This window comes from Mesorhizobium mediterraneum (assembly GCF_002284565.1).
GTDB classification, from domain to species: domain Bacteria; phylum Pseudomonadota; class Alphaproteobacteria; order Rhizobiales; family Rhizobiaceae; genus Mesorhizobium; species Mesorhizobium mediterraneum.
In genome coordinates, this window is record NZ_NPKI01000046.1 from 393,168 (window position 1) to 448,248 (window position 55,081).

Here is a 55,081-nt window from a genome sequence, read left to right on the forward strand (position 1 = left end):
TTCAGCAAGCCCTCGCCGTAGAGATCGTGCATCGGCTGGCCGCTGTTGCATTCGGCCGCGATCAGGCCGGCAAGCATGGCGATCCGGTCGTCGCGAAACTGAAACCGCGCCACATGCAAGGCGTCGCGGTCCAGGCTGCCGCCGAAACGGCGCGTCAGCGCTGCCTCGTCGAAGTGCAGATCGAGGTGCTTGATGCGGTGCAGGCCCTCGACCCTGCCTCTGATGGGGACCCCGGCCGGTATATAGGCCATCGAAAATGCCCGGTCGTGACGGCGCAATTCGCCCTGCGAACCCTCGACGAAAAAGGCGCCGTCGCCATCCACATCCAGCGCGACAAAGAGCCGGGGGTCGGGAGAGACATAATAGCCTCCCGCTTGCTCCCCGCACGCAACGTCCCAGAGGTCGGCGACGACGCCGTCCCAGACATGCCCTTTCAGGCCGCCAATGACGGAAAAACCTTGGATGCGACTTTCCATGCGTGGTGCGAAGGCCACTTCCCGTTTCCCTGTAGTGCCATGAACCATTCGCCTTGATATATATCATGATGGAAATTATCAAGTTTTACTGGAAGGCAACAACGGGCAATCGCTTCACGGTTTGGCGAAAGCGGAAGCGACATCCGATCTCCCTCGCAAGGGCAGGGTCATCGCAGGTGGAAAGCCGAGGCTTTCGCTCTACGATGTACCCCCACCCCTAACCCCTCCCCACAAGGGGGAGGGAGACTTCAGTTGGCGCTGACCTCGGCAAATTGCCTGCCTTTCGGCGGCAAAGGGAAAGTAAGGGCAGCGGCAGCGTTCCCTCCCCCTTGTGGGGAGGGTTAGGGTGGGGTCCATCTTCGCAAGAATCCAAATGCGATTGCCCTGCTCGCAAGGGGGAGATCGGCTGCTTCGCCGATGGCGAGCTTTTGGACTCTAATTTCGCGTTGCTTCGAGACGCGCGCGAAATTCCTCGAACTCCGCTTCGGTAATGCCGGCGACTTCAGCGTCGCTGGGATAGCCACCGCCGGCAACTTCCTTGCGGAACCCCGACAGCGCCTCGATCCGTGCGTCCCTGACAGCTTGGTGCAAGGCAGCCAGATTGCCCCAGGCACGCGCGTGGCGTGGCAGGCGGGTGCTCTCACCGCAAATGTCGGAGGTGAACAGGAAGATGACATCCGCCTCGGTGCCCGAGCCGAGCGACACGGTGACCAGCGAGGTGCGGCGGTTGATTTCCGCCATCACCTGAGCCGGGATGACTTCGCACTCGACGGCGAAGGCGCCGGCATCCTCGAGCCGCCGGAAACGGTCCCACAATTCCAGCGCCTCTACGGCGGTCTTGCCGACCGCCCTGATGCCGCCGACCCAGGTGGATTTGCGCGGCACGAAGCCGAGATGCCCCATGACCGGAATCTGTTCATCGGCGAGCAGCCGGACGCTGTCATAGCCGCGCCCGGTGATCACTGCATCGGCGCCGGAGGTGATGGCGCGAAAGGCCGTGCGCAGGATCTCGTCGCCGGTGACGGCTTCGGCGAAGCCGAGGGCTGCGGTGACGAAGACGCGGCGCGACCCTTCACGCACGCGCAAAACGTTGGCGGCGCGGCAGACGACCATCTCGACGCCGGCGGCCTCGGCAGCTGCCGCCTCATCCGCCGTTTCCGCCGTCACCTGGGCGACATGGCGCCCGGTCCCCTTGAGCGCGCGCAGATCCGCGACGGTTACACTGCGCTCGACCTCGCGGCCGCCGAAATCAAAGATGCGCGGCATCTCAGCCTTTCAGCTTCTTGGCGTAATAGTCCGGCGCGACGACACCCGGCTTGGAGAACCAGGCCGGCACGTCGACGCCGGAATAAAGCAGGATGTTGCCCCACGGATCGAAGGCGCCGGTGCGCACGATAACCTTCGCCTTTGCCGCCATCTCGCCGAGGATGGTCTCGTGCTTGGTGGTCTCGAAATCGGCGTCGGGGAACAGCCGCTTCAGCTTGGCCAGCAGCGGCGCGTTGTGCACTGGCAGCGTATCGGCATAGCCAACACGCTCGGCGATGAAATTGGCTGCGATCGGCGCCAGCACGGTTTCGAGATCCGGCACGTCAGGCGAGATGGCGAGGTCGATGCGCCAGGCGGTCGAGGGGATCGGAAAGCCTGCATCGCAGACGATCATCAGGTCGCCATGACCCATCGAGGCGATGGCGTGCGCCAGTTCGGCATTGAGCAGCCGGTTTCGGTTCATGTCGCTTCCTTCCATGTTGTCTTGAGGGCCTGGGCGTAGAGCGCGTCAGCCTTGGCCCGCTGAGGCAGGCCGGGAATGACGCCGAGCTCGGTGCAGGCGATCGCGCCACAGACGACGCCGAAGCGGACAGCGTCGACGATGTCGCGGCCTTCGGCGAGCGCCACCGCAAAGCCCGAATTGAATGCATCGCCGGCGCCGGTCGTGTCGACGACGGTGACCGGCACTGCCGGCACCATCACATCGAGCTCGTCGGTCAGGATCAGCGCGCCACTCCGGCCCAAGGTCACCACCACGTTGCCGACGCCGCGGCGGCGCAACTCGCCAGCGAGCTCGCGCGATGAGCGTGGATCGTCGGCCGGCAGGCTGAGCAGAATGCGCAGCTCGCTCTCGTTCGGCGTCAGATAGTCGACGGAGGCGAAGATCGCGTCGGGAAGCTGGCGCGCCGGTGCGGGATTGAGGATCGTGCGGGCGCCATGCTTGCGGCCGAGCTCCATGGCGCGGGCAGCGGCAGCGATCGGCACTTCGAGCACCGTCATGACGACGTCGCTCTCGGCGATGCGCCGTTCGCCCAAGTCGACGGTCTCGGCATCCATCAGCTCGTTGGCGCCCATGTCGAGGATGATGAAGTTCTCGCCCCTGTCGTTGAGGATGATAAAGCCGACGCCGGTGGCGCGCTCCGCACGCGTCGTGACCAGGCTCGAGTCGACGCCTTCGGCGGCGTAGAGATCGGTGGCGATGCCGGCCAGCTTGTCGGTGCCGATGATGGCGAGCAGCGACGAGGCGGCGCCCAGCCTTGCGGTGGCGACGGCCTGGTTCGAACCCTTGCCGCCCGGCCCCATGTCGAAATCGGTGCCGAGCATCGTCTCGCCGAAAATCGGCAGCTTGGGCGCCCGCATGGTCAGACCGACCGCGAAACTGCCGACGATTGTGATTTTGGGTGGTGTCATCAATGCCCTCGTTCAGGACGCCATGGCGCGGGCCAGGATCGCTTCCTCGTTGATGCCGGCGCCGGTCAGTTCACCCGAGATCCGGCCGTTGCGCAGCACCAGAACGCGTTCGGCGTTCATGATCAATTCCGGAATCTCCGACGAGATCATCACCACCGCCACGCCTTCGCCGGCGATGCCGCGCAGGATGGCATAGATCTCGGCCTTGGCGCCAACATCGACGCCGCGCGTCGGCTCGTGCAGGACCAGCACGCGTGGATTGGTGACGAGGCTACGCCCGAGGATGATCTTCTGCTGGTTGCCGCCCGACAAAGTCGCCAGTTTCTGCCCGAGATGTGAAATGCGCGCGTCGAGCCGGGCGACCTGCGCGCGGGCTTCGCGGCCGACCGCGCCGCGCCGCATGAAGCCGGCGAGCGAAAAGCGCGGCAGCGAGGCCGAGACGACATTGTTGGCGACGCTCATCGACAAAAGCGCGCCCGCGCCGCGCCGGTCCGCCGGTACCAGCGCCATGCCGTTGCGGATCGAGGCGTGCGGGTCGGCTGCGCGCAACTCCTTGCCGTCGATGGTGATGCGACCGCTGCGGCCGCATAGTCCGAACAGGGCCTCGCCGAGCGTGTCCTTGCCGGAATCGGGCAGGCCGCCAATGCCGAGGATTTCGCCCGCGCGGGCGCTAAAACTCAGCTCATCCAGCCCCGGTGCGGTCAGCTTCTCGACGGAGAGCACGATCGGCGCGGCATCCGACCGCGCCTCGGGTTGCAACGACCACTGGGTCGCGGTGTCGAGCTCGCGGCCGACCATGGCGCGGATCAGCCGGTCTTCCGACAGGCCGTCATTGTCCAGCGTCTCGATGGTGCGCCCGTCGCGCATCACGGTGATGCGGTCGGCAAGGTCGAGCACTTCCTTCAGATGATGTGAGACGTAGATGACGGTGACGCCCTCGCTGCGCAATTGCCTGACGATATCGAACAGCCGCTCGCTCTCGCGCTTGGAAAGCGCCGAATTGGGCTCGTCGAGGACAAGCAGGCGGGCACGCTGGCGGATGGCGCCGGCAATCTCGACCAGCTGCATTTCGGCCACGGAAAGCCGGCTAACCTTGGTGTCGGGGTCGAGCTTGCCCATGCCGAGGCGGGTCAAGGCGGCGCGCGCCTCGCGCCGCATCTCCTCGCGCGGCACCAACGACACGGCCGACCGCGCCGCCATGTCCGACATCATGATGTTGTCGGCGATGGTCAGCGTCGGGCAGAGCGCCAGTTCCTGATAGACCACGGTGATGCCGGCGGCCCGGCTGGCCAGCGGCGAGGCGATGGTGGCCTCCTCGCCGTCGATGCGGATTTCACCGCCGTCCGGCTGCAGATCGCCGGCAAGGATGTTCATCAAGGTCGATTTGCCGGCGCCGTTCTCGCCGATGACGGCATGCACCTCGCAGGGGCGGAAATCGACGGAAATGCGGTCGAGCGCCAGCACCCCGGGAAACCGCTTGGTCAGGCCGGAGATCTCGACGATGGGGGCAGGGCTCTGTTGCTCTGTCATGGGCTGGCTGGACGAAGAGCTGCCGACCCAAGGCCGGCAACTCCCGTCACGCTGGCTTGTTACTTCTTGGCGACCTCGGCGATGTTTTCCTTGGTGTAGACGCCGACGCCGGTGTCGAGATTCTCGATCGGCTGACCCTTGAGGAACTGGACGATCAGGTCGACCGCGGCAAAGCCCTGCTTCTCCGGCGCCTGGTCGATCGTCGCCTCGACATTGCCGTCCTGGACGAGTTGCACCGTCTGGTCGAGCAGGTCGAAGCCGACCACCTTGACCTTGTCGGCCGCGTTGTTGCGCTCGACCCAGGTGCCGGCGGCCGGCGTCGAGCAGCATTCGAGCGACAGCACGCCCGATATCGCTGGGTTGGCCAGCATGGCGTTCTCGATTGCCGCATAGATCTTCTGCGGATCGGTGCCGGTGTTGAGCGTTGAGACCACCTCGATGCCGGGCTCGGCGGTGAGCGCCTCGCGCGCGCCCTTCTCGCGGTCGAGCGACCACTGGGCGGCGGCGTCGATCGTGGTGATCATCACCTTGCCCTTGCCGCCCAGCACCTTGGCCATTAGCTTGCCGGCCTCGCGGCCGGACTGGACGAGGTCCTGGCCGGCGAAGGCGAGGCGCTTGCTTTCGGGATTGTCGGTGTTGAAGGTCACGACCGGGATGCCGGCGGCGATGACCCGGTCGATCAGTGGCGCCAGCGCATCGGTCGAGACCGACGAGATAGCAAGTCCGTCCATCTTGCCCATCAGCGTCTCGATCTCGCTGATCTGGCCGTCGGCGTCGGCGCCGACGGGGCCGATGAATTGAGCGCCGACCTTGTCCTCCTTGGCGGCGCGCTCGACCCCGGCCTTCATGAACGGCGCGAATTCGTTGGAGACGTCGTGGTAGGAGACGTAGATGTCGAGCGGCTCGCCGGCGGCGATCTTGGCCTTGATGCGGTCGGCCAATGCGAAATCGGCCAGCTTGGCGCCGGCATGGGCCGACAGCGGCAACAGGCTGAGCGCGGCTGCGAGAATGACATGTCTGAGTTTCATGGATAGTCCTCCCTGTTGTTGGCCTTTTGACTGGCCTGTTGCTTTGGTTTTCCTGCTTCAGCTCGGCCGGCGCGTGCTCCATTTGTCGATGCCGACCGCTATGATGATGACCAGACCGATCATCAGTTCCTGGACGAAAGGCGATACGCCCATCAGCACCAGTCCGTTGCGCATCACGCCGATGATCAGGACGCCGAGAATGGTGCCGAGGATCGTGCCTTCGCCGCCCGAAAGCGAGGCGCCGCCGACGATCGTCGCGGCGATGACGTCGAGTTCCAGGCCGAGACCGGTGCGTCCGGCCTGACCGCTTGGCAGGAAGGCCAGGCTCAAAATGCCGGCGAAGGCCGCTAGCACGCCCATCAGCACGAAAGCGCAGATCTTGACCGAGTTGACGGAAATGCCTGAAACACGCGCGGCCTTGGCGCTGCCGCCGACGGCGTAGACCCGGAATCCGAAATTGGAGAATGACAGCACCACCCAGGCAAGTGCTGCGATGATGACGAAAAACACCAGCTGCATCGGGATGATGCTGAATAGATAGCCCTGGCCCATGAAGCCGAACGTCTGCAGGACCTCGGGCAGGGCGCCGTTGCGGGCGTTCACCGTCACCGGCTGGCCGTTGGTCAGGATGAGGGCAGCACCGCGCACGATCGACAGCATGCCGAGCGTCGCAATCAGCGACGGCAGCCGGCCATAGGTGGAAAGCACGCCGTTGACGAGCCCGATGGCGACGCCGGTGAGCAGGCCGACGCCGATCGCCGGTAGAAGCGCCCAGCCGGCGATGATCAGCATGCCGGTGGCGAGGCCGGAGAATGCGTAGGTCGAGCCGACCGACAGGTCGACCTCGCCGGCGATCAGCACGAATGTCATGCCGACCGCCATGATCCCGAGCAGTGAGATCTGGCGACCGACATTGAGCAGGTTCAGCGACGTCAGGAACCCGTCGGTGGCGAAGGACAAAAACAGGCATAGCACGAGCAGCGCGATGAACACGCCAGCTTCGCGCGCCCGCAACAGCCGCGCCAGCGTCAATCGGTCCGCGGCTGGCGCGCGCGCGCCGGTCCTGACCGCATCGGCCATACAGCATCCTCCCTGTGTGTGGCGAACCGCCGGTCACGACCGGCACCGCCACTCCTCTTCCGGTTCCATCCTCGACCCGAACCGAGCTCGTGTGCGGGTCGATGCATGAGAGCCTATTCCCAAACAGAATCAGGATGCGGCTCTATCTCCCCTGCCTTTCCACGATCTTTCCAATCATGGTTGGTGCGGGCGCGATCGCCCGTGCCTTGCTGTCGACGTCAGGACGCCTTGCGGAACGAACCGGCAGGCACCTTATGCAATTCGTCGTAATTTCCGTATTCGCGCACCTTCTTGAACGGCGCGTTCTCGATGGCGTTGTAGGAGCAGATATAGCCCCAGCGATAGGTGTCCGAACGATTGGCGTCGGAGCGGTGCAGCAGATTGCCGTCGAAGATCAGCGCGTCGCCGGCTTCCATCTCGACATAGATATGCTCGTAGCGCTTCAGCGCCGCTTCCAGATGCTCCTGCTCGACATTGGTCTGGTCGTTCTCGCGGATGTGGTTGAGGCGGCCGAGCTTGTGCGAACCCTTGAGCACCTGCAGGCAGCCATTTTCGCGGGTCGCCTTGTCGAGCGCGACATAGATGCTCATCATCTCCGGCGCGAGGCAGCCGTAATTGTACCAATAGCCGAAATCCTGATGCCATTCCCAGGCGCCGCCCTCATTGGGTTGCTTCATCGTCATCTTGTGGCTGTAGAGATAGATGGGTTTGCCGACGGCATCCTGGGCGAGATCGACCATGCGCTCGTCGCGCGCCAGAAGACCGTATTTGTCGTCCTCGGCCTTGGTCCACATCTTCAGGAGGGTGGTCTTGCCTTCCTTGTCGCCCTTGGCCATGACGGCTCCGCTCCTGGTCTCCGCCTCGAGCTGCCTGCGTGCGTGGTCACGAAAATCGTCCACCTCGGCCACGCTCAGCAGCCCCTTGCGGATAATGTACCCGTCGCTGATGTAGTGTTCCGTTTCTTCCTTGGTCATCGCGAGCATCGTCTTGCCTCCCTGGTCTTCGCGAACGGGCCCTCAGTGGCGCGATGCGCCTCGAGGGCCTTGGGAAGAGCGGGTCCATGCAACTGAATGCCGACCTCGCCTGCCTCTTGAAAGCAACCTTAGCGGTGCTTGGCAGGGAACAAAATGGACAGCACCGCGCAGTTTTTGTATAAAACGCGCATGCGAGGAAGAACGTCGGTTCTCGAGAGTTTCCACTATGTGCCGGCGGCCGGATGGACGCGCACGGCGTTTAGCGTGCTGCGCGCCGGCAAGGTCGCCGCGGCGCCGGATTACCGGATAGAACGCGCGACCTATCCCGGCCAGGACATCCTCTATTGCCTGTCGGGCCACGGTATCGTGGAGACGTTGGGACAGCGGCTGGAGGTGCGGCCGGGCCAACTGGTGTGGATGGCCAACGAGGCGCCGCATGTGCATGCCGCCGACGAGCACGATCCGTGGAGCCTGCTCTGGTTCAGGCTCGACGGCCCGGACCCGGGGATCCTGCGGCGCAAGCTGTTCGGAGAGGGGACCTTGCGGGCCGTGTTCCCGGAAGCCATGAGTCCAGTCGCGTGGTTCGAGCGGCTGTTTGCCGCGTTGCGGCGGCGCGACGCCAGCCTTGATTTCAGGCTCAACCAACTGGTCGCCGAATTCGTGCTTTTGGTCGACCGGGCGCTCGCCGGCTCCGGTCCTGATGATTTGCCGAAGCCGCTAGCCGCTGCCCTGGACGCCATGCGCGGTGAACCCGGCTTCGCCTGGACGGCACCCGACCTGTTCGCCGTTACCGGGCTCGGTCCCTCGCAGATCCGGCGGCTGTTCCAAAAACATCTGCGGACAAGCCCGCATCAGTGGCTGATGCGCGAGCGGCTGATGCAGGCGCAATCGCTGCTGGTGCAGAGCGACCAGAAGCTGGCCGAGATCGCCGAAGCCTGCGGCTTCTGCGACGTCTATCATTTCGGGCGCGAGTTCAAGCGCTCGGTGGGAATCTCGCCGGCCGCCTGGCGCCGCAGCGAATTAAGCGCCGGGCCGGGACATTAGCTGGAACGTCGACTGATCAAAACGTGCTCGGTCGGGCCCTCACAGGACCTTCTGCCGGAACTTCGAATGACAGCTTGAGCAATCCTGCAGGATAAGATGCAACAGGTGCTCGGCAGGAGCCTTGGCAGGATCGGCTTGCGCCGCTGCCGGCCGCTTGCCAAGCAGACTGCCGCCGCCCATCGCCGGGCCGGTACCCATCCTCATGTCGTCGGTGATGCTGGCGGGCGCCCGCTCGGCCTTGGTGGCAAGCGTGGTGGCCAGCGTCCCGATGTGACGGGCCAGAGCCTCGAATTCCGAACGGGCTTGATCGATTTCCAACTTGGCGCCCGAAGGCGCGCCCAATGTCGCGCTCGGAAATTCCGTGATAAGCGTAGGGCCGGTGCGGGCGCGGATGGTCTCGGCCGCCGCCTTGAACGCCGCGGCGTCATAGGCCAGCTTGCCGTCGAACATCGCGGCGATCGTTTTCGCGGCGGCGGCCATCTCCTTCATCGAGGACTGGCGCGTCGCAATGATTGGGTCAGGTCCAGCCGCGGCCACCACCGCGGAGGCGCAGGCAAGCGACAGCATCACGGTGGCGGCGGTCCATTTCACTGAACCAGGCCTTCTCCCGCCAGTTCGTCGATGATCGGGCAGTCCGGCCGCTCGTCGCCATGGCAATGCTCAACCAGATGATGCAGCAGGCCGCGCAATCCCACCAGCTCGGCGATCTTCCTGTCGATCTCCACGAGCTTGGCTTTGGCAATGGCCTTCACGTCGGCGCTGTCGCGGTCCCTGTCTTGATAGAGCGACAGCAACTGGCGGCACTCGTCGACCGAAAAACCCAGGCTGCGCGAGCGCTGCAGAAATCGCAAGCGGTGGATGTCGTCTGCCGAATAGTCACGATAGCCATTCTCCGTCCGGGCCGGGCGCAAAAGCCCGATGTCCTCGTAGTAGCGTATCGTCTTGGACGGCAGGCCGGATTTTTCGGATGCGATACCAATGTTCATGATGAAAATCTCCTTGGTCAGTGGGAAAGTAAACCTTCCTGTAGCTAGAAGGTCAACCCGGGTGTGGCAATTTGGATGCCCCGCCGCAGCCGTCCCGCAGGTTCGGCGCGTCCACGATCTGCTCGTCGGTAAAACCGTGCTTGCGGACTGGGAATTTCACCTGTCCGCGATCCTTTCTCCTATCGCGGTCCTGTCGCTCTTCGGGTCGCGATCGTCAGCCCCGTCAGCTTCGCAGGTATTTGAGGAGCGCTGCAATCACGAGCACAAGGGCGACAAGCACCAGGACCCATGTGAGCCCCATGCCGCCCATCATCCACATACCCATTGGACCATTCATCATTGCGGTCGCCTCTATGGTCGGTGGAAGCCCGCCCTCGCCGGTGAGCATCGGCGATTCCGATGGGAATTAGTTCGTCGTAAATTTCGGTCAAGACGAATGGTGCCTCAGAACATGCCCTTGATTTTCGCCCACCACCCCGTTTCCTTCTCATGGTGCGGGCGCTCGACATTGTTGGTCAGCGCGTTGACGAAGGTGACAAGATTGACCGCCGCGAAACTCAGGCCGTGGAAATTCGCGCGCCAATGGCCTTGTTTGTCGATCACATGCGTGACGGTGCCGTGCATCTGGTAACCGCCATCGGTCAAGGCGAACTTGTGGCCGAAGGCTTCCGCGAGCTTCCGGGTCGCATCCTCAGGCTGACCCGCGGTCGTGGTCAGGAACAGCCAATTGACCGGGTCGACCCCGTGCGCCGGTCCGTAATTGCGCAGCACGTCCGGCGTGTCCCTCGTCGGGTCGGTGGTGATGGTCACAAAGCTGACCTGGTCCTTCATCGGCGTGGCATTCACCATCGTCTGGATCTCGGCGATCTTCTCGGCATGCAGGGGACACACATCCGGGCACGATGTGTAGATGAAGTGGAGGACGACGACTTTGCCGCGCAAATCGGCCAACCGCACGACACGCCCGTCGGCGGTACGCAGCGTGAAATCGGGCGCCGGTCTGTCGAGCGTCTGGAAATATTTCTCGTCGCTCTGAAGCATGGCATCGACTTCGTCGAGCGAGTGCGCTTGCGCCGGATACGCAAAGCCCGCGATCAGCGCCGCGATGGCAATTACGCGTAGCAGCAAACGCCTGCTTTCGTTCAAAGCCGGCGCGACGCGGCGAGCCTTTGGCCCGGACATATCTGTTCCTTTCTCACTTGGCAGCGATGCGGCTGCGGATGAAGTCGACCATGTCGGGCGCGTCCCATTCCGCCGGGCCGATCAGCCGGCCGATTTCCTTGCCGTCGCGATCGATCAGCAAGGTCGCGGGAAGGCCGACGGTGCCGATGGCGAACATGGCCTTGCCGGAGGTATCGATATTGAGGGCGAGATGCTCGATGCCGATCTCGGCGAAGAACTTTTTCACGATGTCTGGGCCAGCGCGGTCCATCGACAGCGCGACGACCTCGAAATCCGGCCCGCCGAGTTCGGCCTGCAGCCGGTCGAGCGTCGGCATCTCCTTCCGGCAGGGCGCGCACCATGTCGCCCAGATGTTGAGCAGCACGATTTTGCCGGAAAAATCGGCAAGGCTTCGGGGTCGACCATCGCCGTCCTCGAAGCTGATTTCTGGCACCGGCACCGGGGTTTCGTGAACGGCAAAATTCTGCGGCGGTTCGGAAGCCGATGCCGACCGCGAAAACACCAGCAGCATGCCAACCAGGGCCATGGCCAGTTTGCTCATGGTCACGACTGTTTTCACCGCGTCGCGTAGACGGTCGGCGCCTTGCCGTCCTTTGTGAAGGCGTAGATCGTCCAGGTCCCTGACTTCTCGCCGCCCATGCCGGGCGCGCCGGTCGGCATGCCGGCCAGGGTGATGCCTGATATGGCGGGGCGTTCCGTCAAAAGCTTCCTGACGATGTCGATCGGCACTAGGCCGTCGATGACATAGCCGTCAACCATCAGCGTGTGGCAGCCTTCGAGGTCGGCGGGGACGCCGGCATCGCTGCTGATCTGCGACAGATTGTTGACCGGCTTGATGTCAACCTTGAAGCCGTTCTGCTCGAGATAGGCGGCATAGGACTCGCAGCAACTGCATTGCGGGTTCTTGTACATCACCGCTTCGATCGTGGCGGCGACCGCGGGCAGCGGCGTTGCGATCAGCGCGGCAAGGGCGGCGAGGCGGTAGGTCAGTTTCATTGCAGTTCTCCTTCGTTGAACGAATGGATTCAGGTTACGCGGAAGACGGTCATCAGGCCGGCCATCTGGTGGTCGGCGACATGGCAGTGCAGCATCCAGTCGCCGGGATTGTCGGCGACGAAGGCGCATTCGATCGTATCTTTTGGGGCAAGCAGCACCGTGTCTTGCCATTGCCGGTGCGGCACCGACGAACCATTGCGCGACAGCACCGACATGCTGAAGCCATGGATGTGCATCGGATGCCACCAAGCGGTTTCGTTGCGCATGGTGAGATGACAGGTCGTGCCGCGTCTCAGCGTGAATTGCGGCGCCATGCCGGCGTGGCCGTCGCCGGTCATCGACGTGCCGTTGATCGCCCAGGCGGCCTCGCCATTCATACCGGGCATCCCCATGCCCATCATGCCGCCGACGCCGGCGAGCTTGCCACCACCCATCATGCCGCCTTGCAGCACGATCTCCTGGCGCTCGGCCCCGGCGAGATCGGGGGCCGGCAGCGGATTGCGCGGCAGGCCGACAGGCGCGTCGAGAGGATGCGCGCGCAGCGGCGGCGCCTCGTCATAGGCGAGCGTGGTCAGTGTGTAGGCGAGGCCATCATAAAAATCGTCGATCACGGCGTAGCGCTTGCCCGGATCGCCCTGCATGTCGAGCATCACATCGATGCGCATGGCCGGCGCGAGCACAAGGCGCCCGCTATCCGGTTCGTGCGGGTCGCAGGGCTGGCCATCGATCGCGACGACAACCGGGCGATGACCTTCGAAGCGCAAGGCCATGATGCGGGCGAGCGACGCATTGGCCAGCCGCAGCCTGATCCGTTCGCCCGCTTTCACCAATTGGTCGGCCGGCACCGTGCCGTTGATGGTGACGACGTTGCCGACGCGGCCGGACATCGCCGCATCCATCATGTTGCCGAAGCCGGCAGCGATCTGCCCATCCTTGGCAAGTCGCCAATCCTGCAGCAGCCACAAGAGATCGCGGTCGACGGCGACCGGCTCGGCCTCCTCGACGATCAGTGCGCCGGCAAGGCCGCGGCCAAGTTGCACCAGGCTGTCGGCATGAGGATGATACCAGAAGGTGCCGGCATCGGGCGGCGTGAACTCATAGACGAAGCTCTCGCCCGGCTTGATCGGCTTCTGGGTCAGGCCTGGCACGCCGTCCATCGCATTTGGCAATCGTATGCCATGCCAATGAACCGTAGTGTCCTCGTCGAGCCCGTTGTCGACGACGATACGGGCCGGCTCTCTTTGCCGCAGGCGCAGCGTTGGGCCGGGAACTGTCCCGTCATAGGCCCACACTGGGGTTTGCGGGCCATCGGTGCCGGTGAGCCGGGCCTGGCTCGGCGCGACCTTGATCCGGCGTTCCTCCGTGGCGGATGCCCGTACCGGACGCATCGGTGCGGACGCGGCAACCCCCGCCGCCGCAATGAGAAACCCGCGGCGTGAAATCAAATGATGGAAATCGGAATGCACCCTTATGCCCTTTGCGATCTCGGTCGACGGCGAGCATCTCGACATCGATTGACCTGCTGTCCGCGCCCGCTACGCCACAATGAGCGCAGTGGGCGATCGAGCGCCGACAATCAGCCGCAGGACGGCTGAAACGGCGTCAGATCAGATCGCTTGTCTTGGAGGGTATGGGTCGGGCAGGGAACTTCGCCCGTGAAGAAGCGGGGTCGGTAGCGCCAACGGCTCCTGCATCCGCGCAACTATCCTCATGGCGATGCCTTGCGGCAGCACCGCGAGCACCGGTGCGATGCAGGTCGGCGGGCAATGCATAGGATCGCCTTTGTCGCCGGCTCCTTTGGGGCACGCCTTGCAGTCGCCAGCCATGTCGGACGACATGGCCGTGTCCGCGTCGGAGTGCATGACCATGGCTTTGTCCGACGTCGTCGTCATCATCTGCGCCGACATGACGCTCGCCTGAGCGCCGGCAAGGCTGAACCCGGCGGTCAGGAAGACCGCGAGCAGCATGACAAGCAATTGCTTTGCCGACCGGCGTGCCATCATGCGCATAGGCTGGCCTCAAAGTGCGGCTTTTGCAAGTCCCAATGCCCTGACATCAAGACGAGAAAGAAGCCTTGGCTTCATACCGCTCACGCAATTTGGCGACCGGCTTCGAGAGTTCGCAACCCCCAGCGGACCGATGCGACGCAATTGCTGGCGTGCGCAGATCAACATCGTGCTTTGCTTAAACGATCGGGCGATTGGAATCGGAACACTTGCAGCAGGAAAACGCGTGACACAGCGGCGTCAGCTAGCGCTGCGGTATGGGTTTCGGAGTAGATCCAAGTGACTACTTAGTCCTGCGTCGCCTTTTCGCTAAAGGCGAATGTTAACGAAGGCCAAGGAAGCTGAGTATCGCTATTACGATAACGACGGCCCCAACCAGCCAGATGATATTGTTCATGACAGCTCTCCTTTGTCTTTTCCGCGAATCCCGGGCAGCTGGACATAATTTGTGGAACGCCTGCTCGGCATTCTTGTTCCAATAGCCGCCCTCAGGACCGGGAGGCCCGCGCCTCTGGAGGAGCGCGGGCCGACCGGGGTACGGGCCCCGATCCAGCAGCCAATATCCGGGAGATACCCGCTGTCATCCTACAACTGTTAGTATGCGCTAATGTTCCGTCGATGCAGGAAAAAGACGGTGCCCGGTGGGTGCCGGACGCAAGGCGCCTCGGCCCGCGGCTCGCATCTGCCAGAAGCGCGGGCTCTCCCGTCGACGCCTCGGCGATGGAGCCTATATTGCTAGTGCCGGCGAACCGCAGCATCGCTTTGCAACAGCGTGTGCCGAATCTCGGGATGAAATCAGTTTTCGGAAACGTTTATCGAACAACGCTCCATCCTTGGTGAGCAAAGACCCTCCGGCGGTGGCCTCACGTTACACCGTGCATACGCCGAGGAGACAGAATATGCCGGCCAAAGCCTATATCAACCGGATCGCGACAGCGGTGCCGGAGCACGAGGTTCATCAATTCTATCTGCGTTTCGCGGCCTCCATGCTTGTGGCCGATCGCCGAAGAATTTTCGAACGCATGGCTGATCTCGCCGGCATCGAGCGCCGCTATTCCTGCTTTGCACCCGCTGGCGACCCCGAAGGACCATCAGCAGATCTGGCTGGGACTTTTATCCGGGGCGCCTTTCCTGGAACGGCCGAGAGAATGGCAATGTTCGGAGATGCCGCGCCTGTTCTGGCGCAAAAAGGCGTCGACGGATTGGAGCTTGGCGATGACGCTCGCCGCATCACTCATCTCGTCGTTACTACCTGCACCGGTTTTTCGGCGCCGGGCATCGACCTGGATCTGGTTGCGCGATGCGGCCTGCCGGACAGGGTCGAACGCACGATGATTGGTTTCATGGGATGCTACGCGGCGATCAACGGTCTCAAGCTTGCCCGCCACATCGTCCGCTCCGACCCTCGCGCCAAGGTCCTCCTGGTCAATATCGAACTCTGCACGCTGCATCTGCGCGAAACGACCGAACTGGAAAAGCTGCTGTCGTTCTGCCTCTGGGGCGACGGCTGCGCGGCCGCGCTCGTCACCGCAGAGCCGGCCGGCGTCGAGCTCGAGAGCTTTCATTGTATCGTGGCGCGTGAGCGGCGTGACCTGATGAGCTGGAGCATTCGCGACCACGGCTTCGAGATGGTTCTTTCCGGCCAGGTCCCCGCAGCGATTCATGAAGCGTTGCGGAGCAACCAGGACGCCATCCTCAGCGGCCGGACAGCGGAAGCGGTCGACCTTTGGGCCGTGCACCCGGGTGGACGGTCGGTTCTCGACGCCGTCGAAAGGGCTCTGAAACTCGCGCCCACCGCGCTGGAGCCATCGCGCGAGGTGTTGCGCCGATACGGAAACATGTCGTCAGCGACCGTCATGTTCGTGATGAAGGAGATGCTGAAGGCGCCGCCGGGCCTGCTCGGCTGCGGCATGTCGTTCGGACCCGGGCTGACGGCCGAAACCATGCTTTTTCGAACCGTGTCATGAGTGGCCTGGAGCACCGTAAGCTTGCGCCGGAAATCCTTGACGGACTTGCGGCCGACGATCCGCGAGCGCTTGCCACGCGCCGCGACCTTCGTCACATCAACGCGCTGATGTTTCAGGCAAAGATCATGGCGTCGCTGCTCGGGAAATTTGTGCCAAAGCCGCCACGCCGGATTCTGGAGATCGGCGCCGGCGATGGCTCCTTCATGCTGGCGGTAGCGCGGCGCATGGCCGGGCAATGGCCTGGGGTCGAACTGGTGATGCTCGACCGCGTCGACCTCATCACCGCGCAATTGCGTGGTGATTTCGACAGGCTGGGGTGGACGGCCGAAGGCATCACCGCCGATGTCTTCGACTGGGCAAGAAAGAATGAGGGCAGGCGGTTCGACGCGATCACCGTCAATCTGTTTCTGCATCATTTCGACGATGCCGAACTCGTGCGCCTGTTTTCGCTGATGGCGCCGAAGGCCCCGCTGCTGTTGGCGACAGAGCCATTGCGGGCAAAACTGGCGCTGGCCGCTACCCGTCTTCTCCCGGCAATCGGCGCCAATGATGTCACACGAAACGACGCCGCTCAAAGCGTGCGTGGCGGCTTTCGCGGCAATGAGCTTTCCGGTCTCTGGCTTGCGGCAAAAGGCAAACCGGTCGAGGAACGGCGCGCCGGCCTTTTTTCCCACATTTTCGTCGGTGCCAGCGCCGGTGATGACCTATGACGCGGACCCATGACGCGATCATCATAGGCGCCGGCCCGGCGGGCACGTCCGTCGCGCTCACGCTGGCCCGGCGCGGGTGGGCCGTGGCTATCGTGGAGAAGAGCGCGTTCCCGCGCCGCAAGGTCTGCGGCGAATATATATCGGCAAGCAATCTTGCGCTTCTGGACCAGCTGGAGATCGGCGATGCCTGGCGTGCCAATGCCGGCCCCGAAATCCGCCGCGTCGGCTTCTTTTCCGGCGAAGCTAGTGTCGAGGCGCCCATGCCTCCTGCAAAAAATGGGCCCCGTGCAAAAGATCGGCCCGCTGCAAACGATGGTTTCGGCCGGGCGCTTGGCCGGGACATTCTCGACTGTCTGCTTTTGCAGGCGGCGCGATCGGCGGGCGTCGAGATATTTCAGCCTTGCCGCGCCGTCGCCATCGAGCGGGATGGCGAGGTGCAAATGGTGCGAATTCAAGCCGGAGACGAAACGTCGATGTTACGTGCCTCGGTGATTGTCGCCGCACACGGCTCCTGGGAACCAGGACCGCTGCCCAGCCAGCCCGGAAAGAGCAACCGCCCCTCGGACCTGCTCGGCTTCAAGGCGCATTTCGCCGGGTCGTCCCTGGCGCCTGATTTGATGCCTCTGCTGGCGTTTCCGGGCGGTTATGGCGGCATGGTCTCGGCGGATCATGGCCGGTTGTCGATCTCGTGCTGCATTCGGCGCGATATGCTGGCGCGGTTGCGTAAACACCGTGGCCCAAACCACAGCCATGTATCGGCCGCCGATGCGATCTCCCGCCATCTGATGGAATCGTGCCGGGGTGTCAGGGATGCCCTTGGGGCAGCTCACCGCGACGGTCCGTGGCTTGCCGCAGGCCCGATCCGGCCGGGCATTCGCTCCTGCTACGAACGGGACATCTTCCGCGTCGGCAATGCAGCCGGAGAGTCTCATCCTGTTATCGCCGAGGGCATCTCGATGGCGCTTCAGTCCGGCTGGCTGCTGGCTTGCGAACTCGCATGCGCGCCAAGCGGCCGGGTGGGGCGCGAGGCTGCCGGCAGACGCTATGAGGCGGCCTGGAAAAGACTGTTTTCGACACGGGTCCACGCCGCTGCAGCACTTGCCGGAGTTGCCCTTCGCCCCGGCAGCGCCACCTTGATGGCGGCAATTGTCCGGAATTTCCCGCAGACACTGACATTGGGCGCGCAACTAAGCGGCAAGACAAAGCCGGTTCCCGGCTTTGTCTGACAAGTGGTGCGACGCGTCAGGCGCAAACCAAGTGCCACAGCGTCCTCGACAAGCGTTAGCTCTGCGGCAGCAATGCTGGCGCAAACAACAAACGGGCACCGTCTTTTTTTCGGTTTCGATGGAACAACATCCGCCCGCCACGGTTGGAAGCGCAGTCGTTCTACTCCAGCGACTATGAAGGCCGTTCGGACGGCATTCGGACAAAGGCCCCGCGCTTCCTCCCCGCGGGGCCTTTTCTGTCGCTGCAGAATTTTCACGGAATTTGGAGCGCACCCGAACCGGGCGGGCTAGCCGGGCCTATTAAATGCTGCCGTCATGGCTCGTCGATGTCTTGTTTCGAAGGATTACGCGCGAGAGCGCGTTCCTCCTCATCGTCCGGCAGCGCCTCGTCGCTGTCCTGGTACGGATTGTCGTCGTCTTCCTCGGGCAGTTCACCCTCTTTCTCGAGGTCATAACGGATGTCGCCGTTTCCCGGCACGCTGTCTGGTAGAATTTTGCCGCCTTTGATCGCGTCCCAATCCTGCTGTTCGATTGTCGGGCCTTCGGACGGATCGTCGGATTTTCTGCGCGGTGCCATCAGAGCTCTCCTGTGCTTATGTGGATCACATGCCTAACTCCGCGGACCGCTGCGTAGTTCCTCGGCCGAACCGGCGGGATCGTTTCACGTCGATCCAGCAGCCATGTCGGTTTGGCCTGCCGACGGGCTTTTTGCCGGGCCTTTAGTCTCCGGCCTTTGGTCTCAATGAGAGCTGACCGTTAGGCCGGAGTTACAAAAGTTGAACATGGTCGAGGAACAGTCCTTCGGTCTCACTGTTGGTTTTCCAGCGCATCCCGCGCATTCAGAACAGGAGAACGACGATGAAACGCATCCTTCTGGCGTCGGTCATGCTGGCAGTATCGTCCGGGCTTTCACTTGCCCAGACGACAAGCGGAAGCTCGACGAGCGGAACCTCGACGACCACAACCATGCCCAGCACCACCGATCAGGGAACCAACTCCACCACCACAACCGATCAGGAAACTGACTCGACCACCACCAGCGGCACGAATCCGAATTCGGCCAAAGATTGCGCACCTGGCCAGCAGACCGGCAGCGCGCGAGAGGCCGCTCCTGGTCAGCAGGACACCGACACCAAGACCGCCGCCCCCGGTCAAATGAAGAAGACTACCGAAGAGTGTTGATCGGCAAATCGCCATAGGCCGGAATTGCCGGCCTATGGCTCGCCCAGCATCGTCTATGCAGAAGGGGACGGCGTGAGCCCGTCAGCGCGGCACCGGATCGAGGAAGACGTGCAGTCCGCCCTCGCCTGGGCGGCGGGCCGTTAGGCCCCATCGCCTTCACGGACGGGCTGAAGGTGAAATCCGGCGGCATGCCGACTAGCAAGCTGCCAACAATGTCATTCTGCATCCTCGCAAACCGGCGGCCTGCGTCAGATCTCGTCCGATTGGGCGCGGCCACCGCCGCGTGCCGCAAGACCGGCCAGCAAGCGGCTTTGAACTTGCGTGATATCTAATATAAGAGCACACTTCAAAACCGGGTGGGGGGAAACAGCTCAGAAAAAGCAATCGGGAGGAAAGCCATGAACAGCATGAGCCTCACCACGCTTGAACGCGGCAAGACGACGGTCGAAGCCGCGGCCCTTGAAGCGCTTTCGGCACAGTTGCGCGGCACCGTGCTGAGGGAAGGCGACGCCGCCTATGACGACGCACGCAGCATCTGGAATGCCATGATCGACCGGCGGCCCGGGCTGATCGTGCGCTGCGCCGGTGCCGCCGACGTCATCGCCTCGGTGAATTTTGCCAGGGAAAACCGGCTTCTTGTCGCGGTCCGCGGCGGCGGCCACAACATCGCCGGCAGTGCCGTCTGCGATGGCGGCCTGATGATCGATCTGTCGCCGATGAAGTCGGTGCGGGTCGATCCAGCGACGCGGCGGGCATGGGTGGAACCTGGAGCGACGCTCGCCGACGTCGACGCGGAAACACAGGCCTTCGAACTGGCAGTGCCGATCGGGATCAACTCGACCACCGGCATTTCAGGCCTGACGTTGGGCGGCGGCTTCGGCTGGATCACGCGGAAATTCGGCCTGACCATCGACAATCTTCTCGGCGCCGATGTGGTTACGGCCGACGGCAAGCTGTTGCGCGCCAGCCAGACCGAAAATCCCGACCTGTTCTGGGCGCTGCGCGGTGGCGGCGGCAATTTCGGCGTCGTCACGGCCTTCGAGTTCAAGCTCCACCACGTTGGTCCGCAGGTGCTGGCGGGGCTTGTCGTTCATCCTTTCGCCGATGCCGAAAATGTGTTGCGGGAATACCGAGCGGCGCTCGAAGCAGCGCCCAATGAGCTGACCTGCTGGGTGGTTATGCGGCAGGCGCCGCCGCTGCCGTTCCTGCCGGCCGAATGGCATGGCAAGGAGGTGCTGGTCCTGGCCATGTGCTATTGCGGCGATCTTCAGGAGGGCGAGAAAGCGACGCAAAGGCTTCGCGCCATCGGCACACCGATTGCCGATGTGGTCGGCCCCAACCCGTTCACCGGCTGGGAGCAGGCATTCGATCCGTTGCTGACGCCCGGCGCCCGAAACTACTGGAAGAGCCATGACTTCACCGAGCTTTCCGACAGCGCGATCGAGGTCGTCACGGCCGCGATACCCAGGCTTCCGGGGCCTGAATGCGAGATATTCTTCGCCCATATCGGCGGTGCCGCAGGCCGCGTGACAGCGGATGCAACGGCGTTTCCGCAACGCAGCGCGCATTTCGTCATGAATGTCCACGCCCGCTGGCGCGAACCGCAAATGGACCGCGCCTGCATCGACTGGGCGCGCGGTGTTTACGAGGCGATCAGGCCGTATGCCGCCGGCACGGCCTATGTGAACTTCATGCCCGAGGACGAGGTCGACCGGGTCGAAGCAGCCTATGGCGGCAACTATCGGCGGCTTCTGGAAATCAAGCAGCGCTACGACCCGCTGAACCTGTTCCGCATGAACCAGAATTTGCGGCCGGCGGAAAACCTGCGCGCCGCATAGGACAAGCACGCAATGACAAGGCCCGCCCCTCCGGCGGAGGTCGCGGGCCTCATTTCGGTCATGCGCCAGAGCGGTTCGCTGAACCGCTCTGGCTATTTCTTTGTGCAATTCCGGGCAGAAACCGTTGCACACTTTTCCTGGAATTGGTCTAGGCAGGCATCAAGATCGCAATGCGATGCACGCCGACCACGCTACTTGTATTCGTGGCACCGTCGGTCTTGCCCTTGGCGCAAGTGTACATCTCGCCTTCCTTAAGTTTGAATTCCTTGTCCGCCTTCTTGATCGTGAATTCGCCGGCAGCAATCGTGCATACCATGTCGTTGTCCATCACGGTTTCAGGAAAGACTGCTCCGGGCTGGAAGACTATATCGACGATTGAGATGCTCTTGTAAGCGGGAATGTCGGAGTTGCCAGTGCCGACCTCCACCACTCTGATGCCGGGCGCAACCTCCTTGCCCTCCGTCGGGCCGTATTGCTTGGCGGCCCTTGCAGGCGTCGCCAAGGCGAATAGCGGCGTTACCGCGGCGGCGGTGACGCCGAGAGCAATTGCAGACCTGCGATTCATGGTTCCCATCGCATCCTCCCGTTTGTTGGTCGCGCACAAATGTGCATGACCAAGGTATATTAGCACAATCGAATTTACCTGTATGCAAAGCCGCGCCGGCAACGCTGCCTGCGCGCAGACGATTATGCGTGACGCGACGCTTTTGATCCGAGAAAGCTTCAGCTGTCGCCCGCCCAGGCAAGGTCTAGTCCTTTCGGTTTCTTGACTCGGTCGGCAAAAACGGGCAGCAAAGCCTGATACGGAGGGCATTCCCGCCATTTTCTTAGTCGTGGAGGGGGCTTTTTTGTTATCGACCTTCGCCCAATCGGCGATCGGTAGAGGGATTGGTTAACCAAGTTTGTCCATCTTTTGAATCAATCGGCAACAGACGCGAAGCGTGCAGGGGGCACCAGGCGACTGTGATTGTGACGGCTGCGAGCCCCGCATGCCGCAAGGCCGATTGAGGTTGGTGTATGGCGTTTGTGCGTTTGAAAAACCGGGGTGACAATCCTGACTCTGGATTGACTTCGATCAGGCCCGGGCTGCGCTGGGTCGCGGTTCCCGTTGTTGGCGTTGCGGTCGCTCTGTGGTCGGTGGCGACCATGGCCGGCCTCTATTCGGTGGGAACCTCGCTCACCGCTGCCTCCAACAGTCTTCCGCAAAGCCTGCGCGCGCCGCGCACCATCGCGCTCGCCGATCGCACGCTTGCCAATTCATGGGCCAATTCGTGGGCGCCGTTACCGGCAAGCCGGCAGCGTCAGGCGTCGCTGCTCAGCCGATGCGATGCCGGTTGCGCACAGGCCGCCGCGAACTTCGTGCATGAAGGCAAGGCGGCGCGTCTCAAACCGCTGGCGCAGCCGGATATTGTGCCGCTTGTCGCAGAAATCTCGCCGCAAGCGCGCTTCGACAGCGTGGTGGCGAAAGCCGCGCTGTCGCCGCAAAAGCTTGCTGCTGCCTTTGCCCACGCAGCACCTCCTATGCTTGCCAGCCTGCCGGCGGCCGCGGGCGTTGCGGAGCCGGCGCGCCTGCCCGACCAGAACGGCCCGGCCGCGGTGCGCTTCGGGCCGGAGATCGCTGAGATCGAACGATCCTCCCGTCTGGCGCTCGCGCTGGCGAATGCGTTGCCGGAACAGATGATCGATGTGCTGCCGGAGGTGGCGACGGCCGACACTGCTGCGCCGCCGGAGGGCGAGGTTCAGATGGCCTCGCTGCCGCCGCAGGACGAGATGCCCGACAGCGTTCCCTTGCCGACCTTCCGCCCGCGGGCGGAAGTCGACCAGTCAGACGAGGCGCCCCATGTCGAGGCGCCCAAGGTCGAGGCGCCCAAGGTCGAGGCACCCAAGGCCAAAGCGCCCAAGGTCCAGTCATCAAAGGCCGCCAAGGCCCAGTCTCGGCCATCCAATGCCAACAAAGCGCAGTCCGCCGACGCTCCGCAGGACGAGATGCCCCGGGCGCCAGCCTTGTCGCCGAGGAGTTCGTCACCGGCGGCGATGCCAAGTATGCAAGCCAAGCAGGGCATGCAAGCCAAGCAGGGCATGCAAGGCAGCCCGGGCATGCAGGGCAGCCCGGTCAAGCCGGCCAAGCGGTCGAAGGCCGCAGACATGCTGGCCTATGCCAAACCCGACAGCCCGGCGGGCGGCGGGGCCTTCCGCAACCTGTTCACCAAGCCCGGCATCGGCAGCGGCGTCGCCGTCTACGACATCTCGGCGAAAACCGTCTATATGCCGGACGGTTCGCGGCTCGAGGCGCATTCGGGACTGGGCTCGATGGCCGACCAGCCGCGCTACGCCAACCGGAAGAATGCCGGCCCGACGCCGCCCCACACCTACGATCTGAGGCTGCGTGAATCGCGCTTCCATGGCGTCGAGGCGCTGCGTCTCACTCCTATCGACGGCAAGAACAAATTTGGTCGGGACGGCTTTCTTGCGCACACCTACCTGCTGCGCGGCCGCCGCGGAGAATCGAGCGGCTGCGTCGTTTTCAAGGACTATGCCCGCTTCCTCGCCGCCTTCAAGAAGGGCAAGATCAAACGCCTCGTCGTGCGCGGCTAACCAAGCCGCTGCTGCAGGTCGCCTCGGAAGGGGCGCGGCGCGTAGGTCGTCGCGGCGGCGGTCCTTCATGGCTTCGTCATCCCAGGGTCTTCTCGACGTCGCTTCGCTCCTGCTCCGCCGCGGGATGACGAAGCTGTGGGGAGATTTCGGCCAATCTCGAAGGTTTTCAATCCCGTCCAGGGATACTATGACTGGAGGTGCCGGGGCGGCGGCTTCAACCGATCAAAGAGGATGCCATGACTATACGCGCTGTCGTTTGGGGCGAGAATATCCACGAGCGGACCAATGAGGTGGTCGCGGGGATTTACCCCGAGGGCATGCACGCAACGATCGCCAACGCGCTGAAGCTCGATCGCGAAATTTCCGTGTCATGGGCGACGCTGGAGCAGCCGGACCATGGCTTGCCGGCCGATCGTCTGGCGCAAACCGACGTCCTGCTGTGGTGGGGACACAAGGACCATGGCGCTGTCGCCGACGAGGTCGTCGAGCGTGTGGCGCGCCGCGTCTGGGAAGGGATGGGGCTGATCGTCCTCCACTCCGGCCATTTCTCGAAGATATTCAAGACGCTGATGGGCACGCCCTGCACGCTGAAATGGCGCGAGGCCGGCGAGCGCGAGCGGCTTTGGGTGACGAGCCCCAACCACCCGATCGCTGCCGGTATCGGCGAGTATTTCGAGCTCGAGAATGAGGAGATGTATGGCGAGCAGTTCGCCGTGCCGGAGCCGCTGGAAACGGTTTTCATCTCCTGGTTCCAGGGCGGCGAAGTGTTCCGGTCGGGGCTGACCTATCGCCGGGGCGCCGGCAACATTTTCTATTTCAGGCCAGGTCACGAGACCTATCCGACCTATCACGACGCTACCGTGCAGAAGGTGCTGCGCAATGCAGTGAAATGGGCGCACAACCCGCAGGGGTCAAACCCAGCCATCCTCGACGCGCCGAACGTGCCGGTGGAAAAGGCGCTTGAGCCGATCGTCGAGCGCGGCGGAAAACTCCACGCCGCCGATGAAGCCGGCTATCGCTAGGAATCCCGAGCCTTTGGCTTGGAAAATCCACGGTCGAACAACAAGATAAAGCCCATTCCTAAGGATAAGAATTATGCGTCTGTTGATACTCGGCACCGGCTGGATGGCGGAGGAGCACGCCAGGCAGTTCGGTAAGATCGAGGGCGTCGAACTGGTCGGCGCTGTCGATGTCGACCGCAAGCGCCTCGATGAATTTTCGGACACCAACGGCATCCCCAATCGCTTCACCTCGCTGGAAGATGCGCTCACATGGGACAAGTTCGACGCGGTGGCGAACGTGACGCCGGATCGCATCCACCATCCGACCACCATGATGCTGATCGCGGCGGGCAAGCCGGTGCTGTGCGAAAAACCGCTGGCCGAAAATTACCAGAGGGCTAACGAAATGGCCGATGCCGCCGAGCAAGCCGGCATCATCAACATGGTCAACCTGACCTACCGCAACGTTGCAGCACTGCAGAAGGCGCGCGCCATGGTGCTTGCCGGCGAGATCGGTCAGGTCAGGCACGTCGAAGCGTCCTATCTGCAGAGCTGGCTGGTCTCCAAATTCTGGGGCGACTGGCGCACCGATCCGAAATGGCTGTGGCGGCTGTCACGCGGCCACGGCTCCAATGGCGTGCTGGGGGACGTCGGCATCCACATCCTCGATTTCGCCAGCTATGGCGCCGCACTCGACGTCGACCATGTGTTCTGCCGCCTCAGGTCCTTTGACAAGGCGCCCGGCAACCGGATCGGCGAGTACGAGCTCGACGCCAATGATAGCTTCACCATGGCGCTGGATTTCAGCAACGGCGCCTTCGGCGTCGTCCATGCCAGCCGCTGGGCAACCGGTCATCTGAACGAACTGCGGCTGCGCATCTATGGCGACAAGGGCGGCATCGAAGTCGTTCACAATCTGAACGGCTCGGAGCTGAAGGCGTGCATGGGCGAGAATGTCGAGGACGCCAAATGGCAGGTTCTCGATGCCGGAACGGTGCCGACCAACTACCAGCGCTTTGTCGACGCAGTGCGCACTGGCGTTCAGGCCGAGCCGTCGTTCCGCCATGCCGCCGAATTGCAGAAGGTGCTCGACCTTGCCGTCGTCTCCGACGAGAAGAGGGCTGAGCTCAGGGCCCGTGCCGAAACCCATTGATGTCGTACGCTGAAAGGGTCCAGCCATGGTCACGCGCCGCGCCCAATGTTCCTGCGGTCAGCTGTCAGCCACCTGCTCGGGCGAGCCGGTACGCGTCTCCGTATGCCATTGCCTGGCCTGCAAGCGGCGCACGGGCAGCGCGTTCAGCTTCAATGCGCGGTTTCCCGAGGACAAAGTATCGATCGAGGGGCGATCGGCGGAGTTCACGCGTGTTGGCGAGGAGGGCGGCCGTGTCATCTACAGCTTCTGCCCGGATTGCGGCACCACCGTCCATTACCGGATCGATGTCCAGTCCGGTCTGATTGCCATCCCGGTGGGTGCTTTCGCCGACCCATCGTTCCCGCCGCCCTTCCTGTCCTTCTATCACGACAGCCGGCGCTGCCAGTGGGTCGAGGTTCGCACTGAGCCTCTGGCGACGTTCGGCTGAAGACGCCGGCCACGGCAGGCTAAGCGTCGTTCAACCTTGCATTTGCATTTGCAGCTGGTCGTCCCCCGATTGATCGGACCAAGTGGGCCGCCGCTAGAGCGACGTGCGTCCACTTGGACGCACAAAGTACGCTCTAGCACTTTTGAATCTGCGCATCGTGCTTTCCGAAAATCGATTCCGATTTTCGGGCCGATGCGCTAGGCCTCGAGGAAGTCCAGGGCCTTTTCCACGAAGGCGCCGTGATACTGGAAAATGGCCGTATGCCCGCCGTCCTCGTACAGGACCAACTCGGCATTGGGAAAGCGCCGTGCCAGGTCGACGGAATTGCTGGTGGGCACCATTCTGTCGTGATCGCCATTCACCACGAGGACCGGGTGCCGGATACGCGATAGGTCGGCAGGGCGCTCCTGGCCAAAGGCACGGACTGCCTTGAGCTGCTGGTTGAAGGCGCCGAGCGCGATGGGTTTGTCGCGGTCATTGGTCCGTTCCTTCAATCGCTGCAGAAACGCGCGCGCCGCCCTCTTGCCGTTGGGGCTTTGGGTGAAGAAGAGGTAGTTCTTTGGATCCTTGATGGTCAGCGCGGCGCGGATCATGTCGAAGATGGTGACGAACGTCACCCTGTCGATGCCGGCACCCCCGGCTGGGCCGGTTCCGGCGAGGATGATCTTGCGAACCAGACCAGGTTCCAGCTGAACAATCGCCTGGGCGATGAAGCCGCCAAGAGATAGGCCGAGAAGATCGACCTGCTCGAAACCGAGGGCCCGGATGAAGGCGATCGCGTCGCGGGCCATCGCCTCCACCGTGTTGGGAGTGGAGCCGCCTGATGCGCCAACACCACGGTTATCGAAGGTAATAACTCGCCGTTTTGCGGCAATGCCATCGACCACCCGGGGATCCCAATTGTCGAGAACCGCACTCAGATGGGTAAGAAAGATCACCGGTACCCCGGTTGTGGGCCCGAGTTCCCGGTAGGCGAATTTCGTACCGCCGACGTCGACCGTTTTCGTCGGCACGTCCCTGTGTTTGATGATCGCGGCAGGTCGCGATAGCTGATGCACGTTCATGATGGTTTCCTTTCTTGTGGCTTGTCGTTCTCGCGGGGCTGGAGCAGCGCCTTCGCCGCCACCGAGCCAGCCTCAAGAATGCGATCGGACAGTTCGGTCCCGTTCACCGCGCGCGACAGCTCAAGCGTGCCGATCAGGGTCGCAAAGACGCCGAACGCGACATCTTCGGGATCGCGGGCGTCGGGCGTGAGTTCGGCCGCCACCTGGCGTACGAGCTTCAGCAGGTGTTCGGCGTAGACTTGGCGCGTATCGGCCGGCTCACGCGCAATTTCGGGTAACAGCGCGGCTGAAGCGCAACCTTTGCCGGGATTGTCCCGGTGTTCCGCCGACAGATACGTGTCAATGGCCATTGACAAGCCGCCGGCGGCCAACAGCTCTTGAATCTGGGTCGCCTGAACCTCCAGGGCCGCCGCCACACTCTCGCGCACAAGCGCCGCCTTGGACGGAAAATGGGGATAGAAAGCTCCATTGGTCAGCCCCGCTTCGCCCATGATGCCGGCGATACCTGATGCAGCGATGCCGTCGGAACGAAACCGTTCGGTCGCAACATCCATAATCCGCTGCCGCGATGCGTCTTTCCTGCCCTTCTCGTAACGCATGTTTTTTCTCCTTCGATCAGCTATTGCATTACGGTCATATTATCACTAAATGATCGTAATGCAATAGGGACACGTCGCTCCGGGTCTCCTCAATTTGGGAAAGCAACAATGAAGGCCTTCATCGTCGATCGATACGCAAAGAACGCTCCCCTGCGGCTTGGAGAGGTTCCGGAGCCGGAAGTAGGGGAGAATGACGTGCTGGTGCAGATCCATGCCGCCAGCCTCAATCTGCTGGACTCCAAGATCAGGGACGGAGAATTCAAACTCATTCTGCCATATCGCCGGCCCTTCGTTGCAGGCCATGACGTGGCCGGAACGGTCATTCGCGTCGGCTCGAAAGTCCGACAGTTCAAACCGGGCGACGAGGTCTATGCGCGACCACGCGACGGTCGGGTCGGGACTTTCGCCGAGCACATCGCCATTAATGATGCGGACGTGGCCCTGAAGCCGAAGAACCTCAGCATGGAAGAGGCTGCGTCCATTCCCCTGGTGGGGCTAACCGCTTGGCAGGCGCTGGTTGAAAGGGCGAAGCTGAAGAAAGGACAGAAGGTCTTCATTCAGGCTGGTTCCGGCGGAGTGGGAACATTCGCCATTCAATTGGCAAAGCACCTCGGCGCGACGGTCGCCACGACAACCAGCGCGTCCAACACGGATATGGTCAGGAATCTGGGCGCCGATGTCATCATCGACTACAAGAAGGATGACTTCGAGAAAGTCCTTTCGGGCTACGACGTCGTCCTGAACAGCCAGGACAACAAGACCCTCGAAAAGTCGCTGCGTGTGTTGAAGCCGGGTGGTCTCGCCGTTTCGATCTCCGGTCCGCCCGACGCTGCGTTTGCCAGGGAGAAGGGTCTGAACGTGGTGCTGAACTTGGTCATGCGCGTTTTGAGCGCCGGCATCAGGCGGCGGGCCAAACGCGCAGATGTCCGATATTCGTTCCTGTTCATGGCGGCCAATGGCGAGCAGTTGACCAAAATCACGTCTCTCGTCGAGTCGGGCATCATCCGCCCGGTCATAGATCGGGTCTTCCCGTTTGAGCAGACCAATCAGGCCTTGGCCTACATCGAGCAGGGCCGCGCCAAGGGCAAGGTTGTCATCAAGGTGAAATAGCTTTGCAAGGCTTCAGGCGACGATCTTCGTTTCCGGCAATCCTAATGCCGCAGGATCTTGCTCAGGAAGGCGCGGCTGCGGTCGGTCTTGGGGTGCGAGAAGAACTCGTCGGGCGTGCCGCTCTCGACGATGGCGCCGGCATCCATGAACACCACGCGCTGGGCGACCTTGCGGGCAAAGCCCATCTCGTGGGTCACCACCATCATCGTCATGCCTTCCTCGGCGACCGCGACCATGACGTCGAGCACTTCCGAGATCATCTCGGGGTCGAGCGCCGAGGTCGGCTCGTCAAACAGCATGATCTTGGGGCGCATGCCGAGGCAGCGGGCGATCGCCACACGCTGCTGCTGACCGCCGGAGAGTTGCGCCGGATAGGCGTTGACCTTGTCGGCAAGGCCGACCTTGGCAAGCAGCTCGCGCCCGGCCTTCTCGGCTTCAGCGCGCGGAATCTTGCGCACATGGATCGGCGCCAGCGTCACATTCTCAAGCGCCGTCTTGTGGGGATAAAGGTTGAACGACTGGAAGACGAAGCCGATCTCGGTGCGCAGCCGCGTCATGTTGGTGGCGGGGTCGCCGAGACGCTGTCCGTCGACCACCAGGTCGCCGTCGCGGATCGTCTCCAGCCCGTTGATGCAACGGATCAGCGTGCTCTTGCCCGAGCCGCTCGGGCCGCAGACGACGACCACTTCGCGCGGCTCGACGCTGAGCGTGATATCCCTCAGCACATTGAGCGTGCCGAACCATTTGTTGACGCCGCGAAACTCGATCATGCCGGTACCATTTTTGCTGCGGTTCGACGTCATAACTGCACCTCGCCATGGGCCGCACCCATGCGCTGCTCCAGCCGGCGGGCCAGCATGATCAGCGGATAGCAAACGATGAAATAGCCGAGGCCGACGAGGAAGAAGACCAGGAGGCCATTCGGCACACGCTGCACCACCAGCCAGCCGACGCGGGTGAGGTCGGTGAGCCCGATGGCTGAAACGACCGAAGAATCCTTGATCAGCAGCACATACTGCCCGACCAGCGGCGGCAGCACGATGCGCATCGCCTGCGGCAGCACCACCTGGCGCATGCGCTGCCAGCGCGACAGGCCGGACGCCAGCGCCGCCTCGACCTGGCCGGTCGGCACCGAGCGGATGCCGGCGACGACGATCTCGCAGATGAAGCAGGCGGCCAGATTGGTCAGCGCGATGATGCCGGCGGTGAAGGCGTCGAGCTCGATGCCGAGTTCCGGCAGGATGAAGAAGATCAGGAAGATCTGCACCAGGAACGGCGTGCCGCGGATCAGGTCGACCCAGGCGCCGATCGCCCCGCTGATCAGCCGGTTGCCGCCGGTCCGCAGGATGCCGAGGCCAAAGCCGATCAGCGTGCCCAGCACCAGGCTGATCAGCGACAGCATCACGGTCATGCCGAGGCCGCGCAGGGCGAGGGGATAGCTGCCGGCGATGCTTTGCAGCTGCTGCCAGATCATGTCCGTGCCCCCGCTAGGCCGAGCCAGCGCCCGGACAGCGCCGCCAGTCCCTTCAGCCCGTAATAGAGCAGGAGGTAGAAGGCGGCGATGGTGATAAAGCCCTCCGCCGGCATGAAGCGGTCGGAGGCGAGCAATTGTCCGGCGCGCGTCAGCTCGGCGACCGCGATCAGCGACAGCAGTGCGGAATCCTTGACCAGAACGATCGCCTGTCCGAGCAGCGGCGGGATCGTCACCTTGAACGCCTGCGGCAGGATGACCAGGCGCATGCGCTGGACATAGGTCATCCCCGAAGCGACGCCGGCCTCGACCTGACCGCGCGGGATCGACAGGATGCCGGCGCGGATGATCTCGGCGACATAGGCGCCGCTGTTCAGCGACAGAGCGAGGATGCCGACGACGAGCTCAGGCAGGATGATGCCGAGCCGCGGCAGGCCGAAATAGAGGAAGTAGAGCTGCGCCAGCAAGGGGGTGGCGCGCACCGCGTCGATATAGGCTTTGGCCGGGATTCGGAACAGCCGCCCGCGCTGCAGGTTCATGGCGGCGAGCCCAATGCCGACGGCGAGCGCCCCGGCAAAGGAGAGGACAGACAGCCACACGGTCGTGACGAGGCCCTGCCCGAACAAGGGCAGATATTCGACGATGGTGCGGAAGCTGAAGTTTTCGAGCATCGCTGGACGGATTTCCCCCGGGCGAAACGGATTCCGGGCGGCTTCGCGGCGCCGGGGCGCGCGCGAAACCGCTCGGATCTATCGCTGCTTAGTGGTCTTTCTTCCAATCTTCGGAATTGACCCAGTAGTCGAGGTTCTTCTGCAGGCGGCCGTCGACGCTGACCTGGTCGAGGAACAGGTTCATCCAGACCAGCAGGTCCGGCTCGTCATAGCGGGTGGCGAAGGCAAGCGGTTCCTTCGACAGCAGGTCCGGCATGATGGTGAAGCTGCCGGCCGGATAGGCGGTCGACTGGCCTTTCACCGCCGAGACGTCATTGACGCCGCAATCGGCTTGGCCGTTGTTGACGGCGTCGAGCAGCAGCGGACCGCCGCCCTTGTAGCTCTTGATGTCGGCATCAGGGAAGGCGTTCTTGGCTTCCTTCTCGCCGGTGGCGCCGAGCAGCACGGCGATCTTGGTGCCCTTGGCCTTGCAGTCCTCGGCGGTCTTGAACTTGCTGTCAGCCTTGGTGAAGACGGTGCTGCCCGTATACATGTAAGGTTTGGTGAAGGCGACCTTCATGCCACGCGCCAGCGTCGGCGTCATGTCGGCGACCAGAAGATCGGCCTTGCCCGACAAAAGTGCCGGGATCAGCCCATCCCAGTCGAAGTCAAGGAAGGTGATCTTGACGCCCATCTCCTTGGCCATCAGCTCGGCGAGCTCGACCGAACTGCCGGTGCGTTCGCCGGCAGCACCGACGAGCGAGAAGGGCGGTCCCTGCGTCTGCACGGCGACGCGCAACTCGCCGCGCTTGGTGATCTCGTCGAGCGTTCCGGCGCTGGCTGCGGCAGTGAGGCCGGCGAGCGCAAGGCCTGCTATGAAAAGCTTGGCAATCTTCATTGGGCATTCCTCCTTGTTGTCGTTGTTGTTCCACTTTGTTGTTCCACCCCTTGGGGTGCTTTTTGAGCGGCAGCGCCGTTGCCGGCGGCGGCCACCGTTCGAAAATCCTTCAGTCCCAGTCGATCGTTTCGGATACCCGTATACCGCGCCGGGCCAATTCGTCGAGGAAGCGGCCATCAGGCACATGCAGCAGCGGGTTGAGCAGGCCGGGCTCGGTGATTTCGCCCCGCGCCAGCATCTGCGCCACGATGCTTGCGGGATAGCCGACGCCGAGGCTCATGCCGAACAGGCCGGAGGCGAGATCGCGTTCGATGATCAGGTCCGATGTCACCGTCTTGCGGCGGCCGCCTTCACTGCCGGTAAAGACGTTGCGCATCACGCAAAGGTCCTTTTCGTCGGCGCCATATTGCAGTTGCGGCCCGAGCAGCCGGCCAAGAAATTCGCGTGGGCTGGCGCCGACGCCGGGCACCTTGTCTTCAGAGAGGAAGCCAAGCTCCTTCAGAGGCGCCCAGAACGCCGACCAGCCCGGCCAGCGCAGCGAATAGCGGCCGGAGCGCTGCAACCCCTTGGCGGCGGCAAGCATGCCGGCATAATGCGGTGCGTCGCCATTGGGGAAGGCTTCTAGGCTGCCCAGTCCTTCGACCTCGATCTGATGGATGAAAGGATTGTCGTGCTGGCGGCCGGCCGGCACCTCGACCCGTTGGCCGTCCTCGACCACCACGCTGTCGCGGTTCTGGCTCATCAGAACCATGTCGAAGTTCCAGCTCACCTTGTAGCATAGCGGCTTGGCCATCGCCTTCGGCTCGGGGATGCCACCGCAATAGGAATCGATCGCGGTGATGGCGTCGAACTGCTTTGCGGCGCGCGCGTAGAGCACGAGGTCGATGCCGGGGTCGAGCCCGCATTCGGTCATGATCGAGACGCCGGCCTTTTGTGCCGCCGGGGCAAGGTCGGCGATCGTCTTGCCGTAATTGGTGGTGACCAGCGGCGTGCGCGTCGCGATCGCCGCCTGCACCGCCTCGCGCATCAGCGGCTGCGGCAACAGGTCGATGGCGGCGTCGACACCCACCAGCACCTCCGCCAATACTGGACCGATCGCGCCTTCGGGCACGACGAAGCGCACGCGGTCAAGGTTGGTCAGGCCGCCAAGTCGGGCTGCCCCATCCGGCGCGGTATCGATGCAGACGACTTCTTCGACACCAGCGCTGGCGACGAGATCGGCGATCGCCGCCCGGCCTTGCAGGCCGAGGCCGCCGAGAACCGCGATCTTCATGGCATTTCCTTTCGGCCAGTTTCGTCGCGCTTGTTCTCGTCCGACCAGCAGCCTTCCGGCAGGCTGACCCATTTGTTGCAGGAGGCCATGACGACGAAGGTCTCGCTGCGCACGACTTCGCCCGGCTCGCCCGCGCCGGGGATCAGCTCGCTGGTGACGCGGTAGAGGTCGGCGACATCGCCGGCCACCGTCACGTCGACGATGATGTCGAAGCGCCCGGTGACCACCGAGGCCGAGTTCACGAAAGGCAGCTCGCAGATACGCTGCGCCAGTTCCCGCGCCCGGCCGCGCCCCTGCGCATTGATGCCGACGATCGCCGAGATCAGCTCGGGGCGCTCGGTCAGGTTGAGCAGCCCGACGATCTTGAGCAGGTTGCGGTCCAAGAGGTTGCGCAGCCGCATGCGCACGGTCGGGACGGAGACAGCCATCTTCTCGGCGAGGCGATTGACGCCAAGCTGCGCATCCTGCGACAGCAGCTTGACCAGTCGCCGGTCGGTCTGATCGAGATGTTCCCGCAAACGCCTAGGCTTTCATAAAATGGAATTATCGAAGAAGTTTTCTTTCTGATATGAAAATAGCCTAGGGACTATTTTTCGAAACTGCAAGTGCGTTCAACCGCTTGTCAACAAGGCAGGATGGCAGGAAACTTGCAAAGCCGGGCAGCCCAGGTGGACATTACCGAGGCACGGGCTTCCCCTTGCTGTGTCTCGCCCATCGGCACTAAGCCTCAACCTGAACCAAAGGTCCTCCAAGCCCCGAAACGGAAGCTCAATGGCACAGAATATCTATGACAGGCCTGAATTCTTCGCCGGTTACAGCCAGATGGCGCGCTCGGTTCACGGCTTGGACGGCGCACCGGAATGGCCGGCAATACGCGCATTGCTTCCCGATCTCGACGGCAAGCGCCTTGTCGATCTCGGTTGTGGGTTTGGCTGGTTTGCCCGCTGGGCAAAGGCGCGTGGCGCAAGGCATGTCCTTGGGCTGGACCTTTCCCGCAACATGATAGAACGGGCCAGGGCCGACACCAGCGACCCGGATGTCGACTATGTCATCGCCGACCTCGACCGCCTCGAACTGCCCCAGGCATCGTTCGACTTCGCCTACAGCTCGCTTGCCTTCCACTACATCGAGGATTTCGACCGGCTGGTGAAGACAGTGCATGATGCGCTCCTTCCAGGCGCGCACTTCGTCTTCACCATCGAGCACCCGATCTACATGGCACCGTCTCACCCAGGCTGGTCGGTCGATGTCGACGGCCGCAAGACGTGGCCGGTCAATCGCTATAGCGTGGAAGGTCCGCGTACCACCGACTGGCTCGCCAAGGGCGTGCTCAAGCAGCATCGCATGCTCGCAACGACGCTGAACGCGCTGATCGAAGCGGGTTTCACCATACTCCGGGTCGAGGAATGGCGCCCAACGGCCGATCAGGTCGCGCAGGCTCCTGATCTTGCCGACGAACTGGAGCGGCCGATGATGCTGATTGTCGCGGCGCAACGTTGAGCGCCGTTTTGGTGGCGGCCTTGACGAGGCCGGTATCCCGGAAGTCGGGGGTTCTGCCAGTGCCGCAGCCGACCGAGGGCATTAACGCGGCTTCTGGATACCGGGAATGCCGCCGATCCGCTCGGCGAGAAAGTCGACCAGCAGCCGGACCCGGGCAATGCCCGCGCGCTCCGGGACGATCAGCATGCTCAGCGGTACGGGAGGCGGGGCGTAGTCCGGCAAGACCACTTCCAGCCGGCCGGCCCCCAGAAGATCGTCGACAAGCCAGTGATGGGCGGGCGCGATACCGCGTCCGGCGATGAGGGCCTCGCGCGCGGCAAGTCCATGGTCGACACGAAATCGGCCGCCAAAAGGCACCGCATGGCGTTCGCCCTCCGGCCCCTGCAGGGCGAGCGTGTCGCTTCCCGCGATGTTCGACATCCGGATGCCTTCATGACCAGGCAGATCCTGCGGGCCAGCCGGTCTGCCCCGCGCCGCCAGATAGGCTGGCGCGGCCACCAGCAGACGCCGGGACTGCCCGAGCGCCCGTAGTTTCATCGAGCTGTCGGTGAGCGGACCGAGGCGAAGCGCGATGTCGACGCCCTCCCGCACAAGGTCGATGCGTTCGTCGGTGAGGCTGAGATCGATGCCGATGTCGGGATAGCGGTCCTGAAAGGCGAAGATCAGCTGGCTGATGTGCAAGACCCCGAGTGCCGCCGTGCAGGATATCCGGATCGTGCCGGCCGACGCGCCACGCGTGCCCCGCGCTTCATCGCCGGCTTGCTCAACGAGGCGCAGGATCTGGATGCTGTCGGCATAGTAACGGCTGCCTTCATCGGTCATCGTGACACGCCGGGTGGTCCTGCTGAGCAAGGGCACGCCGATGGCCTCCTCGAGCTCGCGCAGATGCCGTGTGACCGTCGACTGCCCAACTCCGAGCTCGCGCGCCACCGCCGAGAGGCTGCCGCGCTCGGCGACGCGAACGAAGGTGCGCATGCGCTCGAGGGTCACATCGGATCTATCCATTATTCGGCATAATCTTATGCATTGCCTAGATATAGCGGATCACCCCAGGGCTGGCTACCTTCAGCATTCATTGTCCTTCTTCGGAGCTGACCCATGAAAGTCCTGCTTGTTTTTGCTCATCCTGAACCGCGTTCGCTCAACGGCGCACTGCGTGACGTCGCCATCAGGGAACTCGAGGCCCAGGGCCACGAGGTGCGCATATCGGACCTCTATGCCGATGGCTGGAAATCCGAGGTGGACCGTGCCGATTTTCCGTCGTGGCCGCCCGAAGCACGCTTCCTGCCGGCTGGGGCCTCCAAAAAAGCTTTTGCGACCAACACTCTGACCGATGACGTTAAGGCGGAGGTCGACAAGCTGCTGTGGGCCGACACGCTGATCCTCCAGTTCCCGCTGTGGTGGTACGCCATGCCGGCGATCCTCAAGGGCTGGGTCGATCGGGTGTACGCCTACGGCTTCGCCTATGGCGTCGGCGAGCATAGCGACAAGCGGTGGGGTGACCGCTTTGGTGAGGGAACGCTCGCCGGCAAGCGCGCGATGCTGATCGTGACCACTGGCGGCTGGGAAGAGCATTACTCCGCCCGCGGTGTCAACGGCCCGATCGACGACCTGCTGTTCCCGATCAATCACGGGATCCTTTATTATCCGGGTTACGACGTGCTTCCGCCGTTCGTGGTCTACAGAGTGGATCGTTTTGGGGAGGCCGATTTCGAGCCTGTCGCGGAGCGCCTGCGCGAAAGGATGCGGACGCTCGAGACAACCCGGCCGATTCCCTATCGGCAGCAGAATGGCGGGGACTATCACATCCCGAGCATGCAGCTCCGCCCCGAACTGGGCGATCCGGGCGCCGCGGGTTTCGCGCTTCACGAGGACCGTGCCGGCGCCACCGCCAAGTCGGCGACGCCGCGTTCGACTTTGCGGGACGTGGCCTGACGCAAGATCCCGAAAAAATCGGGCAAGGCGCCCGAAACCTATGGGAGGAATCAGCGACCGGCCCGGAAGATCGCCACCGCCGCGGCCGTCAGTGCGGCGTTGCCTGATGCCGTAGTGCCGTCCGGAAGCTGCTTGCCGTCTTCCAGCCCGACACGCGTCGACCAGTTGCGCTCCGCCGCCCGGTGCACGAACGGCCACACCGTGGCGTCGGCGCCGTGCAGCAAGATGGCGCGACGTATCCCGGCGCGGTCGAGCACCGCCGCGATTCCGTCGCTGACCTCCAGTGCCACGTCCAGTTCCTGCTCCGATATCTCGATCAGGATGCGCAGCACCTGGCTGCCATGGTCGAGCCGGACCAGGCGCTCGGCATCAGTGACGGAGGCGAGCCCGGCCTCGATGCCGATGCCGCGCTGGCGCAGTCCCTGCATGACCTCGGGCGCGGCCTTCTCGCTCAGATTGACGGAGGCATAGTCGGGCAACTCGGTCCAGCCGGCGATCGCCGCCAGCGTGCGCTCATCGTTGTTCTCGATCCAGGCGCCGGTCGATACGCCGATCAGCGTTCCTGGGCAGGCGCGGCGCAGCGCCAGCATGGTCGGGTCCATAGCCTCAGGCGCGAGGCTTTCGCGTCCGTCGAGCCCGCGTGCATGGACATGCAGCTCGGCCGCACCGGCGGCGACGCAGGCTGCGCCGTCGCGCGCCATGGCTTCCGCGTCAAGCGGCAGTTGCAGGTGGAAGTCGGCATTGCGTGCGCCATTGATGCAGGTCTGGACAATCATGGAGGTGGCGGCCCGGTTGCGGTTGCAACCAGTCTAGCGCACGCCCCCGAAAACCGGAATCGGGTCCGGTGCGCATTCCTGACAAACGGATGCGGCCTGACCCGATGCAATCCGGCAGGATGCGCCTCTATCTTGTTCAGTCACGATCTTGTTGGCAGGCGAGATATGGGTGTTTGACGCATAGTGGGGAACTCAAGCAGCACCGCTGAACCGGGCACCTTGACGATCGTCTGCGGATGCTGCGGTATCCGGCCTCGAGCACGCATGGGCAACGCCATGCCCGGCCGGTCGGAAGGATATTTGCGAATGAGTGAGCTCAAGGTCAGGACCCGAACCACCGGCGCGGCTGCCGTGCTGTCGCCGGGCAGCTTGCCCGTCGTCACCACGCCGACCGGCGGCATGGTCGACGTTGTGACCGGTGTCAGCGCGCCGGGCTTCAATCCGCTCGACCTTCTCTATGCCTCCGTGGCCGCCTGCATGGTGCTGAGCGCGCGGATCGCTGCCACGCGCATGGGTGTCGCCGCCAGCCTCGGCGAGGTCCGTGCCGATGTGAGCGGCGAAAAGGCGGCGGGCGACGTTTCCCGCATCGGCCAGCTCACGATCACACTCGACATATCGGGCGATCTCGACGAGGCCACGAAAAAGCGGATCGTCGAGGACGCCGAAACGATCTGCACGGTCAGCAACACGCTGCGTGAGACGCCTGAGCTTGTCACCACGCTCGCCGGCTGATCGCATCCTGATTGCCCAGTTTCACGCATCCTCCGAGGCCGCCCATGGCACGCATTTCCCCGATCGACTATGACACCGCCTCGCCTGAAATCCGTGCGGCGCACGACGAGGAACTGCGCTTGCGCGGCCGGATGACGAACATGAAGCGCATCCTGCTGCATTCGCCGGCCGCCCATCGCATCTATGCCGAGTGGTTCACCTTGCGCGACCTGCTGCGACCGGATCTCGACGATCGCGCCATCTGGCTGTTTTCGCTGACGATTTCCGCGGCGTGCCGGGCCGAGGTGCCGGTGACCTTCTTTCGCCGCGCGCTGATCGATATGGGGCTCGATCCCGACAGCATCGAGCCGACAGCCGATGAAGCGCTGCTGATTGCCTTCGGCAAGGCCATCGCGACTGACGCCAATGCCATTCCCGATGAGATATGGGCCGAACTGAAGGCCCGCTACGATGAGCCGCAGCTCGTCAACGTGGTCGCCTTCGCCGGCATCATGGTGGCGACGACAGTATTCACCAAAGCGGTGAGCGTCGACCTCGATCCGGAGCTCGAGGCTTACCGCAAGAAGGCCTGAGGCAATCGAAGCCGCCGCGCTGGGCGACCTTTATCGGGAAAACTCGCTGCGCACGATGCCGTGGCGCTGGAGCTTGTCGTAGAAGGTCTTGCGCGGAATCCCCAGCGCTTCGATCGTGCGCCTGACGTCGCCCTCGTTGCGGCCAAGCGTCTCGCGAATGATGTCGGCCTCGTAGCGCTCCAACCGCTCCGGCAGCTTCATGGCGGCATCCGGCTCAGCTGGGGCAGGGGATGGCGTCGCAGCGTCTTCCTCCAATCCAAGCACAAGCCGCTCGGCGAAATGCGCGAGCTCGCGCACATTGCCCGGCCAGTCATGTTCCCGGAGATGGCGGTGCACCGCGGCCGGGACAGTCGGCACCGGGCGCCGGAAGCGGGCGGCGGCGCGCTCGGCGAAATAGAAGAACAGCAGGGCGACGTCGTCGCGGCGCTCGCGCAGCGGCGGAATGGAGATCGTCACAACGTTGAGCCGGTAGTAGAGGTCCTCGCGGAACGTGCCGCGCTGGCGCGGATCGCCGAGATCGACCTTGGCGGCCGCAACCACGCGCAGGTCGACCGGCCGCATTTCGTTGGTGCCGAGCGGGGTGACCTCGCGCATCTCCAGCACGCGCAGCATCTGCACCTGCGTCGAGACCGGCATGCTTTCGATCTCGTCGAGGAACAGCGTGCCGCCGCTGGCGTGCTCGATGCGGCCGATCCGCTTCTTCTGCGCGCCGGTGAAGGCGCCGGCCTCGTGGCCGAACAATTCGCTCTCGATGACCGTCTCCGGCAGCGTGCCGCAATTCAGCGCAACAAAATTGCCCCTGGCGCGGCGGCTCCAGCGATGCAGAAGGCTCGCCACCACCTCCTTGCCGGAGCCGGTTTCGCCGGTCACCAGAACGTCGACATCGGTGTCGGCGATCTGGCGCAGCGTGCGGCGCAGCCTTTCCATTGCCGGCGTCTGGCCGATCAGCGGCAAGCCGTCCTGCGCTTCTCCGGCCGCCTCGCGCAAGGCGCGGTTTTCCATCACCAGGCGGCGCTTTTCCGCCGCGCGGCGCACGCTCTGCACCAGCCGGTCGGCGGCGAAGGGTTTTGTGATGAAGTCGTAGGCGCCGTCCTTGATCGCCTTGACCGCCATGGCGATGTCGCCATGCCCGGTGACCAGGATGACCGGAATGTCCGCGTCCAGCCGCAGGACGCGGTCGAAAAGAAGCAAGCCGTCGATTTCCGGCATCCTAATATCCGACACCACCACGCCGGCAAAACCGGCGTCGAGCCTGGCCAGCGCCTCGGCCGCCACCGAAAAAGCCGATACCGAAAAGCCGGCAAGCTCCAGCGTCTGCGCGGTGGCCCTCAAGAGATCGCTGTCGTCATCGATCAGAATGACCGGCGCTGCGTTGTCGTTGGCCATTACGCTGCTTTCAAGAGATGGATGGTGAAGCGGGTGCCGCTGTCGTCGCTCGAAACCTCGATGCGTCCGCCATAATCGGCGACGATATCCTTCGAGATGACGAGGCCGAGGCCGAGGCCTTTTTCCTTGGAGGTGTTGAACGGCGTGAACAGCGATCTGAGAATTCCTGGCGGAATGCCCGGTCCGTTGTCGGACACGCCGACCGTCACGCCGTCCGCCGTCTCCTCGACCGAAACCCGCACCTTTGCGTCGTCGCGGCCCTCCAGCGCCTCCAGGGCGTTCTGGAAGAGGTTGATCAGCACCTGTTCGAGCCTGACCCGGTTGCCCATGACCTTGAGGGCAGGCGGCGGCAGGTCGATGACCAGTGCGTCGAGCCGACCGGCAAAGCGGCTTTTCAAGAGCACGACGGCGCCTTCGATGACGTCGCGCAATTCCACCGGCTCGGCGGCGGTGCGGCCCTTGCGGGCAAAGGCCTTCAATTCTTCGGTGATGGTGCCGATGCGTTCGGTCAGCGCGGCTATGGCGCCGAGGTTTTCCTCGGCCGGCGCTGTCTGCTTGCGGTCGAGGAAGGTGCGGGCGTTGTCGGCATAGGCGCGTATGGTGGCAACCGGCTGGTTGATCTCATGCGCGACGCCCGCGGCAACCTGGCCGAGGATGGCGAGGCGGTTCGCCTGGACGAGATCCTGCTGCACCACCTGCAGCTTGGCTTCGGTGCTGCGGTGACCTGATATCTCGGCCTGCAGCCGGTCGCGGGCGCGGCTCAGATCCTCGGTCCGTTCGACGACGCGGCGTTCGAGCTCGGTGCGCGCCGCCTGTTCGGCGGCGATCCGCATTTGTCCCGACTGCCGACGCCACAACAGATACGCAGCAAGGCCGAGCAACGGGACAACGACGCCGAGTGCAAGGAGCCGCATTTCACGGACCGCGGCGGCGATCGGCGCTTCAGCCGGAACGAGATAATCGAGCCGCCAGGGGGTCGAAGGGACCGGTGTGGAAAGCCTGAGATATTCCGCGTCGCTGCCGCCGGGCGTCACCGCGTGGACGATCGAGACGTCCGGGCTGAGTGCCTGGGGGCGCGTGATCGGCAGCGGCATCAGCGGTGCGTCGCCGAACTGCTGGCTGTTCTGAATGGCGGCAAGATCAGGCCCGGCCAGCGGCGTCGCCGTCATGAAGCGCCAGGACGGCACGCTGGTGATCAGGACGACGCCCTTCTCGTCGCTGACATAGGCCGGGCGGTTTGCCTCGTGCCAGTCGGTTTCGAGCTGATCGAATTCCGCCTTGACGACGACGACGCCGAGCGGGGCGGCAGCGTCGCCGACGCGGCGCGAGATGTAGAGGCCGGGACGCTTGCTGACATTGCCGAGCGCGAAATATTCGGCAGTGCCGGCCTGCATCGCGCCGGAGAAATAATCGCGGAACTGGTAGTCGTTGCCGACGAAGCTGATCGGCTCGCGCCAGTTGCTGGAGGCGATCGCCAGCCCGTCGGTGCCGATGACATAGAGCACCGAAGCCTTGGTGCCGGAGACCAGCCCGTCGAGCTTGCGGTTCAGCACATCGACCGCCGCAATGCTTTTCTGCGCCAGCGCATCGCGCACCTGCTGGTCTTCCGACAAAAGCAGGGGCAGGGCGCGCGGGCTTTCCAGCACGGCGCGCAGCAGCGCGACCTTCAGATTGGCATCGGTGCGGCCCTGCGCCGCCAGTGCCCCGAGCTCAGTGGCGCGGCCATAAAGGCCGGCGCCGTGAAGTGCGGCCGTGGCGATCGCAAGGGCGATGGCCGCAAACAGCAGCCAAGCACGGCGCGCCCGCCTGCCGAGTTGCTCGGGCGTCGACGGCAAGGCGGCGGCGGGGCGTTGCAGCATCACACATTTGTGCATGATTTCGCACAAAGAACAATTCGGTTACGCGAATATCCGCACTTTCTGTGCGCGAGACGAAACCTTGGGTCCGAGAGTATTCAATAAAATCAAACGGTAGGCTCTTTTCCGCGCACTTGGCACGGCAGTTGCAAACACGAATTCAGCGGTCGTGAGGCTGCTGGGGGTGGTCAATGCAATTGCTCCGGGAGGTCGAGCTTTCGATCGGAGCACAATGGAGGACGTCATGCAGACAGCATTCGCTGCCGCCGAGCCGCGCGGCAAACTTCCCTTCTACCGGCATCTCTATGTGCAGGTGCTGGCGGCGATCGCCGCCGGCGTGCTTCTCGGCCATTTCTATCCCGAAACCGGTGAGGCGATGAAGCCGTTCGGTGACGCCTTCATCAAGCTGGTGAAGATGGTGATCGCGCCGGTGATCTTCCTGACGGTGGCGACCGGCATTGCCGGCGTTTCCGACCTGCAGAAGGTCGGCCGCGTCGCCGGCAAGGCGATGATCTATTTCCTGGTGTTCTCGACGCTGGCGCTTGTCGTCGGTCTCGTCGTCTCCAATGTCGTGCAGCCCGGCGCCGGCATGCACATCAATCCGGCCACGCTCGACGCCACGAAGGTGACGGGCTACGCCGAGAAGGCGCATGACACCACCATCGTCGGCTTCCTGATGAACATCATCCCCGACACCATCACCGGCGCTTTCGCAAAGGGCGACATCCTGCAGGTGCTGTTCTTCTCGGTGCTGTTCGGCGTTGCCTTGGCCATGGTCGGCGATCGCGGCCGTCCGGTCGTCGATTTCCTGCAGGCGCTGACCACGCCGATCTTTCGCCTCGTCGCCATCCTGATGAAGGCCGCGCCGATCGGCGCCTTCGGCGCCATGGCCTTCACCATCGGCAAATACGGCATCGGCTCGATCGCCAACCTCGCCATGCTGATCGGCACATTCTACCTCACCGCGCTGCTGTTCGTGCTGGTGGTGCTTGGCGCAGTTGCCCGCTACAACGGCTTCTCGGTCCTGGCGCTGATCCGCTACATCAAGGAGGAGCTGCTGCTGGTTCTCGGCACCTCGTCCTCGGAAGCGGCATTGCCGGGCCTGATGGCCAAGATGGAGCGTGCCGGCTGCAACCGCTCGGTGGTCGGGTTGGTCATCCCGACCGGCTATTCCTTCAACCTCGACGGCACCAACATCTACATGACGCTGGCCGCGCTGTTCATCGCGCAGGCGACCGACACGCCGCTCACCTTCGGCGACCAGATCCTGCTGCTCGCCGTCGCCATGCTGAGCTCCAAGGGTGCCGCCGGCATCACCGGCGCCGGCTTCATCACGCTGGCCGCGACGCTTTCGGTGGTCCCCACCGTGCCGGTCGCCGGCATGGCGCTGATCCTCGGCGTCGACCGCTTCATGTCGGAATGCCGGGCGCTGACCAACTTCATCGGCAACGCGGTGGCGACGGTGGTCGTGGCGCGCTGGGAAGGGGAACTCGACCAGACCAAGTTCGCTGCCGCAATGGCCGGCGACTTGCCCGAGGAAGCCGACCTGTCGCTGCCCGGGCTGCAGCCCGCCTGACCGTTCAGGTCTGCATGGTCATAGCCCGAAGCCGGCTTGCCGCCGGCTTCGGGCTACCTGCCGCCAATCTCCAACATCCGCGATTATCCACAGGCCACGCCGCTGCGCGCCTGCCTCGATGTAACAGGCTTGTGAGCCTTGTTCCTGGCGCGGGGCTTGTTCCAGCCGTATTTGAAGGCCAGTATCCGCCATGCCTTCAAGGCGCCCGTCCACTTCGATCCCGATCTGATCGCGACCGAAGGCGAGACATTTCCGTCGGGCTCGGTTGCGACCGGCCGAAACCGTCGGAGCTTTTGCTGCCGCCGACCTGACCAAAGCGGCAGCCCTCGAAGGCAATCGCGGCCTCAGTACGAAGTCGCAAGAGACGTGACTCGTCTCCTGATGGAAGGCGCAGGCTTTCCTCTCAGGAACTCGTCGCGCTTGAAGAGGGGGCAGGCCCGTGAGCGGGCTTTTGCCGAAACCAAAGCAAGATGCGAGGTCAAACGCGATGCAGTCTGTACCGAGGATTCCGGTATCCATCATCATTCCGAACTACAATTACGCGCGTTTCCTCAAACGCAGCATCGACAGCGCCCTGGAGCAGGACTACGCGGACGTCGAAGTCATCGTCGTCGACGATGCATCGCAGGACAATTCCACGACAATCATAGAATCATATCGCGGCGAGATCGTCGCGTGTGCGCGAGCGCAAAATGGCGGGCATGCGGCGGCATTCAACACCGGCTTTGCGGCAAGCTCCGGCAAGATCGTCCTCTTCCTCGACGCCGACGACTATCTCTATCCGACCGCCGTTTCCACGATCGTCGACACCTGGGATGCGGCAACGGCCCAGGTGCAGTCCAGGCTGCATATCGTCGACGAGCGGCAACGCATCAAGGACGTCTTTCCGCCGCCCGAATTGCCCTTCGACAGCGGCGACGTCATGCCGAAACTGCTGCACAAGGGCCGCTATCAGACAACCGTGACCAGCGGGCTGGCCTTTGACCGCGCAACCCTGGAATCGATCATGCCGATTCCGGAGCCGGAGTTCCGTCAGGGCGCCGACGGCTATCTTGCAACCCTGGCGCCCATGTATGGGCACGTCCAGTCCATCGAGGAATGCGTCGGCGCATACCGGATCCACGGCGCCAACCATTCGGTCTTCGGTGAAAAGCTCGCCGAGCGGGCGCGCTGGAGGGTAACCCACGATTTCCGCCGCATGCAGGCGTTGTCGGACCAGGCCTCCGAGATCGGCCTGACCATCGTGCCGTCGGAGGCTGTCCGCCACGATCCGGTCCACCTGGAAGAGCGACTGGCGTCGCTGTGCGCAGACAGGCGACTGCACCCCGTGGCCGACGATTCCCGGCTGGCGCTCGGGGCGGCCGGCGCCGTCGCCAGCCTCGAAATGACAGCGTCCCTGCGCCGGCGCGCCGTGCTTGCCGCGTGGTTCCTATCGGTCGGGGTGCTGCCGCGGAAAATGGCGACGGCGGTCTTGTCGTGGAAGCTTGACGCGTCGTCCAGGCCGGCGTTCCTCAGTCGTCTGTCCAAGACCATCCGTCACGCCATGGGATAGCTTGCCTTGATATAGCCCACCGACAGTCCGGCTCTGTTCGGCCGCTCATTCGACCAGAACATGCGCCTCCCGCGCGGCGCCGACAAACGCATCCCTGGCGATTTCGGTCGGAACGTCGCCGCTCATGGCCCGGCGGCATGCGCGCAGCGCGGCGCCATGTTGCAGGCTGCCGGCGTCGCGCCACTGGCCCGCCAGTAGTTCTACTGCCTGCTGTGCGCTCAAGATGTGTCGGGTCGCGCCGGCAATGCCGACCGAAACTGACACCGGCCTGGAAAACCATCCTTGATTCATGGTGAAGCCCCTGCTGTCGAACACTCTAAAACGCATCCGATGGCACAAGGTTTCCTTGTCACCAATCACCACGGCGTGAACCCGGTGATGGAGACGTCGCCCGCTGTTCCATCTCGGAAAGACAATCGGCGACGGCACTGCGATCTGACAGGGGCAGGCCGGCTATGATGCCTGATATGCGGAGCGTGAATGTGGACTCGCGATTCCTGGTCATCTATCCTTGCCCCATGTGTGGACGGGTCCACTAGCAGAATGTTCCTTGCCGGCTCCTGATCCACGAAGCGACGGGTAGTGAGGCCTCTTCTTTGATTTCCGGAGCTGACGATGCTCGATCCAGAAAAGGCCAGGGCCGCGTCCCAGTTGTTGGTGAGCCATTGGGAGAAGGGCACCCGTCTCGACGCCATACCCCAGGAGTTACGGCCACAAACGCGGATCGAAGGTTACGCTATCCAGTCGCATGTGATGGATCGTTCGGCGGCTCCGCTTTTCGGTTGGAAGATTGCCGCAACCAGTCTGGCCGGACAAAGGCACATCAACGTCGACGGCCCGATGGCCGGGCGTCTCCTGGCTGAAAAAGAGATTGAGGTCGGTGGGGCCATTTCCCTGGCGACGAGCAAGATGCGCGTGGCCGAGATCGAATTCGCTTTCCGTTCGGCCGCCAACTGCCGCCTCGTCCAGCACCCTATGAAATCGCTGAGGTGATGGATGCCGTAGCGGCCTTGCACCCCGCGATCGAAATACCGGACTCACGATACGACGATTTCTGCGCAGTCGGGGCGCCGCAGCTCATAGCGGACAACGCCTGTGCCAACCTGTTCGTCATCGGCCAAGCTGCAGAAGACGATTGGCGCGACGTGGATCTCGCGAAGCACCCGGTGGTCGCTTTCGTTTCTGGAAAATCGCAGCATAACGGAACGGGGGCAGCTGTATTGGGCGATCCTCGGATTGCGCTCACATGGATCGTCAATGAACTGTCGGGCCTGGGCATAGCACTCCAGCCGGGACAGATGGTGATAACCGGCACCTGTGTGACGCCGATAAGCGTCGAGGCCGGTGACAAAGTCACCGGCGATTTAGGCAGGTTTGGCCGCGTCTCGGTGAGTTTTGTCTAAGGCGCCCCGCGCAGCCTGACCACAACACTGCGCACCACAAGCACCAGCACCGTGATGATGATCAGGATCACCGAGAGTGCTGCGATCGCCGGGTCGATGTTGTCGCGCAGGCCCATCCACATCAGCCTTGGCAGCGTGATGGCGTTGACCGAGGTGATGAACAGGGTGACGCCGATCTCTTCCCATGAGAGCACGAAGGACAGCAGGGCTGCGGTGATGATGCCGAACTTGATGTTGGGCATGATGATGCGGGTGGCGCGCTCCCACACCGTGGCGCCGAGGCCGCGTGCGGCAAGGTCGATACGCCGGTCGAGCTGGCTTAGCGACACCAGGATCAGCACCGTGGCGAAGGGCACCGTCATCACCGCATGCGCCATGGCGACACCGAGCCAGGTGTCATAGCCGAAGAACGAGCTGACGCCGGAAATCGAGGTCAAAAGAAAGTAGAGCGTTATTGCCGAGACCACCGGCGGCACCACCATCGGCAGCAGCACGAAGCCGACGAGTGCGGCGGTGAAGCGCGGCTGGAACATCCACACACCAAGGCTGAAGCAGAGCGCCAGCACGGTGGAGAAAGCGCTGCTGACGACGCCGATCCTGATCGAGAGCAGGATCGAGTTGATCCAGCGCGGATCCTCGATCATCGCCCGGTAGTGGCGCAGCGACAATTCGCCCGACGGCATCGCCAGCATGCGGGTCGGCGTCAGCGACACCGGTATGACGGCAAGCAGCGGCAACAGCAGGAACAGCGCAACCAGGCCGGCGAGGATCAGCGAGACGGGGCCGGGGCGGTAAGTGGGCATCAGATCAGCTGCTTCGGTCTGACATAGCGGAACAGCAGCGCCATCAGCGCGCCGACGAACAGCACCAGCACGACGCTGATCGCAGCACCCAGGCCCCAGTCCGGGCTCTGGAAGATGCGGAGATAGATCAGCTCGGCGATCATCACGCTGCGGCCGCCGCCGAGGATCGCCGGCGTCACGAAGAAGCCGAGTGAAAAGACGAAGACGATCAGCGCCGAGCCGATGATGCCGGAGCGGGTCATCGGCACGAAAACCGACCAGAAGGTGCGCATGCGGCTGGAGCCGAGCCCGCGCGCCGCCAGCAGCACGCGGTCGTCGAGGCCGCGCATGGAAGACGCCAGCGGAAACACAGCGAAGGGAATGAGGAAATGCGTCATGCCGACGATGACGCCGAACTCGTTGCGCACCAGCGTCAGCGGTTCTGAGATGAAGCCGATCGCCTGCAGCCACGTGTTGAACAGGCCGCGATTGGAAAGCAGCGCCACCCAGCCGAAGGCGCGCGTCAGCACCGAGATCCAGAACGGCACCAGTATGCAGAACTCGGCGACCACGCGCTGCGCCGGCGTGCCGCGCACCCACACCACGGTGATGGCGTAGGCGGCGGCAACCGAAACAATCGTGACGATCGCCGCGATGCGCAGTGTGCGGACAAATACCGACTGCACCAGCGGGTCGCTAAGCAGCGTGCCATACTGGCCGAGCCCCGGCTCGGGCAGCGTGAAGCTCCAGTTCACGACGCCGAAGAATGGCCAGGCATAGGCGGCGCCAAGGAATAGGAGCAGCGGCGCCATCAATAGCGCCGCGCCCATCCTGTCGGAGAAGTATGCTTTCATCTCGGCCCGGTTTCCCCAGGCCTATCAGGCGGAGATGATCTTCGTGTACTCGTCGAGCGCGGCCCCGTAGTTCTTGGCGTACCACTCCATGTCGAGCGCGATCTGCTTCTTCATGTTTTCCGGATCGACCGGGTTGATGCGCTTCTTGTCGGCGGGGATCAGCGCGTCGGCGGCCGGATTGGCCGGACCCTGACCGAGCTTGTCGAACATAATGAGCTGCTTTTCCGGATCCTGGGCGCTGGCGATGAACTTCATCGCCGCGTCCTTGCCGCCGGGATTGCCCTTGAGCACGGCGAGCGCGCCGGGCGAGATCAGGCCCTGGTCCCAGATGAACTTGATCTTGCCGCCGGAATCCTGCTCGATCAGCGAGGCCCGGGTCGACCAGACGATCGCCATCGAGGCCTCGCCGTCGAGCAGCACGCTCTGGCTTTCGGCGCCGCCGCCCCAATAGGCGACGACATTCTCCTTGAAGGCGGCGATCTTGTCATGCGCGCGCTTGAGGTCGAGCGGGTAGAGCGAGGCCGGTGCGATGCCGTCGGCCAAAAGAGCGGCTTCCCAGCTCGACACGCCCCATTTGTAGAGCGAGCGCTTGCCGGGGAATTTCGCCACGTCGAAGAAATCGGCCATGCCGGTCGGCGCCTGGCTGCCGAATTTCTCGGAATCGTAGGCGATGACATAGGAGAAGAAATAGGTCGAGGCGGCGTGCTCCCAGCCGAAGCCCTCGCGCATCTTCTTCTTGTCGACGATCGAATAGTCGATCGGCTCGAGCATGCCCTGCGCACCGAGCGTGATGGCCGAGAACGGATCGACGTCGACCAGGTCCCAGGTCGGAGCGCCGCTCTTGAACTGCGCGGCGATAGCGCCTTCGGTCGGGCCGGAGCCGTCCATCTTGACGGTGATGCCGGTCTCCTTGGTGAAAGCCTGGCCATAGGCCGCATCATAGGCGGTGATGGCGTCGCCGCCCCAGTTGACAAGCACCAGTTGCTTGGCTTGCGCGAAGGCACCGGTCGAGCGCAGCAGCATCGGCGTGCCGGCCAGCACGAGTGCAGCCAGCTGCGTGAACTGCCGACGCGAGATTTCGCCGCGCGCCGCCCTGGCGGACAGCGTCTCGATGGAATGTTTCTTGGTTTCATTTGTCATGTCAGTTCCCCTTTTTTTGTCGTTGATATTTCCCGAAAGTAGCTTGGTGAATTTCAGCTTCGCCACGCCGATCGTCATTGTCCTCCGTCCGGAAGGAGGAAACCCTTTTCCGCCGGCCATGTCAGCCACACGGAATTGCCCTTGCTGAGTGCCGAGGCGGCGACCTCGTTCGGCACCGAGACCGTCACCTTGGCGCCCTGGCGCGTCGTCAGATCGAGCCGCGTCGCAGCGCCGAGATAGGTCGAGGCGACCGCGGTGGCGGCGATGCCGTTCTCGCCCGCCGCCGCTTCGGGCGCGATCGACATATATTCTGGCCGGATCGCCAGGATGGCATTGCTGCCGACGGCGCTGGCATTGCCGCGCAGGCTGATGGTGCGGTCTTCGCACAGGCCTGTGGCGCCATTGTCGGCATTGCGCACACCCTTCAGCGGCAGCATGTTGATCTCGCCGAGGAACTCAGCGACGAACCGGTTGGCCGGCCGGTCGTAGACCTCATCCGGCGCGCCGACCTGCAGCAATTTGCCATGGTTGAAGATGGCGACGCGCGACGACAGCGCCAGCGCCTCGCTCTGGTCGTGGGTGACGAAGACGAAGGTGGTGCCCGTTTCCTGGTGCAGCCGCTTCATCTCGGCCTGCATCTGGCCGCGCAGGCCCTTGTCGAGCGCCGAGAATGGCTCGTCGAGCAAAAGCACACCAGGCTCGAACACCAAGGCACGCGCCAGCGCCACGCGCTGCTGCTGGCCGCCGGACAATTGCGACGGCAGTTTCTTCTCGTGGCCCTTCAGTCCGACGCGCTCGATCATCTCGCCGACCCGGCGTTTGATCTCGTCCGACGATCTCTTGCGCACCTTGAGCGGGAAGGCGATGTTGGCCTCGACACTCATATGTGGGAACAGCGCATAGCCCTGGAACACCATGCCGGCGGCGCGCTGCTCGGCCGGTCGCTCGGTGATGTCGACGCCGTCGCTGTAAAGGCGGCCGTCGGTGGGCTGAATGAAGCCGGCAAGGATCATCAGGAAGGTGGTCTTGCCCGAGCCTGACGGACCGAGCAGGGTCAGGAACTCACCGCGGCCGATATCGAGCGTCAGATCGTCCAGCGCACGGAATGAGCCGAAGCTCTTGCCGATCCCGATTGCCTTGATCTCTGCGGCCCGGCCGGGTTGCTGCATCCTGCCTTTGTCCTCAATGCTGATTGAAATCGTAGGCAGGGCGGCGGCTTACCGCAACCGAATAGTTTTCGCCTGACCGGCAAATTTGATTCATCTATGCAGCTAATCTCCCCCCTCGAGGGGGAGATGTCGCCGAAGGCGACAGAGGGGGTCGCTGCGCGTGGAGTGGCGACTTCCTCTTTCTTTGAAAGCAGATCGGGCCGAGCCCAGTCGGACCAACCCCCTCTGGCCGCTTCGCGGCCATCTCCCCCCTCAAGGGGGGAGATTAACGCTGGTTCTCCGACAGCTTCGACCGCAACCATCCACTAAAAACATTCAGCACCGGATGCCCGGCCTTCGCATGCTCTGACACGAGAAAATACGACCGCGGTGATTTGATCGCGATGTCGAACGGGCGCACCAGCCGGCCTTCGCTCAGCGCCCGGCGGCTGGTCAGCTCGTCGCCCATGGCGATGCCCTGGCCGGCGATCGCCGCCGAGAAAACCAGGTTCATGTCGGAAAAGAAGATGCCGCCCTCGATGTCGGGATTCTCGACCTTCGACAGCGCCAGCCAGCGCGCCCAGTCCTCGGTGTCGCCGAGATGCAGGAGATTGGCGCGCAGCACGTCGGCGGGCTTGGAAAAGCCGCCGATCTTGTTGAGCAGCGTCGGGCTGCACAGCGGCGTGAACGAGATCTCGCACAACAGCTCGACGGCGCGGTTCGGCCAGTTGCCGACGCCGAAGGCGATAAAGGCGTCGGCCTCGGCATTGCTGACATCGTCCAGCCGCCGCGGCGTCAGGATGCGCAGCGCGACATCGGGGTACATCTGCCGGAATTCGCCAATGTGAGTGCACAGGAACAGCGAGGCGAAGCCCGGGGTGCAGCTGACGCTGAACGAGCCGCCGACGCCGGTGCCGGCATGGCGCGTCACCGCATCGCCCAGCACTGTCAGCGCCTTGCGCACGTCGCTGGCATAGCGCTGGCCGCGCGGCGTCAGCGCCACGCCCTTGCCGATGCGCTCGAGCAGGTCGAAGCCGAGATCGCGTTCGAGCAGGCGCAGCTGATGGCTGACGGCGCTGCGGGTCAGATGCAGTTCGTCGGCGGCGCGCCAGACGCTGCCGTGTCGGGCAAAACTGTCGAGGGCGCGCAGCGCCTGCGTCGATGGAATTCTCAAGAGGTGAACCGAATTTGCATGAGCCGGGAAAACATATCACTTTTTGGCGAGGCGCTTCACTGCTTTCTTTGACCGATGGAGGAACCGGTGACCACCTCAGCCCAAGCGACCGCGCTTGCCTGTCTGGACGACGTCCAGCCGTCGCTGTCGGCGTGGACGCGGACGATCTTCGATTTCGGCGAGACCGCCTGGCGCGAATACCAGTCGGCCGCCTGGTATGTCGAGCAGTTGAAGTACGAAGGCTTTTCCGTCGAGGAAGGCTCCGGCGGCATGCCCACCGCCTTCTGCGCCCACTGGACCAACGGCGCCGGGCCGACCATCGGCATGTACGCCGAATACGACGCTGTGCCGGGCAATTGCCAGGACGCGGCGACCGTCAAGCGACCGCGCGCGGGCCTCGGCGCTGAGGCCGGCGGCCACACCGATCCGCATTCCGGGCTCGGCATCGCCAGCCTCGGCGGGCTTTTGGCGACCAAGGCTGCAATGCAGCGCCACGGCATATCGGGCACGCTGCGCTTCACCGGCGAGCCGGCGGAGAAGGTGCGGGGATCGAAGCCGATCCATGCGGCAAAGGGCTACTACGATGGCCTCGCCGGCATGATCTCCTTCCATCCCTTCTACATGCTGCCGCTCTGCAACACGGCGCGCTGGGACACGCATTGCGGCGCGGCCTATGCGATGATCTACCGCTTTGTGTGCGACGAACCCGAAAATTGGGTTCGCGTAAGCGATGGCGCGCCGATCCCGCAGGCGCATTCGGCGGTGCGGGCGCCCGGCGCCAACGACGCGCTCATGATGATGTACATGGCCTCCAAGGCGCTGCGCGATTCCATGCTGTCGCACCAGGGCGGCTGGTCGATCAGCGAGGCGATCCTGACGGCAGGACAGGCGACCGCTGACAATCTGCCGACGGGGCTGGCCGAGATCCAGTACATGATCCGCGTGCCGACGCTTGCCATGGCCGAGCAGGTGGCCGCCGTGCTCGACCGCAATGCGGAAGCCGCCGCGAAAATGAGCGGCTGCCGCCATGAGCGGCACTGGGTGTCGAAATCGCGGCCGGGGCTGGCCAATCACGCAATGTCAGGCATCGCCTATGAGGCGCTGTCGACGGTCGGGCCGCCGCGCTGGGACGAGACGGCCAAGGCGATCGCCCGCGAAATCCAGGTCAATGCCGGCGGCGCGGCGACCGACGAGCCGTTCATCGCCGAGCTGGAGCAGCTGATTGCGCCGCATGACGCAGAGGCGATCCTGCGCCGCGACCTGCCGCCGTCGCAGCTCAATTCGACCTCCGACGACTACACCGACATGTCATGGCACACGCCGACGGCGCGGTTCTACGTCGCCCGCCCGGCGCTGCGTTCCGAGAATGGCCGCGCCTATCCGTCCTGGGCGATGAACGCGCTGGGCGGCATTTCTGCGACGATCGATCCGATGGTTACCTGCGCGTCGAAGACGATCGCGCTGGCAGCACTTCGCCTGCTGGAAGACAAGGCCGCCCGCGATGCGGCGATGGACGAATTCGTCGCCCGCACCGGTGGCGGCATCGGCGGCAGCAAATGGCTGGCGCCGCTCTGCGACTATGAGCCACCGATCCATTTCCGCTGGCCGGAATATGTCACCACCCCGCGCGGACGGGACTGGTGGATACCAAGCAACCCGCAAGCCGCGTGATCATCCAAGCCAGGAGAACCCCATGACCGTTCATGACCGCATCGTAGCAGAACCGTTTTCGTTGCAGCGTCGCAACCCGGCCGGCGGCACCAAGCCGCTGACCGGTTGGGGCTTTGCCAACGAGACCGATGTGCTGACCGACGTGCTGCTCGGCTCGCCGAATTTCCTGCGCCATCTCTCGACCAGCTCGCTGTCGCGAAAGCATCTGCGCGAGGCGCCCTGCAATGTCCAGATCGCGCAGGCGCAGCACAAGGACCTGGTCGCCGCCTACGAGCATTTCGGCGTCAACATCCATTGGCACGAGCCGACGCCGGAACTGCCGATGCAGGTCTACTCCCGCGATTCCAGCGTCATGACGCCGTATGGCGTCATCATCACCGCGATGGCCAATTGGTGGCGGCGCGGCGAGAACTACGCCGCGATCCGCACCTATGAGAAGCTCGGCATTCCGATCTACGACATGGTCACCGCGGGCACCTTCGAGGGCGGCGACTTCAACGTCATCGAGGACGGCGTGGTGCTGATCGGCTGCGGCGGCGCCCGCACGCAGGAGGAGGGCGCGCGCCAGGTCCAGGCCTGGTTCGACAAGGAGGGCTGGGAGACCCGCATCGCCTTCATCGACGAATATTATGTCCATATCGACCTGATGGTAGTGCCGATCGCCGAAAAGCTGACCGCCGTCTGCCTCGCCTGCACGGAGCCGGGCATCGTCGACTGGCTGAAGGGCAAGGGCCACGAGATCATCGACGTGCCGTTCCAGGATACGATGGCGCTCGGCTGCAACTTCATGTCGCTGGGCAAGGACAGGGTGATCGCGCCGACGTCCAGCCAGACGCTGATCGGTCAGCTCAAGGCGCGCGGCTTCGAGGTGGCGGCCATCGACATGAGCGAGATCTCGAAGACCGGCGGCGGCATCCACTGCATGGCGCAGGCGCTGAAGCGCGAGCCGGCCTGAGCGCCATTGTCAGCAACGTCGATCCCGCCTGGCTCGCGGCACGCGCCTACAGCACGATGAGCTTTCCCTTGCGCAGACGCCTGGCGCAACGATAGGCGAGGTCGGCGGCGACCATGTCTTCCATCGCAATGCCCATCGCCTTGTAGGTGGTGATCTGTTGATCCGAAACGCGGCCCGGCGCGCGGTCGATCAGCATGGCGCCAAGCTCGGTGCCGAAATCCGGATCGAAGCCGGCAAGCTCGCAAGAGCCTACCGGGGTCGGCTTGAATGCATCCTGGGTTTCGACAAAAAGACTGGATTTGCCGATGAGCTCGATCGGCATTTCACCGCCGGGTGGCGCCACCCCGACCGACGAGACATGCGTGCCCGGCTGGACCCAGCCGGCGTCGATCACCGGCTCGTAGGAGTGGGTCGCCAGGCACACCACGTCGGAACTGCGCACTGCCGCCTCGATGTCGGCGACCGCCACCACCGACGGATGTAGCCGGGCAAGCGCTGCCGCATCGTCGAAGCTCTTTGAAGCGACACGGATTTCGGCAAAGTCGCGCACCAGCGGCAACAGATGCAGGTGCTGGTTGGCCTGCACGCCGGCGCCGACCACGGTCGCAATCCTGGCGTCCCGGCGGGCAAGCGCGCGCACCGACAGCACGGCGGAGCCGGAGGTTCGCACCGCTGTTATGAAGGTGCCGTCCATGATGCAGACCGGCAGGCCGGACAGCGGATCGAACAGGCTGATGGTGGCGAGGTGGCTGGGCAAGTTCTTGGCCAGGTTGCCTTCGAAGACATTGACGATCTTGACGGTCAGGTTCATGCCCTCCATCCACGCCGGCATGGCGAGGCTGTAGCCGGCCCCGGGGATGTCGAGTTGTGGTCGGGGTGGATTGACGACCTTGCCTTGTGACAGCGCCTTGAAGCCGTCTTCCAGAA

Annotated in this window: 55 protein-coding genes and 1 pseudogene (2 of these 56 only partly in view); 20 read left to right on the forward strand and 36 right to left on the reverse strand. The window is 63.7% G+C overall.

Annotation, left to right across the window (positions count from 1 at the left end):
• The 8 genes from CIT25_RS32450 to CIT25_RS32485 form a co-directional block, all read right to left on the reverse strand.
• Window positions 1–494 carry the 5' portion of a helix-turn-helix domain-containing protein gene (locus tag CIT25_RS32450; RefSeq protein WP_245330095.1) on the reverse strand. Its footprint begins 409 nt before the window's first position, so only the first 494 of its 903 coding nucleotides appear in the window; it begins with the start codon at window positions 492–494; the stop codon falls past the left edge of the window.
• 417 nt (window positions 495–911) lie between these two features.
• The gene (locus tag CIT25_RS32455) at window positions 912–1,742 is read right to left on the reverse strand and encodes a 3-methyl-2-oxobutanoate hydroxymethyltransferase (RefSeq protein ID WP_095489154.1); all 831 of its coding nucleotides are present in this window, start codon (window positions 1,740–1,742) and stop codon (window positions 912–914) included.
• A 1-nt stretch (window position 1,743) separates the two neighbouring features.
• Window positions 1,744–2,205, reverse strand: a complete 462-nt coding sequence (rbsD, locus tag CIT25_RS32460) for a D-ribose pyranase (protein ID WP_095489155.1) — start codon at window positions 2,203–2,205, stop codon at window positions 1,744–1,746.
• Complete coding sequence (locus CIT25_RS32465; protein WP_095489156.1) at window positions 2,202–3,152, reverse strand: ribokinase; 951 nt, start codon at window positions 3,150–3,152, stop codon at window positions 2,202–2,204. Before CIT25_RS32465 ends, rbsD begins: the two co-directional genes overlap by 4 nt.
• 12 nt (window positions 3,153–3,164) lie before the next feature.
• Window positions 3,165–4,682 carry a sugar ABC transporter ATP-binding protein gene (locus CIT25_RS32470; protein WP_095489157.1) on the reverse strand — a complete coding sequence of 506 codons (1,518 nt, stop codon included), beginning with the start codon at window positions 4,680–4,682 and terminating at the stop codon, window positions 3,165–3,167.
• A gap of 59 nt (window positions 4,683–4,741) precedes the next feature.
• The gene (locus CIT25_RS32475; protein ID WP_095489158.1) at window positions 4,742–5,710 is read right to left on the reverse strand and encodes a sugar ABC transporter substrate-binding protein; all 969 of its coding nucleotides are present in this window, start codon (window positions 5,708–5,710) and stop codon (window positions 4,742–4,744) included.
• A gap of 57 nt (window positions 5,711–5,767) precedes the next feature.
• A complete protein-coding gene (locus CIT25_RS32480; protein WP_095489159.1) occupies window positions 5,768–6,790 on the reverse strand; it encodes an ABC transporter permease in 1,023 nt (340 codons plus the stop codon).
• A gap of 218 nt (window positions 6,791–7,008) precedes the next feature.
• Window positions 7,009–7,773 (reverse strand): phytanoyl-CoA dioxygenase family protein, encoded by a 765-nt coding sequence (locus CIT25_RS32485; RefSeq protein WP_095489160.1) that lies wholly within the window; start codon window positions 7,771–7,773, stop codon window positions 7,009–7,011.
• A gap of 180 nt (window positions 7,774–7,953) precedes the next feature.
• On the opposite strand from CIT25_RS32485, the gene CIT25_RS32490 reads away from it, so the two are divergent.
• On the forward strand, window positions 7,954–8,808 hold the full coding sequence (locus CIT25_RS32490; RefSeq protein WP_245330096.1) for an AraC family transcriptional regulator: 855 nt from the start codon (window positions 7,954–7,956) through the stop codon (window positions 8,806–8,808).
• Between the two features lie 39 nt (window positions 8,809–8,847).
• On the opposite strand, the gene CIT25_RS32495 is transcribed toward CIT25_RS32490, so the two are convergent.
• The 7 genes from CIT25_RS32495 to CIT25_RS32525 all read right to left on the reverse strand — a co-directional run bounded on the left by CIT25_RS32495 (window position 8,848) and on the right by CIT25_RS32525 (window position 13,975).
• Window positions 8,848–9,399 carry a cytochrome c gene (locus CIT25_RS32495; RefSeq protein ID WP_245330097.1) on the reverse strand — a complete coding sequence of 184 codons (552 nt, stop codon included), beginning with the start codon at window positions 9,397–9,399 and terminating at the stop codon, window positions 8,848–8,850.
• Complete coding sequence (gene cueR / locus CIT25_RS32500; RefSeq protein ID WP_095489162.1) at window positions 9,396–9,794, reverse strand: Cu(I)-responsive transcriptional regulator; 399 nt, start codon at window positions 9,792–9,794, stop codon at window positions 9,396–9,398. The genes CIT25_RS32495 and cueR overlap by 4 nt, the downstream gene beginning before the upstream one ends.
• A 444-nt stretch (window positions 9,795–10,238) precedes the next feature.
• Window positions 10,239–10,922, reverse strand: coding sequence for an SCO family protein (locus CIT25_RS32505; protein WP_342587127.1), 684 nt, complete (start codon window positions 10,920–10,922; stop codon window positions 10,239–10,241).
• A gap of 67 nt (window positions 10,923–10,989) precedes the next feature.
• Window positions 10,990–11,517, reverse strand: a complete 528-nt coding sequence (locus CIT25_RS32510) for a TlpA family protein disulfide reductase (RefSeq protein WP_095489265.1) — start codon at window positions 11,515–11,517, stop codon at window positions 10,990–10,992.
• Window positions 11,518–11,531: 14 nt separating this feature from the next.
• Window positions 11,532–11,972, reverse strand: a complete 441-nt coding sequence (locus CIT25_RS32515) for a DUF411 domain-containing protein (protein WP_095489164.1) — start codon at window positions 11,970–11,972, stop codon at window positions 11,532–11,534.
• 29 nt (window positions 11,973–12,001) lie between these two features.
• A complete protein-coding gene (locus tag CIT25_RS32520) occupies window positions 12,002–13,483 on the reverse strand; it encodes a multicopper oxidase family protein (protein ID WP_095489165.1) in 1,482 nt (493 codons plus the stop codon).
• A 96-nt stretch (window positions 13,484–13,579) separates the two neighbouring features.
• Window positions 13,580–13,975, reverse strand: coding sequence for a hypothetical protein (locus CIT25_RS32525; protein ID WP_245330098.1), 396 nt, complete (start codon window positions 13,973–13,975; stop codon window positions 13,580–13,582).
• A 902-nt stretch (window positions 13,976–14,877) separates the two neighbouring features.
• Between CIT25_RS32525 and CIT25_RS32530 the strand changes: the two genes are divergently transcribed.
• Genes CIT25_RS32530 through CIT25_RS32540 form a run of 3 tightly spaced genes read left to right on the forward strand, consistent with a single transcriptional unit; the run spans window position 14,878 to window position 17,881 of the window.
• A complete protein-coding gene (locus CIT25_RS32530) occupies window positions 14,878–15,945 on the forward strand; it encodes a type III polyketide synthase (protein ID WP_095489166.1) in 1,068 nt (355 codons plus the stop codon).
• Complete coding sequence (locus CIT25_RS32535; protein ID WP_095489167.1) at window positions 15,942–16,655, forward strand: methyltransferase domain-containing protein; 714 nt, start codon at window positions 15,942–15,944, stop codon at window positions 16,653–16,655. The genes CIT25_RS32530 and CIT25_RS32535 overlap by 4 nt, the downstream gene beginning before the upstream one ends.
• Entirely contained in the window at window positions 16,652–17,881 is a 1,230-nt protein-coding gene (locus tag CIT25_RS32540) for an NAD(P)/FAD-dependent oxidoreductase (RefSeq protein WP_095489168.1), read from the forward strand. The genes CIT25_RS32535 and CIT25_RS32540 overlap by 4 nt, the downstream gene beginning before the upstream one ends.
• 313 nt (window positions 17,882–18,194) lie before the next feature.
• Here CIT25_RS32540 and CIT25_RS32545 read toward each other — a convergent pair whose 3' ends face one another.
• Window positions 18,195–18,458, reverse strand: coding sequence for a hypothetical protein (locus CIT25_RS32545; RefSeq protein WP_095489169.1), 264 nt, complete (start codon window positions 18,456–18,458; stop codon window positions 18,195–18,197).
• A gap of 281 nt (window positions 18,459–18,739) precedes the next feature.
• On the opposite strand from CIT25_RS32545, the gene CIT25_RS32550 reads away from it, so the two are divergent.
• Window positions 18,740–19,063: a hypothetical protein gene (locus tag CIT25_RS32550; protein ID WP_126105556.1), complete on the forward strand. Its 324-nt coding sequence runs from the start codon at window positions 18,740–18,742 to the stop codon at window positions 19,061–19,063.
• A gap of 398 nt (window positions 19,064–19,461) precedes the next feature.
• Complete coding sequence (locus CIT25_RS32555; RefSeq protein WP_095489171.1) at window positions 19,462–20,901, forward strand: FAD-binding oxidoreductase; 1,440 nt, start codon at window positions 19,462–19,464, stop codon at window positions 20,899–20,901.
• Window positions 20,902–21,049: 148 nt separating this feature from the next.
• Here CIT25_RS32555 and CIT25_RS32560 read toward each other — a convergent pair whose 3' ends face one another.
• Window positions 21,050–21,475, reverse strand: coding sequence for a hypothetical protein (locus CIT25_RS32560; RefSeq protein WP_095489267.1), 426 nt, complete (start codon window positions 21,473–21,475; stop codon window positions 21,050–21,052).
• A gap of 491 nt (window positions 21,476–21,966) precedes the next feature.
• Between CIT25_RS32560 and CIT25_RS32565 the strand changes: the two genes are divergently transcribed.
• The 4 genes from CIT25_RS32565 to CIT25_RS32580 all read left to right on the forward strand — a co-directional run bounded on the left by CIT25_RS32565 (window position 21,967) and on the right by CIT25_RS32580 (window position 26,077).
• Window positions 21,967–23,496 (forward strand): DUF2778 domain-containing protein, encoded by a 1,530-nt coding sequence (locus CIT25_RS32565; RefSeq protein WP_245330099.1) that lies wholly within the window; start codon window positions 21,967–21,969, stop codon window positions 23,494–23,496.
• Between the two features lie 236 nt (window positions 23,497–23,732).
• Window positions 23,733–24,518: a ThuA domain-containing protein gene (locus CIT25_RS32570; protein ID WP_095489172.1), complete on the forward strand. Its 786-nt coding sequence runs from the start codon at window positions 23,733–23,735 to the stop codon at window positions 24,516–24,518.
• 73 nt (window positions 24,519–24,591) lie between these two features.
• Entirely contained in the window at window positions 24,592–25,650 is a 1,059-nt protein-coding gene (locus CIT25_RS32575; RefSeq protein ID WP_095489173.1) for a Gfo/Idh/MocA family protein, read from the forward strand.
• Window positions 25,651–25,675: 25 nt separating this feature from the next.
• The gene (locus tag CIT25_RS32580; RefSeq protein WP_095489174.1) at window positions 25,676–26,077 is read left to right on the forward strand and encodes a GFA family protein; all 402 of its coding nucleotides are present in this window, start codon (window positions 25,676–25,678) and stop codon (window positions 26,075–26,077) included.
• 197 nt (window positions 26,078–26,274) lie between these two features.
• Here the strand turns inward: CIT25_RS32580 and CIT25_RS32585 are convergent, their stop codons facing one another.
• Together CIT25_RS32585 and CIT25_RS32590 are read right to left on the reverse strand one after the other, a co-directional pair.
• Window positions 26,275–27,141: an alpha/beta fold hydrolase gene (locus tag CIT25_RS32585; protein WP_095489175.1), complete on the reverse strand. Its 867-nt coding sequence runs from the start codon at window positions 27,139–27,141 to the stop codon at window positions 26,275–26,277.
• On the reverse strand, window positions 27,138–27,740 hold the full coding sequence (locus CIT25_RS32590) for a TetR/AcrR family transcriptional regulator (RefSeq protein ID WP_095489176.1): 603 nt from the start codon (window positions 27,738–27,740) through the stop codon (window positions 27,138–27,140). The genes CIT25_RS32585 and CIT25_RS32590 overlap by 4 nt, the downstream gene beginning before the upstream one ends.
• A gap of 108 nt (window positions 27,741–27,848) precedes the next feature.
• Here CIT25_RS32590 and CIT25_RS32595 point away from each other — a divergent pair, with 108 nt between their 5' ends.
• Window positions 27,849–28,850 carry an NADP-dependent oxidoreductase gene (locus CIT25_RS32595; RefSeq protein ID WP_095489177.1) on the forward strand — a complete coding sequence of 334 codons (1,002 nt, stop codon included), beginning with the start codon at window positions 27,849–27,851 and terminating at the stop codon, window positions 28,848–28,850.
• A gap of 41 nt (window positions 28,851–28,891) precedes the next feature.
• Here CIT25_RS32595 and CIT25_RS32600 read toward each other — a convergent pair whose 3' ends face one another.
• The 6 genes from CIT25_RS32600 to CIT25_RS32625 form a co-directional block, all read right to left on the reverse strand.
• Window positions 28,892–29,620 (reverse strand): amino acid ABC transporter ATP-binding protein, encoded by a 729-nt coding sequence (locus tag CIT25_RS32600; RefSeq protein WP_095489269.1) that lies wholly within the window; start codon window positions 29,618–29,620, stop codon window positions 28,892–28,894.
• A 29-nt stretch (window positions 29,621–29,649) separates the two neighbouring features.
• Window positions 29,650–30,324 carry an amino acid ABC transporter permease gene (locus CIT25_RS32605; RefSeq protein WP_095489178.1) on the reverse strand — a complete coding sequence of 225 codons (675 nt, stop codon included), beginning with the start codon at window positions 30,322–30,324 and terminating at the stop codon, window positions 29,650–29,652.
• On the reverse strand, window positions 30,321–30,992 hold the full coding sequence (locus CIT25_RS32610) for an amino acid ABC transporter permease (protein ID WP_095489179.1): 672 nt from the start codon (window positions 30,990–30,992) through the stop codon (window positions 30,321–30,323). The genes CIT25_RS32605 and CIT25_RS32610 overlap by 4 nt, the downstream gene beginning before the upstream one ends.
• A gap of 88 nt (window positions 30,993–31,080) precedes the next feature.
• On the reverse strand, window positions 31,081–31,869 hold the full coding sequence (locus CIT25_RS32615) for an ABC transporter substrate-binding protein (RefSeq protein WP_095489180.1): 789 nt from the start codon (window positions 31,867–31,869) through the stop codon (window positions 31,081–31,083).
• Window positions 31,870–31,978: 109 nt separating this feature from the next.
• Entirely contained in the window at window positions 31,979–33,142 is a 1,164-nt protein-coding gene (locus tag CIT25_RS32620) for a saccharopine dehydrogenase family protein (protein WP_095489181.1), read from the reverse strand.
• Window positions 33,139–33,660 (reverse strand): Lrp/AsnC family transcriptional regulator, encoded by a 522-nt coding sequence (locus tag CIT25_RS32625; protein ID WP_095489182.1) that lies wholly within the window; start codon window positions 33,658–33,660, stop codon window positions 33,139–33,141. Before CIT25_RS32625 ends, CIT25_RS32620 begins: the two co-directional genes overlap by 4 nt.
• 253 nt (window positions 33,661–33,913) lie before the next feature.
• Between CIT25_RS32625 and CIT25_RS32630 the strand changes: the two genes are divergently transcribed.
• Window positions 33,914–34,642, forward strand: coding sequence for a class I SAM-dependent methyltransferase (locus CIT25_RS32630; protein WP_095489183.1), 729 nt, complete (start codon window positions 33,914–33,916; stop codon window positions 34,640–34,642).
• 81 nt (window positions 34,643–34,723) lie between these two features.
• Here the strand turns inward: CIT25_RS32630 and CIT25_RS32635 are convergent, their stop codons facing one another.
• A complete protein-coding gene (locus CIT25_RS32635) occupies window positions 34,724–35,647 on the reverse strand; it encodes a LysR family transcriptional regulator (RefSeq protein WP_095489184.1) in 924 nt (307 codons plus the stop codon).
• A 93-nt stretch (window positions 35,648–35,740) separates the two neighbouring features.
• On the opposite strand from CIT25_RS32635, the gene CIT25_RS32640 reads away from it, so the two are divergent.
• Complete coding sequence (locus CIT25_RS32640; RefSeq protein WP_095489185.1) at window positions 35,741–36,577, forward strand: NAD(P)H-dependent oxidoreductase; 837 nt, start codon at window positions 35,741–35,743, stop codon at window positions 36,575–36,577.
• A gap of 50 nt (window positions 36,578–36,627) precedes the next feature.
• On the opposite strand, the gene CIT25_RS32645 is transcribed toward CIT25_RS32640, so the two are convergent.
• Complete coding sequence (locus tag CIT25_RS32645; protein WP_095489186.1) at window positions 36,628–37,353, reverse strand: 3-keto-5-aminohexanoate cleavage protein; 726 nt, start codon at window positions 37,351–37,353, stop codon at window positions 36,628–36,630.
• Between the two features lie 306 nt (window positions 37,354–37,659).
• Here CIT25_RS32645 and CIT25_RS32650 point away from each other — a divergent pair, with 306 nt between their 5' ends.
• Window positions 37,660–38,085, forward strand: a complete 426-nt coding sequence (locus CIT25_RS32650; protein ID WP_095489270.1) for an OsmC family protein — start codon at window positions 37,660–37,662, stop codon at window positions 38,083–38,085.
• A 44-nt stretch (window positions 38,086–38,129) separates the two neighbouring features.
• Window positions 38,130–38,657 (forward strand): carboxymuconolactone decarboxylase family protein, encoded by a 528-nt coding sequence (locus CIT25_RS32655; protein WP_095489187.1) that lies wholly within the window; start codon window positions 38,130–38,132, stop codon window positions 38,655–38,657.
• A 30-nt stretch (window positions 38,658–38,687) separates the two neighbouring features.
• Here the strand turns inward: CIT25_RS32655 and CIT25_RS32660 are convergent, their stop codons facing one another.
• Window positions 38,688–40,043 carry a sigma-54-dependent transcriptional regulator gene (locus tag CIT25_RS32660; RefSeq protein ID WP_095489188.1) on the reverse strand — a complete coding sequence of 452 codons (1,356 nt, stop codon included), beginning with the start codon at window positions 40,041–40,043 and terminating at the stop codon, window positions 38,688–38,690.
• Window positions 40,043–41,902, reverse strand: a complete 1,860-nt coding sequence (locus CIT25_RS32665) for a sensor histidine kinase (protein ID WP_206073033.1) — start codon at window positions 41,900–41,902, stop codon at window positions 40,043–40,045. Before CIT25_RS32665 ends, CIT25_RS32660 begins: the two co-directional genes overlap by 1 nt.
• A 241-nt stretch (window positions 41,903–42,143) precedes the next feature.
• Between CIT25_RS32665 and CIT25_RS32670 the strand changes: the two genes are divergently transcribed.
• Together CIT25_RS32670 and CIT25_RS32680 are read left to right on the forward strand one after the other, a co-directional pair.
• The gene (locus CIT25_RS32670; RefSeq protein WP_245330100.1) at window positions 42,144–43,475 is read left to right on the forward strand and encodes a dicarboxylate/amino acid:cation symporter; all 1,332 of its coding nucleotides are present in this window, start codon (window positions 42,144–42,146) and stop codon (window positions 43,473–43,475) included.
• A 487-nt stretch (window positions 43,476–43,962) separates the two neighbouring features.
• Window positions 43,963–45,027, forward strand: coding sequence for a glycosyltransferase family 2 protein (locus CIT25_RS32680; protein WP_095489191.1), 1,065 nt, complete (start codon window positions 43,963–43,965; stop codon window positions 45,025–45,027).
• 45 nt (window positions 45,028–45,072) lie between these two features.
• Here the strand turns inward: CIT25_RS32680 and CIT25_RS32685 are convergent, their stop codons facing one another.
• On the reverse strand, window positions 45,073–45,390 hold the full coding sequence (locus CIT25_RS32685; protein WP_342587128.1) for a DUF982 domain-containing protein: 318 nt from the start codon (window positions 45,388–45,390) through the stop codon (window positions 45,073–45,075).
• A gap of 252 nt (window positions 45,391–45,642) precedes the next feature.
• Here CIT25_RS32685 and CIT25_RS32690 point away from each other — a divergent pair.
• Window positions 45,643–46,430: pseudogene (locus tag CIT25_RS32690) on the forward strand (2-keto-4-pentenoate hydratase).
• Here the strand turns inward: CIT25_RS32690 and CIT25_RS32695 are convergent.
• The 5 genes from CIT25_RS32695 to CIT25_RS32715 all read right to left on the reverse strand — a co-directional run bounded on the left by CIT25_RS32695 (window position 46,427) and on the right by CIT25_RS32715 (window position 51,528).
• A complete protein-coding gene (locus CIT25_RS32695; RefSeq protein WP_095489192.1) occupies window positions 46,427–47,233 on the reverse strand; it encodes an ABC transporter permease in 807 nt (268 codons plus the stop codon). The pseudogene CIT25_RS32690 and the gene CIT25_RS32695 overlap by 4 nt on opposite strands.
• Window positions 47,233–48,066 carry an ABC transporter permease gene (locus tag CIT25_RS32700; protein WP_095489193.1) on the reverse strand — a complete coding sequence of 278 codons (834 nt, stop codon included), beginning with the start codon at window positions 48,064–48,066 and terminating at the stop codon, window positions 47,233–47,235. Before CIT25_RS32700 ends, CIT25_RS32695 begins: the two co-directional genes overlap by 1 nt.
• Window positions 48,067–48,090: 24 nt before the next feature.
• Window positions 48,091–49,206, reverse strand: a complete 1,116-nt coding sequence (locus CIT25_RS32705) for an ABC transporter substrate-binding protein (RefSeq protein WP_095489272.1) — start codon at window positions 49,204–49,206, stop codon at window positions 48,091–48,093.
• A gap of 74 nt (window positions 49,207–49,280) precedes the next feature.
• The gene (locus CIT25_RS32710) at window positions 49,281–50,375 is read right to left on the reverse strand and encodes an ABC transporter ATP-binding protein (RefSeq protein ID WP_095489194.1); all 1,095 of its coding nucleotides are present in this window, start codon (window positions 50,373–50,375) and stop codon (window positions 49,281–49,283) included.
• Window positions 50,376–50,640: 265 nt separating this feature from the next.
• Window positions 50,641–51,528, reverse strand: a complete 888-nt coding sequence (locus CIT25_RS32715) for a LysR substrate-binding domain-containing protein (protein WP_095489195.1) — start codon at window positions 51,526–51,528, stop codon at window positions 50,641–50,643.
• A 75-nt stretch (window positions 51,529–51,603) separates the two neighbouring features.
• On the opposite strand from CIT25_RS32715, the gene CIT25_RS32720 reads away from it, so the two are divergent.
• Together CIT25_RS32720 and CIT25_RS32725 are read left to right on the forward strand one after the other, a co-directional pair.
• Window positions 51,604–53,199, forward strand: coding sequence for an amidohydrolase (locus tag CIT25_RS32720; RefSeq protein ID WP_167391109.1), 1,596 nt, complete (start codon window positions 51,604–51,606; stop codon window positions 53,197–53,199).
• Window positions 53,200–53,221: 22 nt separating this feature from the next.
• The gene (locus CIT25_RS32725; RefSeq protein WP_095489196.1) at window positions 53,222–54,154 is read left to right on the forward strand and encodes a dimethylarginine dimethylaminohydrolase family protein; all 933 of its coding nucleotides are present in this window, start codon (window positions 53,222–53,224) and stop codon (window positions 54,152–54,154) included.
• A gap of 46 nt (window positions 54,155–54,200) precedes the next feature.
• Here CIT25_RS32725 and CIT25_RS32730 read toward each other — a convergent pair whose 3' ends face one another.
• Window positions 54,201–55,081, reverse strand: partial view of an ornithine cyclodeaminase family protein gene (locus tag CIT25_RS32730; RefSeq protein WP_095489197.1) — the 3' portion only. 127 nt of this gene lie beyond the right edge of the window; only the last 881 of its 1,008 coding nucleotides appear in the window; the start codon falls outside the window, past its right edge; its stop codon occupies window positions 54,201–54,203.

Bases quoted from the DNA above. Each gene is read 5' to 3' on its own strand.
- cueR (WP_095489162.1), bottom strand. From the start codon at position 9,794: ATGAACATTGGTATCGCATCCGAAAAATCCGGCCTGCCGTCCAAGACG.
- CIT25_RS32695 (WP_095489192.1), bottom strand. From the start codon at position 47,233: ATGCCCACTTACCGCCCCGGCCCCGTCTCGCTGATCCTCGCCGGCCTG.
- CIT25_RS32640 (WP_095489185.1), top strand. From the start codon at position 35,741: ATGAAAGTCCTGCTTGTTTTTGCTCATCCTGAACCGCGTTCGCTCAAC.
- CIT25_RS32600 (WP_095489269.1), bottom strand. From the start codon at position 29,620: ATGATCGAGTTTCGCGGCGTCAACAAATGGTTCGGCACGCTCAATGTG.
- CIT25_RS32610 (WP_095489179.1), bottom strand. From the start codon at position 30,992: ATGCTCGAAAACTTCAGCTTCCGCACCATCGTCGAATATCTGCCCTTG.
- CIT25_RS32535 (WP_095489167.1), top strand. From the start codon at position 15,942: ATGAGTGGCCTGGAGCACCGTAAGCTTGCGCCGGAAATCCTTGACGGA.
- CIT25_RS32470 (WP_095489157.1), bottom strand. From the start codon at position 4,682: ATGACAGAGCAACAGAGCCCTGCCCCCATCGTCGAGATCTCCGGCCTG.
- CIT25_RS32525 (WP_245330098.1), bottom strand. From the start codon at position 13,975: ATGATGGCACGCCGGTCGGCAAAGCAATTGCTTGTCATGCTGCTCGCG.
- CIT25_RS32560 (WP_095489267.1), bottom strand. From the start codon at position 21,475: ATGGGAACCATGAATCGCAGGTCTGCAATTGCTCTCGGCGTCACCGCC.
- CIT25_RS32705 (WP_095489272.1), bottom strand. From the start codon at position 49,206: ATGACAAATGAAACCAAGAAACATTCCATCGAGACGCTGTCCGCCAGG.
- CIT25_RS32655 (WP_095489187.1), top strand. From the start codon at position 38,130: ATGGCACGCATTTCCCCGATCGACTATGACACCGCCTCGCCTGAAATC.
- CIT25_RS32585 (WP_095489175.1), bottom strand. From the start codon at position 27,141: ATGAACGTGCATCAGCTATCGCGACCTGCCGCGATCATCAAACACAGG.
- CIT25_RS32590 (WP_095489176.1), bottom strand. From the start codon at position 27,740: ATGCGTTACGAGAAGGGCAGGAAAGACGCATCGCGGCAGCGGATTATG.
- CIT25_RS32490 (WP_245330096.1), top strand. From the start codon at position 7,954: ATGCGAGGAAGAACGTCGGTTCTCGAGAGTTTCCACTATGTGCCGGCG.
- CIT25_RS32630 (WP_095489183.1), top strand. From the start codon at position 33,914: ATGGCACAGAATATCTATGACAGGCCTGAATTCTTCGCCGGTTACAGC.
- CIT25_RS32605 (WP_095489178.1), bottom strand. From the start codon at position 30,324: ATGATCTGGCAGCAGCTGCAAAGCATCGCCGGCAGCTATCCCCTCGCC.
- CIT25_RS32475 (WP_095489158.1), bottom strand. From the start codon at position 5,710: ATGAAACTCAGACATGTCATTCTCGCAGCCGCGCTCAGCCTGTTGCCG.
- CIT25_RS32660 (WP_095489188.1), bottom strand. From the start codon at position 40,043: ATGGCCAACGACAACGCAGCGCCGGTCATTCTGATCGATGACGACAGC.
- CIT25_RS32650 (WP_095489270.1), top strand. From the start codon at position 37,660: ATGAGTGAGCTCAAGGTCAGGACCCGAACCACCGGCGCGGCTGCCGTG.
- CIT25_RS32680 (WP_095489191.1), top strand. From the start codon at position 43,963: ATGCAGTCTGTACCGAGGATTCCGGTATCCATCATCATTCCGAACTAC.
- CIT25_RS32665 (WP_206073033.1), bottom strand. From the start codon at position 41,902: ATGCTGCAACGCCCCGCCGCCGCCTTGCCGTCGACGCCCGAGCAACTC.
- CIT25_RS32620 (WP_095489181.1), bottom strand. From the start codon at position 33,142: ATGAAGATCGCGGTTCTCGGCGGCCTCGGCCTGCAAGGCCGGGCGGCG.
- CIT25_RS32720 (WP_167391109.1), top strand. From the start codon at position 51,604: ATGGAGGAACCGGTGACCACCTCAGCCCAAGCGACCGCGCTTGCCTGT.
- CIT25_RS32520 (WP_095489165.1), bottom strand. From the start codon at position 13,483: ATGTCGAGATGCTCGCCGTCGACCGAGATCGCAAAGGGCATAAGGGTG.
- CIT25_RS32700 (WP_095489193.1), bottom strand. From the start codon at position 48,066: ATGAAAGCATACTTCTCCGACAGGATGGGCGCGGCGCTATTGATGGCG.
- CIT25_RS32575 (WP_095489173.1), top strand. From the start codon at position 24,592: ATGCGTCTGTTGATACTCGGCACCGGCTGGATGGCGGAGGAGCACGCC.
- CIT25_RS32645 (WP_095489186.1), bottom strand. From the start codon at position 37,353: ATGATTGTCCAGACCTGCATCAATGGCGCACGCAATGCCGACTTCCAC.
- CIT25_RS32670 (WP_245330100.1), top strand. From the start codon at position 42,144: ATGCAGACAGCATTCGCTGCCGCCGAGCCGCGCGGCAAACTTCCCTTC.
- CIT25_RS32510 (WP_095489265.1), bottom strand. From the start codon at position 11,517: ATGAGCAAACTGGCCATGGCCCTGGTTGGCATGCTGCTGGTGTTTTCG.
- CIT25_RS32530 (WP_095489166.1), top strand. From the start codon at position 14,878: ATGCCGGCCAAAGCCTATATCAACCGGATCGCGACAGCGGTGCCGGAG.
- CIT25_RS32545 (WP_095489169.1), bottom strand. From the start codon at position 18,458: ATGGCACCGCGCAGAAAATCCGACGATCCGTCCGAAGGCCCGACAATC.
- CIT25_RS32540 (WP_095489168.1), top strand. From the start codon at position 16,652: ATGACGCGGACCCATGACGCGATCATCATAGGCGCCGGCCCGGCGGGC.
- CIT25_RS32550 (WP_126105556.1), top strand. From the start codon at position 18,740: ATGAAACGCATCCTTCTGGCGTCGGTCATGCTGGCAGTATCGTCCGGG.
- CIT25_RS32725 (WP_095489196.1), top strand. From the start codon at position 53,222: ATGACCGTTCATGACCGCATCGTAGCAGAACCGTTTTCGTTGCAGCGT.
- CIT25_RS32485 (WP_095489160.1), bottom strand. From the start codon at position 7,773: ATGCTCGCGATGACCAAGGAAGAAACGGAACACTACATCAGCGACGGG.
- CIT25_RS32615 (WP_095489180.1), bottom strand. From the start codon at position 31,869: ATGAAGATTGCCAAGCTTTTCATAGCAGGCCTTGCGCTCGCCGGCCTC.
- CIT25_RS32480 (WP_095489159.1), bottom strand. From the start codon at position 6,790: ATGGCCGATGCGGTCAGGACCGGCGCGCGCGCGCCAGCCGCGGACCGA.
- CIT25_RS32455 (WP_095489154.1), bottom strand. From the start codon at position 1,742: ATGCCGCGCATCTTTGATTTCGGCGGCCGCGAGGTCGAGCGCAGTGTA.
- CIT25_RS32595 (WP_095489177.1), top strand. From the start codon at position 27,849: ATGAAGGCCTTCATCGTCGATCGATACGCAAAGAACGCTCCCCTGCGG.
- CIT25_RS32710 (WP_095489194.1), bottom strand. From the start codon at position 50,375: ATGCAGCAACCCGGCCGGGCCGCAGAGATCAAGGCAATCGGGATCGGC.
- CIT25_RS32515 (WP_095489164.1), bottom strand. From the start codon at position 11,972: ATGAAACTGACCTACCGCCTCGCCGCCCTTGCCGCGCTGATCGCAACG.
- CIT25_RS32635 (WP_095489184.1), bottom strand. From the start codon at position 35,647: ATGGATAGATCCGATGTGACCCTCGAGCGCATGCGCACCTTCGTTCGC.
- CIT25_RS32570 (WP_095489172.1), top strand. From the start codon at position 23,733: ATGACTATACGCGCTGTCGTTTGGGGCGAGAATATCCACGAGCGGACC.
- CIT25_RS32580 (WP_095489174.1), top strand. From the start codon at position 25,676: ATGGTCACGCGCCGCGCCCAATGTTCCTGCGGTCAGCTGTCAGCCACC.
- rbsD (WP_095489155.1), bottom strand. From the start codon at position 2,205: ATGAACCGAAACCGGCTGCTCAATGCCGAACTGGCGCACGCCATCGCC.
- CIT25_RS32555 (WP_095489171.1), top strand. From the start codon at position 19,462: ATGAACAGCATGAGCCTCACCACGCTTGAACGCGGCAAGACGACGGTC.
- CIT25_RS32465 (WP_095489156.1), bottom strand. From the start codon at position 3,152: ATGACACCACCCAAAATCACAATCGTCGGCAGTTTCGCGGTCGGTCTG.